At 61.4% G+C, this 56,920-nt stretch carries 56 protein-coding genes (2 of these 56 cut by a window edge); 39 read left to right on the forward strand and 17 right to left on the reverse strand.

All coding sequences use genetic code 11. From position 1 onward, the window contains the following. From GFM02_RS01055 to GFM02_RS01070, 4 genes are all read left to right on the forward strand, one after another. Positions 1-90 carry the final stretch of a hypothetical protein gene (locus GFM02_RS01055; protein ID WP_168320508.1) on the forward strand. It extends 738 nt beyond the left edge of the window, so 90 of the gene's 828 nt are visible here — the last part of the coding sequence; its start codon lies off the left edge, out of view; the stop codon is at positions 88-90. After that, positions 87-731, forward strand: a complete 645-nt coding sequence (locus GFM02_RS01060) for an RES domain-containing protein (RefSeq protein ID WP_168320509.1) — start codon at positions 87-89, stop codon at positions 729-731. The genes GFM02_RS01055 and GFM02_RS01060 overlap by 4 nt, the downstream gene beginning before the upstream one ends. Before the next feature lie 230 nt (positions 732-961). Then, positions 962-1,225: a hypothetical protein gene (locus GFM02_RS01065; protein ID WP_168320510.1), complete on the forward strand. Its 264-nt coding sequence runs from the start codon at positions 962-964 to the stop codon at positions 1,223-1,225. A 44-nt stretch (positions 1,226-1,269) separates the two neighbouring features. After that, a complete protein-coding gene (locus GFM02_RS01070; RefSeq protein WP_130740155.1) occupies positions 1,270-1,539 on the forward strand; it encodes a cyclase in 270 nt (89 codons plus the stop codon). 97 nt (positions 1,540-1,636) lie between these two features. On the opposite strand, the gene GFM02_RS01075 is transcribed toward GFM02_RS01070, so the two are convergent. The 4 genes from GFM02_RS01075 to GFM02_RS01090 all read right to left on the reverse strand — a co-directional run bounded on the left by GFM02_RS01075 (position 1,637) and on the right by GFM02_RS01090 (position 3,080). Then, positions 1,637-2,056 (reverse strand): HD domain-containing protein, encoded by a 420-nt coding sequence (locus tag GFM02_RS01075; protein ID WP_168320788.1) that lies wholly within the window; start codon positions 2,054-2,056, stop codon positions 1,637-1,639. Between the two features lie 5 nt (positions 2,057-2,061). Continuing rightward, positions 2,062-2,388, reverse strand: coding sequence for a DUF2934 domain-containing protein (locus GFM02_RS01080; protein WP_027664696.1), 327 nt, complete (start codon positions 2,386-2,388; stop codon positions 2,062-2,064). Between the two features lie 46 nt (positions 2,389-2,434). Next, positions 2,435-2,683, reverse strand: a complete 249-nt coding sequence (locus GFM02_RS01085; RefSeq protein ID WP_072641461.1) for a hypothetical protein — start codon at positions 2,681-2,683, stop codon at positions 2,435-2,437. Positions 2,684-2,789: 106 nt separating this feature from the next. Then, positions 2,790-3,080: a hypothetical protein gene (locus GFM02_RS01090; protein WP_020047251.1), complete on the reverse strand. Its 291-nt coding sequence runs from the start codon at positions 3,078-3,080 to the stop codon at positions 2,790-2,792. A 324-nt stretch (positions 3,081-3,404) separates the two neighbouring features. Here GFM02_RS01090 and GFM02_RS01095 point away from each other — a divergent pair, with 324 nt between their 5' ends. The 3 genes from GFM02_RS01095 to GFM02_RS01105 all read left to right on the forward strand — a co-directional run bounded on the left by GFM02_RS01095 (position 3,405) and on the right by GFM02_RS01105 (position 5,791). Then, positions 3,405-3,719 (forward strand): co-chaperone GroES, encoded by a 315-nt coding sequence (locus GFM02_RS01095; RefSeq protein WP_168320511.1) that lies wholly within the window; start codon positions 3,405-3,407, stop codon positions 3,717-3,719. A 154-nt stretch (positions 3,720-3,873) separates the two neighbouring features. Continuing rightward, on the forward strand, positions 3,874-5,502 hold the full coding sequence (gene groL, locus GFM02_RS01100; protein WP_168320512.1) for a chaperonin GroEL: 1,629 nt from the start codon (positions 3,874-3,876) through the stop codon (positions 5,500-5,502). A 52-nt stretch (positions 5,503-5,554) separates the two neighbouring features. Beyond that, entirely contained in the window at positions 5,555-5,791 is a 237-nt protein-coding gene (locus tag GFM02_RS01105; RefSeq protein WP_168320513.1) for a hypothetical protein, read from the forward strand. Positions 5,792-5,847: 56 nt separating this feature from the next. Here the strand turns inward: GFM02_RS01105 and GFM02_RS01110 are convergent, their stop codons facing one another. The 3 genes from GFM02_RS01110 to GFM02_RS01120 are packed head-to-tail and all read right to left on the reverse strand — an operon-like array spanning position 5,848 to position 8,251. Next, a complete protein-coding gene (locus GFM02_RS01110) occupies positions 5,848-6,126 on the reverse strand; it encodes a DUF6522 family protein (protein WP_027664677.1) in 279 nt (92 codons plus the stop codon). Positions 6,127-6,161: 35 nt separating this feature from the next. Next, on the reverse strand, positions 6,162-7,292 hold the full coding sequence (locus GFM02_RS01115; protein WP_168320514.1) for an HPP family protein: 1,131 nt from the start codon (positions 7,290-7,292) through the stop codon (positions 6,162-6,164). A 53-nt stretch (positions 7,293-7,345) separates the two neighbouring features. Beyond that, positions 7,346-8,251 (reverse strand): LysR substrate-binding domain-containing protein, encoded by a 906-nt coding sequence (locus tag GFM02_RS01120; protein ID WP_168320515.1) that lies wholly within the window; start codon positions 8,249-8,251, stop codon positions 7,346-7,348. 268 nt (positions 8,252-8,519) lie between these two features. Between GFM02_RS01120 and GFM02_RS01125 the strand changes: the two genes are divergently transcribed. Beyond that, a complete protein-coding gene (locus GFM02_RS01125) occupies positions 8,520-8,831 on the forward strand; it encodes a hypothetical protein (RefSeq protein WP_168320516.1) in 312 nt (103 codons plus the stop codon). Between the two features lie 292 nt (positions 8,832-9,123). Further along, positions 9,124-9,348, forward strand: a complete 225-nt coding sequence (locus GFM02_RS01130) for a hypothetical protein (RefSeq protein ID WP_168320517.1) — start codon at positions 9,124-9,126, stop codon at positions 9,346-9,348. A 28-nt stretch (positions 9,349-9,376) separates the two neighbouring features. Here GFM02_RS01130 and GFM02_RS01135 read toward each other — a convergent pair whose 3' ends face one another. Continuing rightward, a complete protein-coding gene (locus GFM02_RS01135; protein WP_168320518.1) occupies positions 9,377-10,279 on the reverse strand; it encodes a GNAT family N-acetyltransferase in 903 nt (300 codons plus the stop codon). A 278-nt stretch (positions 10,280-10,557) separates the two neighbouring features. Between GFM02_RS01135 and argE the strand changes: the two genes are divergently transcribed. The 13 genes from argE (at position 10,558) to GFM02_RS01200 (ending at position 25,445) form a co-directional block, all read left to right on the forward strand. Next, a complete protein-coding gene (argE, locus tag GFM02_RS01140; RefSeq protein ID WP_168320519.1) occupies positions 10,558-11,679 on the forward strand; it encodes an acetylornithine deacetylase in 1,122 nt (373 codons plus the stop codon). A 27-nt stretch (positions 11,680-11,706) separates the two neighbouring features. Then, the gene (locus tag GFM02_RS01145) at positions 11,707-12,630 is read left to right on the forward strand and encodes a 2-hydroxyacid dehydrogenase (RefSeq protein WP_168267104.1); all 924 of its coding nucleotides are present in this window, start codon (positions 11,707-11,709) and stop codon (positions 12,628-12,630) included. Between the two features lie 24 nt (positions 12,631-12,654). Beyond that, positions 12,655-13,008: a cupin domain-containing protein gene (locus tag GFM02_RS01150; RefSeq protein ID WP_168264296.1), complete on the forward strand. Its 354-nt coding sequence runs from the start codon at positions 12,655-12,657 to the stop codon at positions 13,006-13,008. Positions 13,009-13,137: 129 nt separating this feature from the next. Beyond that, the gene (locus GFM02_RS01155) at positions 13,138-14,601 is read left to right on the forward strand and encodes an aldehyde dehydrogenase family protein (protein WP_168267102.1); all 1,464 of its coding nucleotides are present in this window, start codon (positions 13,138-13,140) and stop codon (positions 14,599-14,601) included. 9 nt (positions 14,602-14,610) lie between these two features. Next, the gene (locus GFM02_RS01160; RefSeq protein ID WP_168267100.1) at positions 14,611-15,654 is read left to right on the forward strand and encodes a tartrate dehydrogenase; all 1,044 of its coding nucleotides are present in this window, start codon (positions 14,611-14,613) and stop codon (positions 15,652-15,654) included. Between the two features lie 15 nt (positions 15,655-15,669). Continuing rightward, the gene (locus GFM02_RS01165) at positions 15,670-17,127 is read left to right on the forward strand and encodes an NAD-dependent succinate-semialdehyde dehydrogenase (protein WP_168267098.1); all 1,458 of its coding nucleotides are present in this window, start codon (positions 15,670-15,672) and stop codon (positions 17,125-17,127) included. Between the two features lie 226 nt (positions 17,128-17,353). Beyond that, the gene (locus GFM02_RS01170) at positions 17,354-19,309 is read left to right on the forward strand and encodes an SARP family transcriptional regulator (protein ID WP_168267095.1); all 1,956 of its coding nucleotides are present in this window, start codon (positions 17,354-17,356) and stop codon (positions 19,307-19,309) included. Positions 19,310-19,350: 41 nt separating this feature from the next. Then, the gene (locus GFM02_RS01175) at positions 19,351-20,382 is read left to right on the forward strand and encodes a phosphatase PAP2 family protein (RefSeq protein WP_168267093.1); all 1,032 of its coding nucleotides are present in this window, start codon (positions 19,351-19,353) and stop codon (positions 20,380-20,382) included. Positions 20,383-20,415: 33 nt separating this feature from the next. Continuing rightward, positions 20,416-22,122 carry a S8 family serine peptidase gene (locus GFM02_RS01180; protein WP_168267091.1) on the forward strand — a complete coding sequence of 569 codons (1,707 nt, stop codon included), beginning with the start codon at positions 20,416-20,418 and terminating at the stop codon, positions 22,120-22,122. A gap of 243 nt (positions 22,123-22,365) precedes the next feature. After that, positions 22,366-23,811, forward strand: coding sequence for an aKG-HExxH-type peptide beta-hydroxylase (locus GFM02_RS01185; protein WP_168320520.1), 1,446 nt, complete (start codon positions 22,366-22,368; stop codon positions 23,809-23,811). Beyond that, a complete protein-coding gene (locus tag GFM02_RS01190; RefSeq protein WP_168267087.1) occupies positions 23,808-24,755 on the forward strand; it encodes a ThiF family adenylyltransferase in 948 nt (315 codons plus the stop codon). The genes GFM02_RS01185 and GFM02_RS01190 overlap by 4 nt, the downstream gene beginning before the upstream one ends. 9 nt (positions 24,756-24,764) lie before the next feature. After that, a complete protein-coding gene (locus GFM02_RS01195; RefSeq protein ID WP_168267084.1) occupies positions 24,765-25,064 on the forward strand; it encodes a hypothetical protein in 300 nt (99 codons plus the stop codon). Between the two features lie 75 nt (positions 25,065-25,139). Continuing rightward, positions 25,140-25,445, forward strand: coding sequence for a DUF982 domain-containing protein (locus tag GFM02_RS01200; protein ID WP_064655387.1), 306 nt, complete (start codon positions 25,140-25,142; stop codon positions 25,443-25,445). A 77-nt stretch (positions 25,446-25,522) separates the two neighbouring features. Here GFM02_RS01200 and GFM02_RS01205 read toward each other — a convergent pair whose 3' ends face one another. The 4 genes from GFM02_RS01205 to GFM02_RS01220 form a co-directional block, all read right to left on the reverse strand. Next, positions 25,523-26,797, reverse strand: a complete 1,275-nt coding sequence (locus tag GFM02_RS01205; RefSeq protein ID WP_168267082.1) for an NAD(P)/FAD-dependent oxidoreductase — start codon at positions 26,795-26,797, stop codon at positions 25,523-25,525. Positions 26,798-26,810: 13 nt separating this feature from the next. Continuing rightward, the gene (locus GFM02_RS01210) at positions 26,811-27,479 is read right to left on the reverse strand and encodes a haloacid dehalogenase type II (RefSeq protein ID WP_026188726.1); all 669 of its coding nucleotides are present in this window, start codon (positions 27,477-27,479) and stop codon (positions 26,811-26,813) included. Positions 27,480-27,650: 171 nt separating this feature from the next. Beyond that, a complete protein-coding gene (locus GFM02_RS01215) occupies positions 27,651-28,325 on the reverse strand; it encodes an aldolase (RefSeq protein ID WP_168267080.1) in 675 nt (224 codons plus the stop codon). Positions 28,326-28,341: 16 nt separating this feature from the next. Continuing rightward, positions 28,342-29,340, reverse strand: a complete 999-nt coding sequence (locus GFM02_RS01220) for a LacI family DNA-binding transcriptional regulator (RefSeq protein ID WP_168267078.1) — start codon at positions 29,338-29,340, stop codon at positions 28,342-28,344. Positions 29,341-29,581: 241 nt separating this feature from the next. Here GFM02_RS01220 and GFM02_RS01225 point away from each other — a divergent pair, with 241 nt between their 5' ends. From GFM02_RS01225 to GFM02_RS01290, 14 genes are all read left to right on the forward strand, one after another. Further along, positions 29,582-30,898: an MFS transporter gene (locus GFM02_RS01225; protein ID WP_168267076.1), complete on the forward strand. Its 1,317-nt coding sequence runs from the start codon at positions 29,582-29,584 to the stop codon at positions 30,896-30,898. A gap of 68 nt (positions 30,899-30,966) precedes the next feature. Beyond that, positions 30,967-31,911, forward strand: a complete 945-nt coding sequence (ltnD, locus tag GFM02_RS01230) for an L-threonate dehydrogenase (protein WP_168267074.1) — start codon at positions 30,967-30,969, stop codon at positions 31,909-31,911. A 14-nt stretch (positions 31,912-31,925) separates the two neighbouring features. Next, positions 31,926-32,702: a 2-oxo-tetronate isomerase gene (otnI, locus tag GFM02_RS01235; protein WP_168267073.1), complete on the forward strand. Its 777-nt coding sequence runs from the start codon at positions 31,926-31,928 to the stop codon at positions 32,700-32,702. Positions 32,703-32,705: 3 nt separating this feature from the next. Beyond that, a complete protein-coding gene (gene otnK / locus GFM02_RS01240) occupies positions 32,706-33,986 on the forward strand; it encodes a 3-oxo-tetronate kinase (RefSeq protein ID WP_168267071.1) in 1,281 nt (426 codons plus the stop codon). Positions 33,987-34,141: 155 nt separating this feature from the next. Continuing rightward, positions 34,142-34,978, forward strand: coding sequence for a GNAT family N-acetyltransferase (locus GFM02_RS01245; protein WP_168267068.1), 837 nt, complete (start codon positions 34,142-34,144; stop codon positions 34,976-34,978). Between the two features lie 13 nt (positions 34,979-34,991). Beyond that, positions 34,992-36,368, forward strand: coding sequence for an aspartate aminotransferase family protein (locus GFM02_RS01250; protein ID WP_168267066.1), 1,377 nt, complete (start codon positions 34,992-34,994; stop codon positions 36,366-36,368). 223 nt (positions 36,369-36,591) lie between these two features. After that, positions 36,592-37,305, forward strand: coding sequence for an HAD-IA family hydrolase (locus GFM02_RS01255; RefSeq protein WP_168267063.1), 714 nt, complete (start codon positions 36,592-36,594; stop codon positions 37,303-37,305). Positions 37,306-37,368: 63 nt separating this feature from the next. Further along, positions 37,369-38,979: an ABC transporter substrate-binding protein gene (locus tag GFM02_RS01260; RefSeq protein ID WP_168267061.1), complete on the forward strand. Its 1,611-nt coding sequence runs from the start codon at positions 37,369-37,371 to the stop codon at positions 38,977-38,979. Between the two features lie 89 nt (positions 38,980-39,068). After that, the gene (locus GFM02_RS01265) at positions 39,069-40,019 is read left to right on the forward strand and encodes an ABC transporter permease subunit (RefSeq protein WP_168267059.1); all 951 of its coding nucleotides are present in this window, start codon (positions 39,069-39,071) and stop codon (positions 40,017-40,019) included. Next, positions 40,016-40,882: an ABC transporter permease gene (locus GFM02_RS01270; protein WP_168267057.1), complete on the forward strand. Its 867-nt coding sequence runs from the start codon at positions 40,016-40,018 to the stop codon at positions 40,880-40,882. The genes GFM02_RS01265 and GFM02_RS01270 overlap by 4 nt, the downstream gene beginning before the upstream one ends. Beyond that, entirely contained in the window at positions 40,879-42,534 is a 1,656-nt protein-coding gene (locus tag GFM02_RS01275) for an ABC transporter ATP-binding protein (protein ID WP_168267054.1), read from the forward strand. Before GFM02_RS01270 ends, GFM02_RS01275 begins: the two co-directional genes overlap by 4 nt. A gap of 624 nt (positions 42,535-43,158) precedes the next feature. Then, entirely contained in the window at positions 43,159-46,245 is a 3,087-nt protein-coding gene (locus GFM02_RS01280; protein ID WP_168267053.1) for a CHAT domain-containing protein, read from the forward strand. A gap of 2 nt (positions 46,246-46,247) precedes the next feature. After that, positions 46,248-47,657 carry an SIR2 family NAD-dependent protein deacylase gene (locus GFM02_RS01285; RefSeq protein WP_246728617.1) on the forward strand — a complete coding sequence of 470 codons (1,410 nt, stop codon included), beginning with the start codon at positions 46,248-46,250 and terminating at the stop codon, positions 47,655-47,657. 166 nt (positions 47,658-47,823) lie between these two features. Continuing rightward, on the forward strand, positions 47,824-48,621 hold the full coding sequence (locus GFM02_RS01290; protein WP_168267051.1) for a DNA/RNA non-specific endonuclease: 798 nt from the start codon (positions 47,824-47,826) through the stop codon (positions 48,619-48,621). A 113-nt stretch (positions 48,622-48,734) separates the two neighbouring features. Here the strand turns inward: GFM02_RS01290 and GFM02_RS01295 are convergent, their stop codons facing one another. Beyond that, the gene (locus GFM02_RS01295) at positions 48,735-49,211 is read right to left on the reverse strand and encodes an Lrp/AsnC family transcriptional regulator (protein ID WP_003549758.1); all 477 of its coding nucleotides are present in this window, start codon (positions 49,209-49,211) and stop codon (positions 48,735-48,737) included. A gap of 233 nt (positions 49,212-49,444) precedes the next feature. Here GFM02_RS01295 and GFM02_RS01300 point away from each other — a divergent pair, with 233 nt between their 5' ends. Next, a complete protein-coding gene (locus tag GFM02_RS01300; protein ID WP_168320521.1) occupies positions 49,445-50,770 on the forward strand; it encodes an NAD(P)/FAD-dependent oxidoreductase in 1,326 nt (441 codons plus the stop codon). A gap of 111 nt (positions 50,771-50,881) precedes the next feature. Here the strand turns inward: GFM02_RS01300 and GFM02_RS01305 are convergent, their stop codons facing one another. From GFM02_RS01305 to GFM02_RS01320, 4 genes are read right to left on the reverse strand one after another with little or no spacing between them, the layout of a single operon-like run. Then, a complete protein-coding gene (locus tag GFM02_RS01305; protein WP_168320522.1) occupies positions 50,882-51,733 on the reverse strand; it encodes an alpha/beta hydrolase fold domain-containing protein in 852 nt (283 codons plus the stop codon). An 11-nt stretch (positions 51,734-51,744) separates the two neighbouring features. Continuing rightward, positions 51,745-53,232, reverse strand: a complete 1,488-nt coding sequence (locus tag GFM02_RS01310) for an NAD-dependent succinate-semialdehyde dehydrogenase (RefSeq protein WP_168320523.1) — start codon at positions 53,230-53,232, stop codon at positions 51,745-51,747. Between the two features lie 13 nt (positions 53,233-53,245). Beyond that, entirely contained in the window at positions 53,246-54,475 is a 1,230-nt protein-coding gene (locus GFM02_RS01315; protein WP_168320524.1) for an iron-containing alcohol dehydrogenase, read from the reverse strand. Then, entirely contained in the window at positions 54,472-55,506 is a 1,035-nt protein-coding gene (locus GFM02_RS01320; protein ID WP_168320525.1) for an Ldh family oxidoreductase, read from the reverse strand. The genes GFM02_RS01315 and GFM02_RS01320 overlap by 4 nt, the downstream gene beginning before the upstream one ends. A gap of 96 nt (positions 55,507-55,602) precedes the next feature. Between GFM02_RS01320 and GFM02_RS01325 the strand changes: the two genes are divergently transcribed. Together GFM02_RS01325 and GFM02_RS01330 are read left to right on the forward strand one after the other, a co-directional pair. Continuing rightward, positions 55,603-56,301 carry a GntR family transcriptional regulator gene (locus tag GFM02_RS01325; protein WP_168320526.1) on the forward strand — a complete coding sequence of 233 codons (699 nt, stop codon included), beginning with the start codon at positions 55,603-55,605 and terminating at the stop codon, positions 56,299-56,301. 55 nt (positions 56,302-56,356) lie between these two features. Next, positions 56,357-56,920: the 5' portion of a DJ-1/PfpI family protein gene (locus GFM02_RS01330; protein WP_168320527.1), read on the forward strand. Its footprint extends 30 nt past the window's final position; only the first 564 of its 594 coding nucleotides appear in the window; the start codon lies at positions 56,357-56,359; its stop codon lies beyond the right edge, outside the window.

Consider the following 56,920-nt stretch of genomic DNA (forward strand, 5'->3'; position numbering starts at 1 on the left):
CTGGACGACAAGGCGCCCATGGATACGCTTGACGATTTCGACGCGGTGGCTGCTGCCGCGGCCCGTGAACGGCAAGAGGTCATTGGGTGAGCCACCCTCCTCTGCCAAGCCCGCCGTCGCCCTTTCCAACGATCAACATCCGGACGATCAAGGCAGGTACGGCACTTCATCGAAGCCATCTGTCTTCGTTCCGGGCAGGGCAATTCAATCCCTGCAAGGGACAGCCGACGCGCTTTGCACCGTTCAACGACGCGCACGGCAATTGTGTCGCGACGCTCTATGCGGCAACGAGCAGAGAGGCGGCCGCCTTCGAGTCGATCTTTCACGACATCGAACCGGCCGCCGCTTTCAAGACCGTCCGGCTTGCCGTCGTCGAAGCGCGGACGGTGAGCGTCATCGCGCCAAAGCGTGATCTGCAGCTGGCAAGCCTTTTCGCACCCGATTTGAAAGCCTGGAAACTCAATCGAACGGATCTCATCGAAACGCCGAAGTCGACATATGGCGAGACCGTCCTGTGGGCCGAAGCCATTCATCGGGCGCGCGCAGACATTGACGGGTTGATCTGGACGTCCCGCCAGTGCGACCCCGAACAATGCATCATCCTGTTCGAGGATCGCATGGCAGAGGACCGGCTCGACGTCGTTCAATCCATCGACGCCGGTGCGAATGCTGGTCTCCTTCTCGAACTGCGGGACTATGGGCGCCGTGGGGGCATCACGATCGTATCTTAGCGCCAATGACGCTCGCTGACTCCGAAACCGTCACCAAAGCTATTCTCAAAAACCAATGCGCGCTCAACGCCGCCGTCGCATAATATTTTCGAGTTACTCGATAATTATATTTATATCTTCAACTAATGAATAAGAAAAACCCACTCTTCGCAACATTGCTGTAATGAAATCCGGCAAAGCGCAGCAGCATACTCAGCTTTCAGTTTCCGAGATCTTGAGAGGAGACCGCAATGCCCACCATAATGATCTATCACGACGTCAAAGACACGAAACACTGGCTCGCCTCACCCATCCGCAAACAGGTATTGGAACCCATCGGCGTGACGAACATTCGCACGTTTACAGACCCTCAAAAGTCCAACCGCGTCGGCCTGGTCATGGACGTTGCAGACATGGAAAAGTTGATGGCCTTCATGCAGACCAAGACAGCGGCCGATGCGATGGCGAGTGACGGCGTCTTGCCCGAGACCATGACGTTCCTCGTTCAATCGTAACACACATCTTGACGAGACTTGGAAATGCAACGCGGGAGGATGATATGACGACATTATTCGTGAGGCACGAGGTCTCCGACTACGCCGCCTGGCGCAAGATATATGATGCCTTTTCGCCAGTGCAGAAGGCCAATGGGGTGACGGCGCAAGCCGTTTATCGCGCCATCGACAATCCGAACGATATTACAGTCACCCACGAGTTTGCCACGCTTGAAGCGGCGCAGGCATTCAGCAAGCTGGACGAGTTGAAGACGGCGATGCGCACGGGAGGCGTGCTCGGTGCCCCGACAGTGTGGTTTACCAACAAAGCGTGAAATAGGCCAAAACGGCTTTCGGTGCATGCCAGGGAGGCGGTAGTGGGCGCTCGCCGATTGCCGCCCTCGATGGCCGTTACCGGCGAACTGTGCAAAATTATGATCCGCTCGTTATGTCGCGCAGGAGATCCAGTCCGCGCTGGTATTTTTCCGTTTTCTTGCCGGCCTGTTCGGCCTGTCGGAGATTATCTTCGAGATCGGCCCGTTTGACGGGCAAGGCCAGCGGGTGTGATGCCGCACGTCTGACGAAGTCGCCATCCGGCTCGTCCGGCCGCCGTGTCAGAGCATTTACCGCGGAGATGATCGCCGGCGGAAAGCCCTCTTCCCTCAGCCTGTCGAGCGTCCAGCCGCTGCCCTTCTCGACGACGTCATGAAGGTAGGCGACCGTTCGTATCTCGTCGCCGGAAACGAGAAGCGCTACCCGCTGGCAGTGCTCGAAGAACGGCCGGCCGGTCTTGTCCGCCTGGCCTTCGTGGGCCGTAAGAGCGATCTGGATGGCATGGTCGAGATGCTGCATGGCGATCACGGCCCTTCGGTCTTCCTGATCTTCCGCCAGGAAGGCTTTTCGCCCGTCGTCATCTCGATGTCAGGCCCGGGAGCCTTGGCGGCCTCAACAGGCCTCGTTCTTGGCCGATCGAAATCGCCGCTCTCGCCGGCCCCTTGAAGTAATGCCGCATCATCCCTGTCGTCTTCATCGAGCAGATCCTGCAGCGTCTCATGCTCATCCTCGCCGGCCAGTTCGTCGCAGGCTTGCAGCCAATGGCGCTGGTCGGCGCCCTCCGGGCGGCCCTCGGCCTCCCAGATTTCGTAGGCACGGCGACGGATCTGCTCGTGTTTGTCTATAGCCATGATCGCCTCCAAGCGCATTTCATCCGAAGAACGGGCCTAGCCGCTTTCACGGCGTGTTGATGGTTGGAAGAAAATCCTCCACTTGTTTGCGCTTGTCCTTCGAAAGCGTCTCCACCCTTTCCTTCCAGAACCGCTCGGCCTCGGGTGGATCCTCATCCCATTGGCGAACATCGGTGATGTTGTCGTCGATCATGGATCGGCGGTGGCCGCCGAGGCTGAGATATTCTTTCGCGAGCTTCAGGCTTGGGGTTTCGGTGCCGCTCTCTGGCGGCACGTTGGATCTGGAAGTCATCATGGATCACCTTTCGATGTTGTGATCCAATAACCTTCGCAAGCAGTGAGAGTTCCGCGTGGGTGGCGATTGATTTGAGCGGGCGACCGAGGCAGGCCCGCGGCGGCGATCAATGGACGGCCATGCTTACCATCCGATAGGGGTGCACGGCTTCGAATTGCGAGATCATCGCCGTTGCCTGCTGCAATACGAGCTCGGCATTTTCCGGATCATCACGGGCGAGCTCATCGGCGTTGACGCGGATCGCTTCAGCCATGTTGTTGGAGATTGCCGCAAATTGCGTATTGCCTTCGACAAAGGCCTCACGCGCCGTGTCCTCCAGCGTACGAGCGATATCGACGAGGATTTCCTCGCGTTCCTCGATACTGAGGTCTTTGATTAGTTTGGTGTTCTCTTCCATGTCACTCACTCCTAAAGACGTGGGACGGTGACCGAGCTCATCAAGCCTCGGCCACCAAAGAACTAGGAATGCCGAAATACGGATTCAAGCCTCAATGCCGTTCGCCCTTTTATTCGAACGCAGGAGCCGATTGTCTGTTCCCTGTTGGGCGTTGGCAGTCTCCGGCGGAGAGTGCTAATTTTTCTTTCGTCGCCTCTTGAAATTGCTGAACCCTCGAACCAGATCATTCGCGCAAGGCGCGCGCGCGAACCTGCACCCGCCCGGATTGGTTATCCGGTCCGGCCACGGGAACAACGTCATCATTGTTCATCGATGGAGGAAGACATGTCGTTTCGACCGCTTCATGACCGTATTCTCGTCCGCCGGGTCGATTCAGAGGAAAAGACCAAGGGCGGCATCATCATTCCCGACACCGCCAAGGAGAAGCCGCAGGAAGGCGAGGTTATCGCCGTCGGCCCCGGCGCACGCAACGAGGCCGGACAGATTCAGGCTCTCGACGTCAAGCCCGGCGATCGCATCCTGTTCGGCAAATGGTCCGGCACCGAGATCAAGATCAATGGCGAAGATCTGCTGATCATGAAGGAAAGCGACGTGATGGGGATTATCGAAACCCGGGGCGAAAAGAAGCAGGCCGCCTGAGATTCCTGCGGGCATCTGTCGATGCAGGAGCGCATCGGCTTTTCACGGAAACGCAGAACCGCTCCAACCTTTTATTTCTGACGCAATTCCAAACGGAAAACCACGTCGCACTTTTCCAGGAATTGCTCTGGCTGCCTATGAAGGAGTGAGGACAATGGCTGCTAAAGAAATCAAATTCGGCACCGAAGCCCGTGAGAAGATGCTGCGTGGCGTCGACATCCTGGCCAACGCCGTGAAGGCGACCCTCGGCCCGAAAGGCCGCAACGTCGTGATCGAAAGGTCTTTCGGCGCACCGCGCATGACCAAGGACGGCGTTTCGGTCGCCAAGGAAATCGAACTCGAAGACAAGTTCGAAAACATGGGCGCCCAGATGGTCCGCGAAGTCGCCTCGAAGACCAGCGACGTCGCCGGCGACGGCACCACGACTGCAACGGTGCTGGCCCAGGCAATCGTCAAGGAGGGCGCCAAGGCCGTTACTTCGGGCATGAACCCGATGGACCTGAAACGCGGCATCGATCTTGCGGTCGGCGCCATCGTCGCGGAACTGAAGGCCAACGCCCGCAAGATCTCCAACAATTCCGAGATCGCCCAGGTCGGCACGATCTCCGCCAATGGCGATGCCGAAATCGGCCGCTTTTTGGCGGAAGCCATGGAAAGGGTCGGCAATGATGGCGTCATCACGGTTGAAGAAGCAAAGACTGCCGAAACCGAACTCGAAGTCGTCGAAGGCATGCAGTTCGACCGCGGTTATCTCAGCCCCTACTTCGTGACCAATGCCGACAAGATGCGGGTCGAGTTCGAAGACCCTTATATTCTCATCCACGAGAAGAAGCTGTCGAACCTGCAGTCGATGCTGCCGGTTCTCGAAGCCGTCGTCCAATCCAGCAAGCCGCTCCTCATCATCGCTGAAGACGTCGAAGGCGAAGCCCTTGCAACGCTCGTCGTCAACAAGCTGCGCGGCGGCCTGAAGATTGCTGCCGTCAAGGCTCCCGGCTTCGGCGACCGCCGCAAGGCCATGCTCGAAGACATTGCCATCCTGACCGCCGGCACTGTCATCTCCGAAGATCTCGGCATCAAGCTCGAATCCGTCACGCTCGACATGCTTGGCCGTGCCAAGAAGGTGTCGATCGAGAAGGAAACCACTACGATCGTCGACGGTTCGGGCGCCAAGTCCGACATCCAAGGCCGTGTTGCCCAGATCAAGGCGCAGATCGAAGAAACCACCTCCGACTACGACCGCGAGAAGCTGCAGGAACGTCTTGCCAAGCTCGCTGGCGGCGTTGCCGTCATCCGCGTTGGCGGCTCGACGGAAGTCGAGGTGAAGGAGAAGAAGGATCGCGTCGACGACGCGCTTCATGCAACCCGCGCGGCGGTCGAGGAAGGCATCCTGCCGGGTGGCGGCGTGGCGCTGCTGCGTGCCGTCAAGGCACTCGATAATCTCAATACGGCCAACCAGGACCAGCGCGTCGGTGTGGAGATCGTCCGCCGCGCGCTCGAGGCGCCGGCTCGCCAGATCGCCGAAAATGCCGGAGCGGAAGGCTCGATCATCGTCGGCAAGCTGCGCGAGAAAAGCGAGTTCTCCTACGGCTGGAACGCTCAGACGGGCGAATATGGCGACCTCTATGCGCAAGGCGTCATCGATCCGGCCAAGGTTGTTCGCACTGCGCTACAGGATGCGTCCTCCATTGCCGGTCTTCTCGTCACGACGGAAGCCATGATCGCCGAAAAACCCAAGAAGGACGCCGCTCCGCCAATGCCTCCCGGCGCCGGCATGGATTTCTAGAAAGGCTGCCGGCCCGCCCGTACCCGGGCGGGCCTTGTCTAGGGGAATAGAGATGGTTCAAACGATCAAAAGCCGATCGCAGGTACCGCTGGACTCCCGCGATCTCGAAATCTGCCAGCAGGTCTTCGACAAGATCAGATCCGATTACCAGGTGGAAAAGGACAGCGACGAAGCCGAACGAATGGCGAGCATCGTCATCGAACTCTACCGGCAGGGTGTGCGCGACCCCAATCACTTGCGGTCGATGGTCGAGGCGGCCCGCGGCCTCTTCGAAACGAGCGAGCGGTAGGGAATGCCGTGCCTGCGCGTCATAAGTACCGCGCTGGACCACACATAATGATGGTTTCAGCGCGGGTGCCGTCCCGAGGATTTACCCCGAAGAACGGTCATCTGCTCCTGCTGCACTTCATTTTCATCGTTCAAAACGGCTTGCCAAAGCCTGTTGCCGAGCCGAAGCGACACCCGTTTCGTCCCCTCGTGTTCAGCTGTCCCGATTTCAACGGAGCTGACGACGGAACCATGGCGCATGTGGCGGCGAAGATCGGCGAGCGACAGCCCGAACCGCTCCGCCAATTCCGATGATTCCAGGATAAAATCGCCATTTGCATCGCGCTCGATCAGCACCGACTTTTCCCCCAGCTACGTTCCACGCCCGCCGCTCAGGCCACCGCCGGGATCGTATTGTCTGCCTTTGGCAGCAGCCGCGCTACTGCGCTCAGCAGATCCGTCTGCGATATCAGGCCAAGGATGCGGTAATCGTCATCGACAATGATGACGGCATGCGTGCGCCCGTCCGTCAGAACGGGCAATAGCGACAGAGCAGTATCCGAAGATCTGGCCACCGCCGGCCTCGCGATCGCATGCGCGATGGTCTCGGTGCTCATCGACAATTCCCGCAAGCCGACGGTGCCGACGAGGCGGCCCTCTGGGTCCTTCACCGGCAAGGTGCGGATATTATGCTTCAAGAGAAGATGCCGTGCGGCATCCGGTTCCGAGGCTTCGCCAATGGCGATCACGTCGCGCGACATGATATCGGCACAGCTGATCTTGCCGTTTGAGCGGATGGCCGCTTGCAGCTCGACCTGTTGCAACAGCCGGCTAAGGTCCGCCCGGTCGATATCGAAGGTTTCGTCAAGCGCTTCGAGAGCCGCATTGACATCCTCCTCGCGAAACCCCACCCGCACGGCAGATGGCAGGTCGATCGTCTGATGGGTGTTCTCCGCCGCTTTCGGAACGACGTGCGGATAGTTCCGCTTGGAAAGCTTGTGGAACAGCAGGCCAAGGCCGACGAGAATGCAGGAGTTCAAAGCGACGGGCACGAAGGGAAAGAGGAATCCCCAGCCGGCAACGACAGGGCCGCCGAGCACGGCGGTCAGCGCCGCGGCTCCTCCCGGCGGATGAAGGCAGCGCGCGAAGGACATCGCGCCGATGGCAAGCGAAACGCCGACGCCGGTCGCGATGATCGGATCGCGAATGAAATAGGCGGCAAAGATTCCCATCAGAGCGGAAATGGTATTGCCGCCGATGATCGACCATGGCTGCGCCAGCGGGCTTGCCGGCACCGCGAAAAGAAGCACCGCGGACGCCCCCATCGGCGCGACGATCAAGGGAAGATGTGGCCCCTGCCCGAACAGATAGCCGCTAATGACGCCGGTGAAACCAATGGCCAGCAAAGCGCCGAGACATGCAATCAATCGCTCTCGTAAGGTCGCTCCCGCCAATATGGGTGAGAACAAGCGGAAGCGGCGGAAGCGGCTCAGTCCCACCTTCGGGGAAACGGGATACTGCATGACAAGACCAATTAAGCGAGGATTAGCTGGAGGGCGAACGGGAAATGTGAGAGCTAGTTTGTCGCCAGCCTGACATCTCTGCCCTTTGTCGCGCTAAGGACTTCGTGGAATGCGTTGAACGCGCTGGGGCGATCATTCCTGCGGTAGACGAGCAGCGTCTCGACAGGGCCTAGCTGATGGGTCTGGACAGGCGTCGGCCAGTGCATGAGGTCAAGGACGGATCGTGGCATGACACCCGCCGTATTCCCGGTCGCAACACTCGCCAGGATCGCGTGGTAGGAGCCGAGTTCGCTCGTCGGCAGCGCGCTCGATTTGCGCGCCCAGTTTTCGGCGATCCTGCGATAGGTGCAACCAGGCTCCAAAGCGGCGAGCGATCCGACACGCAGGTCGGCGGCGGATTTGATCGAGGGATGCCCGGACGGCAACACGATCAACAGGTCCTCGACGAAGACCGGCTCGATCTCGAGCGCCTTGAGTTCGGCATCGAAGCTCGAGTCTTCCTCGCGCATCGCCTTAGGCGGTCGGGCAATCAGCGCGCAATCCAGCGCATCGGCCAGAACGTCGCGGGTCAGATCGCGGGACGCCCCCATCGTCAGATGAAGCGACACATCAGGCCACATCTGATTGAATTGCGTCAGCGCCGCCGGCAGCCTGCTTGCCGCCGTGCTCTCCATGGTGCCGACCCGCAATGTCCCCGATGGGGCGAGAGGCCGCACGGCCTGGCGCGCTTCGAGCGCAAGCGCCATAAGCCGGTTGGCATAGCCGAGAAATGTCTCGCCCTCCCGCGTCAACGTCATCTTCTTGCCGTCACGGCTGAAGAGGGAAACGCCGAGGTCCTCCTCCAATTGCTGGATGCGCGTCGTCACATTCGACGGCACCCGCCCGACGGCCTTGGCAGCCTTCGTCACGCTGCGGTCGCTGGCGACAGCGAGGAATATGTCGATCGATGAAAGGTCCAATGAAAAGATCTCGTTTCCGGAATTACGACGTTAGATAATTCTCTATATAAAAATCATTGCGCAGGCTCAAGCCGGTTTCCGCATCGGGCGAAAAAACGCCATCCGCGGACCGGACAGGCAAGCGATTGCCGAAAAAAGGGTCGCGACGCCGAGGAAATAGCCATGCAGGCGGCGACATTGCCTCTGCCGGATGAGGATTTTAGGGTTTGGGGCTGGCATGAGGTTTGCATCCGCAAGGCCATCCGCAGATCGATCGGCGACGACCTTAATGTTGCAACTTGTCTTGACCTGTCTCCTTCTGAGCGTCGCTTCAGGCTTGAGCATGCGCCGTTTTCTCCTGCCGTATTTCCCAGGCGGCGATCTCGCCGAGAAATCCGCCCCTGTGACGATCGTCGCAAGCGCCGTCTTTCTGGCGGCAGTCGCTTTCACCGTTTCCGATCAGGAGCTTTGGGCAAAATCCGTCATCCTGCTGCTCGGCCTTTCGCTGGCGGCGATGTTCGGCGATGCGAGACCCAGGCTGACGATCGCCCTCTCCGCCGTCAGTTTGGCGGCCTATCTCGGGCTGCGTTCGATTAGCTGAGCCATCCAACCATCACGCAAACAGATCAGTGTGATTGAACACCGCAGTTCATCGCCCGGTGCCGAAGTCCAAACGAGGCGTTGCATCCGCCGACGAAATCATTCGTCAACAGCGCCACATCTTACAACCTGAAACATCCCCCGACCGCGGACAGGAAAGACTTCGCGCAATACGGGAAAATGATCTCCATTGAAGAATATTCCCCCACTGTTATTCTCCACAGTAGAACATTTGCCGAGGCACGCCGGGATCGCAACGGCTCCCGTGCCGCACGGATGTTCGAGTTGCGCCGATGATGAGGAGGCGAGTGGCGATCATGGACAGCGGCCCGGCAGGAAAAATCTGGTCGGAATGGTATGCGTGGCACCCTGTCTTTCCGATCGATGACTCAGTGTTCTGGCTCGAGACCGTATACCGCCGGGAAAGCCCGGAAGGTTTCTGGCAATATCGTTCGTTCCGGCCCGAATTCGAACGTCAGCAGGCTCTGATCTGCATACCCATCTGTCCCGGCGCTTAAAACCCGGCACATGGTCAGTAGGCTTGCCTCAACCGAGTGCCTGGCTGACGAGCGCATAGGTCTTCGGCTCGGGCCCTACTGCGCGCCCGGCAACCGGAAGCCAGGGGCCACCGAGCGACATGGTCGTTACGATATCGTAGACAGGAAGACCGCAGCGGGAGAGGAAATCGGAAAAGGCCCCGCCCTGCTCGCGTGTGTCGAGGCGCAGGAACGCTCCTGCGTGCTCGACCGCATGCGGGCGGACGACGGCGATCGCGTCTGCGTCACTGCGCGCCACGACGGGACCGATGACATGGCCGCGCCCGAACCGCCGGCAAAGCGAGAATGCCTCGATCCGGCCGGCGCGGTTCAACACGATGCCCTTGGAATCTGCCAGGAGCCGGGCCAGGAGCAGTTTGCGATCCGTGCCGAAGGCCACGCAATCCAATTCGGCGATCGCTTCCAGATCGCCAGCCTCGACGGCCCGTATCACGGCGCCGGACGGCGGCGCCACATCCGGCGGCAAGATCGCTTCGCCTTGGCATTGAAAGACGAGCGCCTCCCGAACAAAGTTCAGGGACCGATAAAGACGGCGCGCTGCGCGCGTCGCATTCAGCCCGAGGTTGCGCCCGGCGACCTGATTGAGCGCATGGCCCATCAGCCACTGCCCGGCGCCATTGGTTTGAAGACGCGGCGAGGTGATGACCATACCGACTGTGGCAAATTGCGCGTCATAGGGAAACCACATCGCAGAGCCCAGGATACGGCCGATGTCATCGATCGCCACGATGCCCTGGCCGAACTCCCGCAGGAACTGCCAGTCCTCACCGCGATGAGGCCATGCGACGGTCATCGAAAGTGCATGCAGCTTGTCGAGGGCAACGCTGTCGATCCCGGCGATATGCGTCTCGAAACTATCGACGAGCCTGGATTCGGATGCCTGTTCACTCACTCCCACCCCCTGCCGCTTTTTCCGGCCAAGCCTACGCTTGGGAACTTCTCTGCCCAGACTAGAACAGATCGTTCGATACAATTCACTGGTGAGGCCGGCGCAAACACAACAATCGACCAAATCCGCTGCGCTTTCGGCAAATAAAGCCTGGACCGCCCTCTAAAGTCATTGACTGGGCCTGACCGCGCGCAGTCGCCGTTTACCGTGAGAACCTGAAATGTCGCCTCCCCTCAGCCGAGTTGCAAGCACCTCGAAGATCCCGCACTGTGAGGAATTCCATGCAGGCAATTGAAGTTCTGGAAAGGCTCGTTGGCTTCCCCTCCGTCGTCGGCACGCCGAACGGCGAGATCGTGGCGTGGATCCGGCATTATCTGCAAAGCCACGGCGCTGTCGTCACGGAGCTGCCCGGCCCGGAGGGCGATCGGTCGAACCTCTTCGCGACGATTGGCCCGAAGGAAACGCCGGGCTATATCCTCTCGGGCCATATGGACGTGGTGCCCGCCGCCGAAGGCGGCTGGACCAGCGATCCGTTCCACCTGCGCGCCGAAGCGGACTGCCTCTACGGTCGCGGCGCCACGGATATGAAGGGCTTCCTGGCCGCAGTTCTCGCGGCCGTTCCGGCGCTGGCGGAAACACCGCTTCGCCGACCCATCCACCTCGCCTTTTCCTATGACGAGGAGGCGGGCTGCCGCGGCGTGCCGCACATGATCGCGCGCCTGCCGGAGCTCTGCGCCACTCCGCTTGGCGCGATCATCGGCGAGCCGAGCGGCATGCGGGCAATCCGCGCCCACAAGGGCAAGGCCGCCGCCCGGCTGACAGTCAGGGGCCGCTCCGGCCATTCCTCGCGTCCGGACCAGGGACTGAACGCAATCCATGCCATCACCGACGTCCTGGCTTGCGCTCGCGCCGAAGCCGAACGGCTCACACGCGGCCCGTATGAGCCTGTCTTCGAACCGCCCTATTCCTCGCTTCAGGTCGGCACGCTGAAGGGCGGCCAGGCGGTCAACATCATTCCCGACAGTTGCGAGGCCGAGTTCGAAGCGCGGGCCATTTCCGGTGTCGATCCGATCACGTTGCTGGCTCCACTGCGAGCAACGGCCGAGGCGCTGTCACCGCTCGGCTTTCAGGTGGAATGGCGCGAACTCAGCGCCTATCCGGCGCTTTCGCTTGCCGCCGATGCGCCGCTTGCGGCGCTGCTTGGCGAACTGACCGGCGCCGAGCCGCTCGCCGCCGTCAGCTACGGCACGGAGGCCGGGCTTTTTCAGCGCGCCGGCATCGATGCGATCATCTGCGGCCCCGGCGACATCGGCCGCGCCCACAAGCCGGACGAATTCATCCTCGCCGGCGAACTGCTCGCCTGCCAGGCGATGGTCGAGGCGCTTGGCCGCCGCTGCGTCTGATGACATCGAGATCAAGGAGCCGACGCAATGACCTTTCTCTTCAATTCCGATGCGAAGCGCGGCGCCATCTTCGCCGAAACCTTTGCGCGCGAACTGCCCCAAATTGCCTTCTCCATGGATCCCCAGTCGGTCGAACCGGACGCCGTTCGCTACCTGATCACCTGGACCGTGCCGGAGGATCTCGCGCGCTACCGCAATCTCGAAATCCTGTTTTCGATCGGCGCCGGCATCGACCAGTTCCGTATCGATGCGGTGCCGGCATCGGTCAAGGTGGTGCGCATGGTCGAGGACGGCATCATCAGGATGATGCAGGAATATGTGACGCTGGCCGTCCTTGCGCTCCATCGCGACCTGCCGACCTATCTCGACCAGCAGCGGCGCCGGACCTGGCAGACGGTCGCTCCTAGGCAGGCCTCCGAACGCCGTATCGGCGTGCTCGGCCTCGGCATGCTTGGCAGCGCCGTGCTCGAACGGTTGCAGCCCTTCGGCTTTCCGCTTTCGGGCTGGAGCCGCAACCCGCGCGAGATCAACGGCATCCGATGCCTGAGCGGCCGGGACGGCCTCAATATTCTGCTTGCAACCACCGACATTCTGGTCTGCCTGCTGCCGCTGACGGATGAGACGCGCGGCTTCCTGAATGCCGGCCTCTTCGCCGGACTGCCGCCCGGCGCAGCACTCGTCCATGTCGGTCGCGGCGCTCAGCTCGACCATCAGGCGCTCATCGACGCACTCGACGCCGCGCATCTCTCCGGCGCCGTCGTCGACGTCACCGAGCCGGAACCGCTGCCCGCGGACCACGCCTTCTGGAACCATCCGAAGATCCTGCTGACGCCGCACATTGCGAGCGTCACCCAAGCGGAAACCGCCGCGGCCGCCGTGATCGGCAATATCAAGCGGCATCAGGCGGGCCTCGATCCGATCGGACTGATCGATCGCAGCCGCGGCTACTGAGTTCTCAACCTAGGAAGCAAAATCATGTCCCTCCTCAAGACGATCGACACCAACCCATCCTTCGCGCCGCGCGAGTCCAGTCCCCTCCCAGAACGGCTGATCTCGGGCAATCCGGCCTTCAAAACCTGGGCGCAGGATGTCGCCCGTGGCGAGACGGTTCATAGCGGCGTGTGGGAAGCGACGCCCGGCGAGACGCGCTCGATCAAGGGCGAGACCTTCGAGTTCTGCCATATTCTGTCCGGCCTGGTCGAACTCACGCCGGAAGGCGGTGAACCGGTGGTCTACAAGGCCGGCGACAGCTTCGTCATGAAGCCGGGCTTCGTTGGCGTCTGGAAGACGATCGAGACAGTGCGCAAGATCTACGTCACCGTGTCGTGACGCCGACGCCGTAGATTTGACTGCGGCGGCGACGAAAACGCAATTTTTCGCCGCTGCGGCATCCCCGGTCGATGCATGCTGCTCGCCTTCCCCAGTTAGGCTCGTCTCAGCCCATCCCGAGGACATGCGATGACACTCAGCTTCGATCCGAACACGATTTCCCTGCCCGTCGGACATTTCATCGGCGGCCGGCTGGTTCCGGCCGAGGCCGTCATCGACATGCATCGCCCATCCGACGGCAAGGCCTATGCCGGCTGCCCGCTGGCCGACGAGGCGCTTGTCGACCACGCCGTCGAAACAGCCAGGACCGCATTGAAGACGAGTAATTGGGGTGGCGTACGGCCACGCGAGCGCACCGTGGTGCTGCAGCGCTGGGCGGACCTGATCGAAGCCGAGGCGGAGACCCTCGCCAGGCTGGAAGCCCTTTCCTCGACACGACCCGTCGGTCATCTCGTCGCCGGCGATATCGCCGTCACCGCCGAACAGATCCGCTTCTTTGCCGAATTCGCCGACAAGGAAGGCGGCGACCTCGTCCCGACCGACGATGCGAACTTCGGCATGATCATGACGGAACCTTATGGCGTAGTCGGCGCCATCACGCCCTGGAATTTTCCCTTGTCCATGGCCGGCTGGAAACTCGGCCCGGCGCTGGCGGCAGGCAATGCGGTGGTGCTGAAGCCATCGGAAATGACGCCGTTTTCGACGCTCTATCTCGCCGAACTTTCGGTGCGGGCCGGCCTGCCGGCAGGTCTCGTCAACATCGTGCTCGGCGACGGCCCGACCACCGGAAATGCGATCACCGGACATCCGGGCATCTCCAAGGTCAGCTTCACCGGTTCGACTGCGGCCGGCGCGGCGATCATGACCAACATCGCCCGCACCGGCGTGAAGCCGATGACACTGGAACTCGGCGGCAAGAGCCCGCAACTGGTTTTCGCCGATGCCGATCTCGATCTTGCAGCCGGCGCAATCGCCGGCAGCATTCTCTCCAACGCCGGTCAGGCCTGCGTCTGCGGATCCCGCCTCATCGTCGAGGCGAAGGTGGCGGACGCGCTCGCAGCCGCACTCGTCGAGAAGCTGGCCGCCATCCGCCCCGGCCCCACCTGGGACGAGGCGACCGATTATTCGCCCGTCATCTCCGAACGACAGATCGCCCGCATGGACGGCATCATCCGCGCCGCGATCGACGGTGGCGCCGAGTGCCTCACCGGTGGCCGCCGGCTCGACCGCGAAGGATATTTCTACGCACCGACCCTGATTTCGGGGGTAACGGCAACATCGCCGGCGGTTCTTGAGGAAATTTTTGGACCGGTCCTGACCATTCAGACCTTCGAGGACGAGGAAGAGGCGCTGAGCCTCGCCGACCATCCGGCCTATGGGCTTGCCGCCGGCCTCTTCACCCGCGACCTCTCACGCGCCATCCGCGTGACCCGCCGCCTCCAGGCCGGCACCGTCTGGGTCAACCGCTACGGCCGCTCGCGCGACCATATCCTGCCGACCGGCGGCTACAAGCAGTCCGGCATCGGCAAGGATCTCGGCCGCGACGCCTATCTCGCCAACCGCAAGAGCAAGAGTGTGCTCATCAGCCTGTGAGGATCTGCGATGAAAACCTACAAGATCGCCCTTCTGCCCGGAGACGGCATCGGCCGCGACGTGACGGCAGCAGCCTGGGTCGTGCTCGAAAAGGCAGCTCGCCTGAACGGATTTTCTCTTGACGCAACCAGCTATCCCTGGTCCTGCGACTACTATCTGGAGAACGGCAGCATGATGCCCGCGGACGGCATCGAAACGCTCAGATCCTTCGATGCCATCCTGCTCGGCGCCGTCGGCTGGCCTCGCAAAGTGCCGGATTCCGTGTCGCTGCATGGGCTGCTGCTGCCGATCCGCAAGGCCTTCGTGCAATATGCCAATATCCGCCCGCACCGGCTGCTGCCGGGTGTGCACGGACCGTTGCGGTCTGACGGCTTCGATATCCTCTGCATCCGTGAAAACACCGAGGGCGAATATTCCGGTGCCGGTGGTCGCGTCCACCAGGGCACCGATAATGAGGTAGCGGTCGAGACCTCGATCTTCACCCGCAAGGGGGTTGAACGCATCCTCCGTTTCGGCTTCGAGCAGGCGCGGACACGACGCGGCAAGCTTGCCTCGGTGACGAAGTCCAACGCCCAGAAATATTCGATGGTCTTCTGGGACGAGATCACCCAGAGGCTTTCTGCGGAATATCCAGATGTCGAGGTGACCAGCTACCATATCGACGCCATGGCTGCCCGCATGGTCATGGCGCCGGATAGTCTCGACGTCGTGGTCGCCTCCAACCTGTTCGGCGATATCCTGACCGACCTCGGCGCCGCCATCCAGGGCGGGCTCGGCTTTGCCGCCTCCGCCAATATCAATCCCGATCGCTCGGCGCCATCGATGTTCGAACCGGTCCACGGCTCGGCGCCCGATATCGCTGATCTCGGCATCGCCAATCCGATCGCCGCCATCTGGTCGGGCGCAATGATGCTGGAGCATTTGGGAGAAGCGGCTGCCGCCGCAAGGGTGATGGCATCAATCGAGGCGACGACGGCACGCAGCATCGGCGCAATTCCCGGCAAGGACAAGACCGACGCCATCACGGCATCGGTGCTTTCGGCACTTGGCTGATCAATGGAGAACAGAATGAACGGATTGAGGGATAGCAGCCTGCTTCGTCAGCAGGGACTGATCGACGGAGAATGGCGGGGGGCCGCGGCCGGGCACACGATCGAGGTGATCGATCCGGCGACCCAGCATGTGCTGGGCACGGTACCCGACATGGACGGAGCCGATACGAGGGCGGCAATCGTGGCGGCGGAAAAGGCCTTTGGTCCATGGCGCGCAAAGACCAATGCCGAGCGCGGCGCGTTGCTGGAAGCCTGGCACGATCTGATGCTCGACAATATCGAGGATCTGGCGTTGATCCTCACCAGGGAGCAGGGCAAGCCGCTGACGGAAGCACGCGGTGAAATCCGCTATGGCGCCTCGTTCATCAAATGGTTTTCCGAGGAGGCGCGCCGCATCGGCGGAACGACCATTCCCTCGCCGACGACGGACCGGCGGATCGTCGTTCTAAAGGAACCCGTCGGCGTGTCGGCGATCATCACCCCATGGAATTTTCCGAATGCGATGATCACCCGCAAGGTCGGGCCGGCGCTCGCCGCAGGCTGCACCGTCGTCGTCAAACCATCGGACCTGACCCCCTTTTCGGCGCTGGCGCTGGGTGTATTGGCGGAGCGCGCCGGCATCCCCAAAGGGGTGATCAATATCGTCACCGGCATGCCGGCCGGCATCGGCGACGAACTGATGGCGAACCAGACCGTCCGCAAGATCTCTTTCACCGGCTCGACCCGCGTCGGCTCGCTGCTGATGCGCGGCGCGGCCGACAGTGTCAAGCGGCTCAGCCTCGAACTCGGCGGCAACGCGCCCTTCATCGTCTTCGACGATGCCGATCTCGATCTGGCCGTGGAAGGCGCGATCGCCTCGAAATTCCGCAATGGCGGGCAGACCTGCGTCTGCGCCAACCGCCTTCTCGTCCAGTCCGGCGTCTACGAGGCCTTTGCCGCCAAACTTTCCGCGCGCGTATCGGCGATGAAGGTCGGGGCCGGCACGGATGCAGGCACCGATATCGGGCCGATGATCAACAAGGCGGCGATCGAGAAGATCAAGCGTCATGTCGACGATGCGGTGGAAAAGGGAGCGAGGATCCTCGCCACCGCAGATTCCGTGCCTGAAGGCGATCAATATGCGGTGCCGATGGTGCTCGGCGGTGCGACGACCGAGATGCAGCTCGCCAGCGAAGAGACGTTCGGACCTGTTGCCCCGCTTTTCCGTTTCGACAACGAGGAAGAGGCGATCCGCATTGCCAACGCCACGCCCTTCGGGCTTGCGGCCTATTTCTACACCGGGAGCCTGAAACGCTCCTGGCGTGTCGCCGAAGCGCTCGAATTCGGCATGGTCGGCCTGAACACAGGGGCGATCTCGACCGAGGTGGCTCCCTTCGGCGGCGTCAAACAATCCGGTCTTGGCCGCGAGGGCGCGCAGTGCGGCATCGAGGAATATCTCGAAATGAAGAGCTTCCACATCGGCGGGCTCGCCTGACTACAGGAAAACAAAAGAGCGCCGGGACATCATCTCGGCGCTGGATGATCGGAGCGACTGTCGATGCTCCTGCTGGAGCAACTCCGACACGTCGTTTTAAGTACTCCGCAGCCTTTGGCGGATGCCTGCAAAATTACGGTGCCCAAACAACATTTCTTTGACGCTGCTTTGACGGCAGGATGCTACGGCCGCTTTGCGAAGTTACGCAGAGGGATTTCAACCGGTTATGCTTCAGTTCGATCATCGTCATAGCATAGATTTACATTTCGCAATCCCGGTTTCCCTTCCCGGTTGCTTGTCAGGAGCCGAAGTTGTGGCAGACTGGCCCCTGGATGCCAGGTTTTCCGGCCGCCAAACGAGCGTATCGGAGGCAGCGGGGGCGGGGCCGTTGGATCGCATAAACAAGGAGCACTATCCGTTTCGGATGTTCCTGCTCGGGCCTTTTGCCCTTGTGGACGCCGGGGGGCGGTCGGTTGCTCCGAAATCCAAAAAGGCACAGGCTCTTCTGGCAATGCTTGCATTGTCCACCCGGGGCTCGCGCTCGAGAATCTGGCTTAGGGACAAGTTATGGAGCGATCGCTCCGATGACCAGGCGGCAGCCAGTCTACGCCAGGCGCTTTTGGACATTCATAAGAGTCTGGGGCCGGCACGCGATCTCTTGATTGCGGATAAGAATACCGTTTGGCTGGATACGGACCGACTCGTGCTCGATACCGACCTGATGATTCGGACGGAGCGGTCTCCGGATCAAGTCACCGACGAATTGCTCGAAGGCATCGACATCCGCGATCCCGAATTCGAGGACTGGTTGGCGCTGGAACGGCAAAACTGGTATCGCCGCCTCGATGAAGGACAAGTCCACGACGTCTTCGAGCCGCGACAGCAACCGAGCCGCGATATCGCCAAACATTCCGCCCTGCTGCCGTTAACAGGCGCCCCGGATACGTCGAGAACAGGCAAACCCGTGGACATCGCCAGCAGCGGCCCAGATGGGCGGCGGGGCGGCGGTGGCTGGCAATGGATGATGGCTCTTCTGTCCCCCATCGTGGTGGGTGCCGGAGAGGGCGGACAAATTGCTGCGACACGGTTCCAGAACCTCATTGCAAAAGCCATCATCGATGGGCTGGGCTTTGGCGTCACCGACCTCTCCTTCACCTTGCCGCATATTGAAGAGAACGAACAGCAGATCAGCCTTCCCATATGCCTACAGCTTCGCCTGACGTTTGATGGTGACATGGTGCTGATCGAGCTGGTGATGAAGCACCTGATCAACAACCGCATTCATTGGCTGGGCAGTCAGGCAATCAACCGCACGCAGTTCGAGCGGGGCGAGTTCGGCATCGCCGCTGCGCTGATCAGCCAGGCCGTCGATCAGTTGGCCTATTTCCAAGAGATCCAGGCAACCGACAGCCGATTGTCGCAAGACGGTCTCCTGATCGACGCCGTCAATGCGATCTTTCGGCTGTCGCGCGACGACCTCGATAACGCGGAACGGCGGCTGGAAGAACAGATCCAGTATCAGCCGCGATCATCGACTTTTGCCTGGCTGTCATTCATTCGGACTTTCCAGGTCGGCCAGCGTTTCAACGCGCTGGACGCGCATCTGATTGAGGAAGCCCAGGCCTATGCACGCAAGGCGCTGGAACTCGATCCGCAGAATTCCGTGTCGCTCGCGCTCGTCGGCCACGTCCATTCGTTCCTGTTCGGCGAATACGACTATGCGGCCAACCTGTTCGAAAAATCGATCCGCCTGAATCCGGCCCTGCCGCTCGGTTGGGACCTCTACGCGATGCTGCACTGCTATGCAGGCCAGCCCGACAAGGCGGTGGCGATGGCGCGTTGGGTACAAGAGCTCGGCGTCTACAGCCCGCATAAATATTACTTCGATACGACCAAATGCATTGCGGCAGCGCTTGCAGGCGACCATGCCGCAGCCATAGTTGCAGGCGAAGAAGCCTTGCGGGCACGGCCGAACTTCAACAGCCTGCTGCGCTATCTTGCCTCCAGTCATGCCCATTCCAACGATCTCGGCGGCGCGCGGCATTACCTGCAGCGTCTTGAGGCAGTCGAGGGCGGCTTCTCCATCAACGACTTCCGCGGCAGCGGCTATCCGCTGCTCGACACAGGCGGCGGCCAGATCTTGATCGACGGCCTGCTCAAGGCCGGCGCCAAGCTGCGCTGAACCCCGGACAATTTTTCACATCATCGCGCAAGGAGGCTGCAATGGAAGCGGACACTGCCCACGAATCGCAATCAAAATTAGTTTTATTTCTAAACAGTTATAAATTCAGGATTGAGCCGGATACGGTCCTTCCATGCGAACCGAGGGACGACGCCGGTGCTGATCCTCTCGCCGGTGCGTCGCCGGCTGAACCTGATGCAGCCTCCGAACCTGCGCTTTTCCCCGGCACGCGTGAAGATGCATCGCCTTTGGCCGGGCCGGTGATGGCCACGATGGCCGTAGCCTCGGTCCTCACGAGCGTGGCGAACAAGTCGGTGCTCAACAAGGCGTCACTGAACAAAAACAAGAACAAAAATAAGAATAAGAATAAGAATAAGAACAAGTCGACGATGGACGGCGCCAGCCTCGGCGTGTCGCAGCTTATCCCTTCCTTCGAGCTGCGCAGGCTGCACCAGCAGCCGTCACGCAACGCCTATACCGCGGCGCGGCGCTTCACCTGGGAAATGCTGGATATACTTCCACCGCCCGGCCCGGATTATACCCGCCTCGAAACGACGGTGCTGCTCTCCATGCAGCGCCGCGACCGCGAGCGCGCGCGGCGCCTTCCCGACATCCAGATCGAGTCGACGATCTCCGTGGGGGAATTCACCCGCGCATTGCATATCGAGGATCTCGGCGGTTTCGAGCAGACGGAAGGGCTTTTCCAGGCGATCCTGGCAGCCTGCGAATATGTCGGACTGATCTACAAGAGCCAGTTCAATCGGCTGCGGCCAAACCAGTTTGAGCCCATGCTGCGGCCGTTGCTGGCCGTGCCGGTCCACGAGTCCTATCCCAGCAACCATTCGTTCCAGTGCTTTTCGATCGCCTTTGCGTTCTCGACGATCCTGCCGGAACATCCGGCCACCGACGAGCTTGCCCGCATCGCCCAGAACGTCGCCGAAAATCGCGAATGGGCCGGCCTGCACTATCCGAGCGACACACATGCAGGGCGAGATCTCGCCCGACGCTTCGCTCCCTACCTCCACGACGCCTTCGGTCCTCTGTTCCAGGCCGTACACGACGAATGGGTCTGAATTCTCCAGCTGCTGCTCAACAGGGTTACAACCATGACGGATCAAACAAGAATGCCTGAGCCCGCGCCGATCAACTACTACTATCTCTGGCACCTGACTGCTCTTGGCGTAGTCGACGCGGAATACGGATCGGCTCCGCCGACGCCTCCAGCGCCCGATGCGAGCGCCGCACGCGCGCTCCCCGATCCCCTCATCACCGGCACGGTCTGGGATACCATCGCTTCCGCCGGCGCTTCCGCCGGCCCGCTGCGACCCGCACGGGTCGCGCTGATCGATGTCGGCGTATCTCCGGATCATCCCAATCTGGCAACCCGGCTTGACCGGGAGGCGTCAATCGATTTGACGACCCATCGTTACGGCGCGCGCGTGCGCGAAATTCTCGATACGACCACGTCCTTCGACCGCGAGGAAAGACATGCCTTCTTTGCCGGGCTCGACATCGCTCCGCTCGGCAATATCGGCCTTTCCAACGACGACCGGGACTATCTCGGTGATCTGGTTGCCGAATACGCCGCGTCGGAGGGTGTTCTCCGGCGGCTCTACAATCCGGAATCGCTGTTTGCGTCGCATGGTACCTGCTGCGCAGGGCTGATCGTCGGCGAACCCGCCGTTGTTGCGGAAGAAGGCACGCCAAGCCTTCCGCCGGAAGGAGCCTTCTACGGAAATGGCGACGAGCTGCGTACGAGCGGCAATCGCAATGTCATCCCCTATTTCGGCGTTGATCCTTTCTCAAGGCTCATCTCGATCAAAACATCCTTCGAAGACGATGTCAGGCAGTTCATTGCGGCCTTCCTTTATGCCTATCTTCAGAAAGCAGACGTGATCGTCTTGCCACGCGGTCTGCCCGACCCGAAACGCAGCATCGTTGATCCGAAGAACGAGCTGAAGGCCGACCTGGAATTATGGAAAAACCAGGATGCCGCCAATCTGTTCACGCGCATTGCCGTTGCTGATCAAGGTGGGCCTGAACTTGAGCCGAAGGCCGCGCAGAAAGGCTCCAATCCGGATCGCCCATGGCACGTCCTCAAACAACTCATCCTCGCCATCAGCCGGCACATCCCGATTGTCTGCGCCGCAGGAAACAGCGGCGAGAGCCAGCTGATCTATCCGGCAAGTCTTGCCGCCGACGACAACGGCATCATAGCCGTTGGAGCCGTTACCGTCGAAGGTTTCCGTTCGGGCTACAGCAATTACGGCGAAGGCTTGACGGTTGTCTCCCCCTCCGACGACGGGGAGGTGTTCAACAGGCATCAGTTGCGCCTCGACCGGCTTTCTCCATTTGCCGCGCAGCACGACTACAGCGCCTTTCGAACGCGGGAATACTACTATTCGCACTTCTCGCTGCTGACGACGGACCTATCGGGGATTTTCGGCTATGATCGTGGCTCCGATCCGTGGTCGGCCATCGTGCCGTTCGGAACCAATCTCGGCATCGGGGGCGGATACTATACCACATTCGGGGGCACATCAGGCGCGTCGGCGCAGGTGGGCGGGCTATGTGCCCTTATACAGCGGGCCTACAAAAGCCGCCACAATCCCGGCGACCGCCTCTCGGGGCCTCAAGTGAAATCAATTCTGAAGACCGCATCCCGCCTGGACGCCATTGTCGCGCCCGGAACGAGGAAATTGACGGCGGATTGCATGAACGCCGAAAGCGAGGACGCCGTCGAGATGGCCTATTTCTTTGGATCGGGACTGCCAAATGCGCGGGCGGCGGTGCAGGCAGCCCTGGCCATCTGAACGCCCGGAGGATGCTATTCCGAGATTCCAAGCCCCCTTTATCGAGGGGGCTTTTTCTTTGGTTACCCCCCTTTTTACGGATTTTTAACGCGGTACTGGCGGGCGAATGACGCCCTTGGGCAATAGTGCCTCTCAACGGACGGCGCATACCGTTCCGATGCCCGACGAAGCCGGCCCGAACCGGGGCATCTTCGCCCGACATGCAACCTCGATCTACCAGAAGACAAACCCACGGAGGCCTCGATGTCCGCGTCTCGCATTGAACAATTGGCAGATGAGGCACGTCACCTGCTCAGGGGCAATCCCCTGATGGCAAGCACTGCCTCCCTGCAGCGCGTCGCAACTCGCAACCTTTTAAAACGACGCTTCCAATATGGGTGCACGCTTGCAGCTGCTTCGAAGCTTACCGATTGTTCGGCCGGGGTGGAGACGCTGTCAGGTTATTTCCCCGGCCTTGCAGGTGGCGGATACACTCGCCTGCTGGAACTTCCCCCAACGATCGCGGAACCGGTCAGTTCCGACCCTTATCGTTCGTCCGTGCTCGCAGCCTGGATGAATGGGCTCGCGCGGAGCCTGGAATGGCAGGCGGGAGGCCCCGATGCGCAGATCGTCAGCGGCTATCTGCAGTCGGATCTGATCGCATCGGATCTTGAACTCGAACGTCAGCCGGCACGCCGGCTCTCTTGCGGCATCGGCCTCGTCCGCATCGAAAGCCTGGCGCGGAGCCGTGTCATGCAAGCCCTCCTCGGCCAATGCATGCCGAACTATCGCGGTTCCGACGACCCCACCACTGACAACGCGGAATTGGATCACATTGCCGATCATCTGGAGAGCGCCCTCGCGCTAGTAGCGGAATTGGACAGATACGGCTATCAGCGCCTGATCGCCGGCCTGCACACGCTTTACATTGGCGTGCGACGCGAACCGCCGTGTTCGTTCTCGAGTTCGAACGAATTGCCGGGCAGCGCGATCATCGTGCTTTCCAGAGAAAGATTGCGCGACGGCGATCATGCCGCGACCGCGGCCCAACTGCTTCACCAAGCGGGGCATATCCTGCTGGGGTTTTATACGACCTCGGCGGCGGCATCCCTGCCTGGCGAGTTCCAATATGTTTCCCCATACAAGGAGGATCTACAGACGCTCGAGAGCATCCTGCACGTGGTGTACACCATTCCCTGGGAGTGCGCCTTCGGCATGGCATGCCTATCCAACGAGGCGGATCCTGAGCGCCGCGCCTGGAAGACGGCATTCATAATTACCTATGCCGCGCGGCAGGTCCCGCTCATCGATATCGCTCGGAAAGGAATCGAACGTCTCGGCGGCGATGTCCTCCTCGACCTCCCAGACATCGCCGCCATTCCTTCCTGGAGTAGCCGGATCCTGTTCCTCGTGGGCCAGTTGCTTGCCGAAGAGCCCATTGCGCACCGCCAGGCGCACTTTGCCGAGCGCCAGCGCGTTCTCGATCGCCAAGCCTGGGATATCGGACAGATGCTGCTGCGCGGCAAAGAGCCGGTCGATCCTCGGATGGGCCGGCGAGAGATCGATGACAGCGGCGACAATGTCAGCCTCTGGTATGACGGCAAATTCCACGTGATCGCGAAGGCCGCCGACCATGCGATGGGCAAGGACTACGGTCGCTATGCCGAGACCATCCGCGGATATGCGCCCAGCGAGATGGAGGCGATGTGATGGTCAATGATCGGTCCAAACGATTGTCAGCGACCGCCACGGCGTCCGTCGACTTCCCGAACCTCGTCACCCACAGCCTTGGGCGGGGCGGCCGGGGGGCTCTGTTCACCGGCAATAGTGCCGATTCTGTCGAGGAACAGAGCCCCTATGTTACCAGGTCTGCATTCGTCGTCTCGTTGAAGGCTTCCGATATGCCGGCGGAGGACGAATATGACTCCGCCGCAATCGATCACCACGACGCCATCCTGACGCCTCTTTGCCATCGGCAACGCGACGTCGCACGGTTTGGCGATATCGACTTCGTCATCATCGGATGCGGCGACTTGGGCTCGCAGATCGCCATCCAGCTTGCGGCCCTCGGCGCGCGCCATTTCCTTCTCGTTGATGCGGATCGTATCGACGAGAAGGATTTGAACCGTCTGCCATGGGCAAGCGAGGCGAATCTCGGCTGGCTGAAGACGGACAGGCTGGCGACCCATCTGGCCGCGGGTTTCTCGGCCTATGTCTTCGCGCTGCCGGAATTTGCGGAAGGCGCCTCGGCGCTGCGGTTAATCGCAGACTACGCTAATAACCCGTTCTTCATTTTCGCCGGCGACGATTCTCGTCCAGCCCAAGATCTCCTGTCGGCCTGCCGAGCATTGAAAGCCGGCCTGCCGCCGCATCTGCATGTGGGCCGCTCGGCAAACTATTGCATGGCAGGTCCTTTGGTCTTGGTGCATGAGGACGTATGTTCCGTCTGCCATTGCGCCACCCAAGTCGCAACCGACGACAGCTTTCGCACCCCGCCGGCCGCCGTCGACAACCCATTGGTCGCCGGCCTTGCCGTGTCGCAGATCGCCCAAAACTGCCTTTCGAGACACTCGGTCGCCCGGGGACGCCAATGGATATTGGACCTCAAAGGCGATCAGGCCGAGCTGTGCACTCTTAAAACACCCCAAATGTAAGGTATGTCCATGATCGCGCTATTTTCCTCGGAATATTGTAGCCCCGTTGGCGCAACTGCCGGAAAGAACGATGAGCTGACGATAACCGAAGCTCTTCGTGATCCGCTGATCGCCATCGTGATGCGAGCGGATGGCGTGACCTCCGAAGAATTCAAGCGACTCCTTGAGGCGGCAGCCGGTGAGCTAAAAGCCAATCTCGCTAACTCTATCCACGGAAGTGGGAAGGAGCAGGCGACGAGAACGCCCGCTCCTTCCCACCAACGGGAGGATAGGCGACGTGATTGTCGAAACGATACGGAAGATGGTTGACGAGCACGTGTGGCCAATCTCGGTCCGAACCATGACCCGGCATTGGCACTGGCCGTCCTGCGGAGTTCAGGGGCAATGAGATTCGATATGGTGAGAAAGTTCCCAACGATAATTCTTGTTTTTGCCGAAGGGAAAGATCGCAAGGTGATCCGTACCGCTCACGAGGCTGCCCAACTGTTGCTGAAGGAATGGCCCACCGACGATGGTGAGGAATTCCTCACAGCAGTGAGAATCTGTTTGGAGGTCCTTACCGGAGAGAGCGAACCCGAGCAATTGCATGAGGCAATCGTCCGCGCGGCATATGAAGCGGGTATTGCAGTGATCACGACTGATAACCGCCTTGGGATTCTCCGGATCTATCCAGTCAGCGAGGCCAGATAGTTGCCCCCCGCGCAGGTGCTCATCGCAATCCTGCCCCCATCGAGCCGCTTCGGCTGCAATCGGACTGATCCGGTCCGTTACTGGAAGCGATCGAGCGTCTTGTAATAGAGCCCGACGAGCGGCAGGAACCACGGCTTTCCGAAATGGCCGGGAACGGCCGGCCATTCGAGCCCCTTGATCGGATTACGGTCGACCTTGCCGAGGATGGCGTCGGCCATGATGATGCCGAGATGGGTGGAGAGCTGGGCGCCGTGGCCGGAATAACCCATGGCATACCAGACACCATCGACATAGCCGGCGCGCGGATAGCGGTCCTTGGTCATGTCGACGAGCCCGCCCCAGCAATAATCGATCTCGACGCCGGCAAGCTGCGGGAAGATTTCAGCCAGGCTGGCCCGCAGAATGTCGCCGCTCCTTGCGTCGGAGCGCTGATTGGATGTGGCGGAAAAGCGTGCGCGGCCGCCGAAGATCAGCCGCCTGTCGGGCGACAGCCGGAAATAGTTGCCGATGTTCATCGACGTGACGCAGGTGCGGTTGCCCGGCATCGTAGCTGCGATTTCGGCGTCGGTCAGCGGACGGGTGGCGATCAGGAAGCTGCCGACGGAAACGATCCGGCGGCGGAAATAGCTGAAGAGCGACGGCGTATAGGCGCCTGTCGCGACCAACACATGGTCTGCGGTAACGGTGCCGCGTGCGGTCGTAAGGCTGTGGCGGCCGTTGCCCTGCCGGTGGGCGGTCACCGCCGCGCTTTCAAAGATAACGGCGCCATGACGGGCGGCCGCTGTGGCGAGCCCGGCGACATAACGGCCCATATGCATCATTGCACTCTTCTTCGAGAGCATGGCGCCATGGAAAGGCGAGCCGACCTCGCTTTTCAGATCACTCGCGGTCAGAAGTGCGGTGTCCGGATCGACCTCTTTGTGAACAGCCTCGAAATTGCGGGCAATGGCATCGAAATGCTGCGGCTTGGAGGCAAGCTTCAGCTTGCCGGCGCGGCGGAAATTGCAGTCGATCCCCTCTACGGCGATGATCGCCTCGATCGTGTCGATGGAATCGTCAAACGCCTTGTAGAGGGCGACGGCCCGCTCCACGCCGAGTGCTGATTTGGCGGAGAGGAAACTGTGGGCGAGCCCGTTGTTGAGGTGGCCGCCGTTGCGCCCGGACGCCCCCCAGCCGACCCGTTGGGCCTCCAGCACGACAACTTTGACGCCGGCCTTTGCAAGCTGTCGCGCCGCGGCAAGCCCGGTGAAGCCGGCGCCGATGACGGCGACGTCGTAATGTCCTTCGACGGGGCCTTGAGCGCCGCCGGCAAAGGCTTGGGCCGTGTCGTGCCAGTAGGATTCGAACTGCATGCGCGTGTCCTCGTCAGAGCCCGACGACGCCAGGCAGGCCCGAGATATCAGGAATTTCGACATAGCCGTAATAGGGGTTGGCCGGCTCATGGCCGCGATTGACCCAAACCTTGTTCTTGATGCCGAGATCGTGGGCCGACATCAGGTCATAGCGGAAGGAGGACGAGCAATGCAGCACGTCTTCCGGCCCGCAGCCCAGCATATCGAGCATATATTCAAAGCCCTTGAAGCGTGGCTTATAGGACTGCGCCTGCTCGGCGGTATAGACCGCATGGAAGGGCGCGCCCAGTTTTTCGACGTTCGACATGATCTGTGAATTCATCGCGTTGGAGAGGATGACCAAAGGGATTTCCTTGGCGACCTTGGCGAGACCGGCCGGAACGTCCGAATGCGGCCCCCAGGTCGGAACCCGCTCATAGATCATCCGGGCGGCTTCGTCGCGAAATGTCACGCCGTTGCGCTTGCATGTCCGTTCGAGCGAATTGTGCACCACCTCGGCATAGGGTTTCCAGTCGCCCAGGATCTCGTCGAGCCGATAGGCGGCGAAATTCTTGATGAACTCCGCCATGCGCCGCTCGTCGAGCTCTTCGCCGTAGAGATCGCGTGCCGCCTCCGCCATCTGAAAGTTGGTTAGCGTGCCGTAGCAGTCGAAGGTGATGTATTTCGGACGGAACGTCGTCATTTGAGTATCCTTGAGCGATCGGAACTGGGGACGTGTCACAATCATAGGCATCGCTTCACCCACAGCTCGCCTGAATTGCCGCCATCGGAAGCAGAATCTATCGTATCGAAAGCAGGGTTTGGCAGAAGGTTGCGCGCTTGCCCGCCGTCAACGAGCGGCGGAGTGACGCATTCAATCGCCGTCGTGATTATGATCGTGATGCGACGGGAGGTCGAGGCCGAAGGTGTTGACGAGATCGGCCACTTGGGCCGGGCTGAGGAAACGGGGATTGAGGTTGCGCAACAGCAGATAGAGCTTCGCCGTTTCCTCCAGTTCCTCGGTCGCAAAGACCGCCGCTTCCAGGCTGTCGCCGGCGACAACAGGTCCATGATTGGCCAGAAGCACTGACGAATATTTGCCCGCCAGTCCGCGGATGGCGTCGGCCACCGCCGGATCGCCGGGACGATAATACGGCACCAGCGCGGTTTCGCCGGCGCGCATCAGATAATATGGCGTCATCGGCGGCAGGGCGGCGCGCGGATCGATCTCCGGCAGCATGGTCAATGCCACTGCGTGGGTGGAGTGAAGATGGACGATGGCGCGGGCGCTGCCGCGCGTATCATAGAGGGCAGTGTGCAGCGGGATCTCCTTGGTCGGCTTGTCGCCGGACAGGAGCCGGCCTTCGGCATCGAGCCTGGAGATCCGTGCCGGGTCGAGAAAGCCGAGCGAAGCGTTGGTCGGCGTGACCAGCCAGCCGCCATCCTCCAGCCGCAACGATATATTGCCCGACGAACCAGGCGTCAGCCCGCGCTCGAACAGCGAGCGGCCGTATCGGCAGATTTCCTCACGCAGGCGCGCGTCGGACATGACAGTTCCTCCAATATTACGCGGTTGCCCCTTCGATCAGTTCAAAGCCGAGATCGACGGCCTGCGGCGGCGCATTAGTGACGACCAGCTGCGCGGCGATCTCCCCGGTCGCGACTCGCGGCGTTCGGATGGTCGACAACGGCTGCGGTGTTGCCCGGCCGATATCCAGGCCGTTATAGCCGAAAATGGCGAGCTTCGAGGGGATCGCGATTCCCTCGGCCAGACAATGAAAATAGCCGCCCAGCGCCATGTCGTCGTTAGAGAAATAGACCGCATCGAGATCGGTCGTCCGGGCGAGAAGCCGCTCCAGCCCCAACCTGCCATTTTCCACGGACGAAGCGCCGGCGAGAATTTCGTGGGCGACGAGCGGGGTGTCATGCGCATCGAGCGTTTCGCAAAAGCTGGAAAACCGCTTGCCGGCGCGGGTATCGCGGTTCAGGTCGTGACCGACATAGCCAATTCGGCGATAGCCCCGCTTCAGCAGGAAGGCAGCGCTCTCCCGCCCGGCCGCGCGGTTCGAGAAGCCGACGGCGATATCGAGAGCTTCGCCGTCCAGATCGAGCAGCTCGACGACCCGGCACCCGCTGGCGCGCAGCATCTTCACCGTACCCTCGGTATGCTCGCATCCCGCCAGCATGACCGCCGCCGGCCGCCAGGCGAGCATCGCGGCGGCGAGCGCTTCCTCCTTGCCCGGATCATAATCGGTCACGGAGAAAACCGCCTGATACCGGTTTTCCTCCAGAACGGCACTGGCACCGCGCAGCACATCGGGAAAGACGATGTTGGACAAAGAGGGAATGACGAAGGCAACGAGACGCGAACCGGTGGAGGCGAGCGTTCCCGCGATCCGGTTCGGCACATAACCCAGCCGCTCGACGGCGGCCATCACCCGCTCCCGCGTCTTGCCGGAAAACGAACCGTGGTTGCGCAGTACGCGCGACACCGTGCTCTCGCCAACACCGGCCGCTTCCGCGACCTCGGCAAGCGTTACCGTCGGTTGATGTTTGAATTCCATCGTTGCGTTTGAACCCGACTGTTGTGGTGGTTGCCCGGCCTGCCCGGCCGATGACCACCGCGTTGCCACCATTTTTCACCGCTGTCGCCAAGAAGCAAGGTTTTTTTGGCAGCGCTACCAATTTGCTGTTGGCAGCGCTGCCAAAATGATTTAATGAGAATGGCAGCGCTGCCAAAAAAGTGGCACGGCGTGCCGCGGGAGGACCTCAAGGAGACCGCGGCAACAATCGGAGGAGAAAATCATGACGCTGCAGACGCAAGCGCCAGTTGTTGGCATACATCCCGCCCAGACGCTCGAAGACCGTGCCTATGGCAAGGTATTCTGGCGCATCGTACCCTTTTTGATGCTGTGCTACGTGATCGCCTATCTCGACCGCGTCAATGTCGGCTTCGCCAAGCTGCAGATGTCAAGCGAACTCGGCCTCTCGGAAGCCGCCTATGGCATCGGCGCAGGCATTTTCTTCATCGGCTATTTCCTGTTTGAAGTGCCGAGCAACATCATCATGAACAAGGTTGGCGCACGGGTGTGGATCGCCCGCATCATGCTCACCTGGGGCATCATTTCCGCCGCCTTCATGTTCACCTCATCGGAAACCGTCTTCTATGTGCTGCGTTTCCTGCTGGGCGTTGCCGAAGCCGGATTTTTCCCCGGCATCATTCTTTATCTGACCGCCTGGTATCCGGCCCATCGCCGCGCCAGGATCATCACCACCTTCATGTCGGCGATCCCGATATCCGCCATTTTCGGCAATCCGCTTTCGGGTCTCCTGATGGACAGTTTCCACGGCACGCACGGACTTTCCGGCTGGCAGTGGATGTTCCTGATCGAAGCCATTCCGGCTATTCTTTTCGGCGTCGCGACGTTCTTCTACCTTGATGATACGATCCAGCGCGCGAAATGGCTGAGCGATGAGGAAAAACGCGTGCTGACGGCCAATATCGAGGCGGAGAACCGGGCCAAGACGGCAAGCCCGCACAGCATCGGCGCAACGCTGACCGACCGCCGCGTCTGGCTGATGTGCCTGATCTATTTCTGCTTCGTGCTCGGGCAGTATGGCCTGAATTTCTGGATGCCGACCATCGTCAAGGCCTCGGGCGTCAACGGAAACCTCAATATCGGCCTGATTTCCGCGATCCCCTATATCTGCACATTCGTCGTGATGCTGGCGCTCGGACGTTCCGCCGACAGGCTGCGCGAACGCCGCTGGCACCTCGTCATCCCAGCCCTCATCGCCGCCGGTGGTTTCGTCGCGGCGACGATGGCGACGAGCACGACCGTCTCGATTGTCTGCCTCTCGCTGGCTGCGGCCGGCGCCATCAGTTGCGCGCCGCTGTTCTGGTCGCTTCCGACAGCGTTTCTCGCCGGCACGGGCGCTGCGGCCGGCATTGCCTGGATCAACTCGGTCGGTAATCTCGCCGGGTTTCTCGGGCCGTTTCTGGTAGGCTATCTCAAAGACTTCACCGGCACCAACAGCGCCGGCATGTATCTGCTGGCGGCTGCCTTGGTCATCGGTTCGCTGGCCGTGTTGACGGTTCCTGCGAAAACCGTCAATCGCTGAACAACAGCCCCTCCGGGATGGCACCCGGAGGGGCGCAGATCTTTCTCAAGAGACTGGAGAACCTCCTCATGTCACCGCTTGCTGAAAATCCGGGCTCGGCCGTTGTCGCAGCCGTCATCGGACTTGGTTCCATGGGGCTTGGAATGGCCCGGTCGATGAAGCGCGCGGGTCTCGATGTCGTTGGGTATGACATCACGCCGGCGGCAGTGGACCGCTTCGTCGCCGAGGGCGGACGTGGCGCGGCGACCCCTGCCGCTGCGGCAAAGGATGCCGACATCGTCGTCTCCGTGGTCGTCAACGGCGCGCAGACCGAGGCTGTGCTGTTCGGGTCTCAAGGCGTCGCAAATGCGATGAAGTCCGGCGCCGTCTTCATCTCGTCGGCCACCATGGATCCCGCCGTCGCGCGCGATCTGGCCGGGCGGGTGGAGGCTCTCGGCCTGCATTACCTCGACGCGCCGATTTCGGGTGGCGCGGCCAAGTCGGCGCGGGGCGAACTGACGATCATGGCTTCCGGCTCCCGACAGGCCTTCGGCGCGGCGCGCCCGGGTCTCGACGCCATGGCGAGCAAGGTCTACGAGCTTGGCGACGAGGCCGGAAAAGGTGCTGCCTTCAAGATGATCAACCAGCTTCTCGCCGGCGTGCACATCGCGGCCGCCTGTGAGGCGATAACCTTCGCCGCCAAGCAGGGCCTCGACCTCGGCAAGGTCTATGAGGTGATCACGGCTTCGGCCGGCAATTCGTGGATGTTCGAAAACCGTGTGCCGCATGTATTGGCCGGAGATTATACTCCGCTCAGCAGCATCGAGATTTTCGTCAAGGATCTCGGTATCGTCCAAGACATGGCCCGCTCCGAGCGTTACCCGGTGCCGCTCGCGGCAGCAGCCTTGCAGATGTATCTGGCCGCGTCCGGAGCCGGTATGGGGCGTGACGACGATTCTTCGCTCGCGCGGCTCTATGCCAAGCTTTCCGGCGCTGAATTGCCCGGTTCCACCAGAGAGCCGCATAGCCTTTAAAAGGAACGCTACACATGCCGGTTTTCGCCGCCAACCTGACGATGATGTTCAACGAATGGGCGTTCCTCGACCGCTTCGACGCCGCAGCCGAGGCCGGCTTTGCGGCCGTCGAATACCTCTTTCCCTACGAAGCCACGCCCGAGGCAATCGCCGAACGGCTTGCCCGCAACAATCTGCAGCAGGCCTTGTTCAACCTGCCGCCGGGCGACTGGGCAGCAGGCGAGCGCGGCATCGCGGCCCTTCCCCGCCGGTTCGATGCGCTGAAAGCCGATGTCGAGCAGGCCCTGGACTATGCGGCAGCAACGGGCGTCAGGCGGTTGCACCTGATGGCAGGCATCGCCGATTGTCATGACGAAGACGCCACCTCCGCTTATCGGCGCTCCGTAACCTATGCTGCCGGGCGGCTTGCGGAAAAAGGCATCGATCTGCTGCTCGAGCCGATCAACGGGCGAAACATGCCTGGATACTTCCTCAACGACTTCGGCGCCGCCGAGCGGCTGATTGCCGAATGCGGCCTGCCGAACCTGAAGCTGCAGTTCGACATCTATCACCGCCAGATCATCCACGGCGACGTCACTATCGCGTTGCGACACCTGCTGCCGATTGCCGGCCATATCCAGATCGCCAGCGTGCCGTCCCGCAACGAGCCGGATGGGGAGGAGCTGAACTATCCCTATCTGTTCGGCGAAATCGACCGCCTTGGTTACGACGGTTTCGTCGGCTGCGAATACATCCCACGCGGCCGCACACTGGACGGTCTTGGCTGGTTCAAACCTTTTGCACGGAGCTAGACGATGGCTATTTTGCTCGGATCAATCGCCGACGACTATACGGGCGCCTCCGACCTCGCCAACACGCTGACGAAGAACGGTCTGCGCACGGTGCAGACGGTCGGCATCCCTGATCCGTCGCTCGCGTTGCCGGATGTCGACGCCGTGGTCGTTTCCCTGAAGATCCGCTCCGTCCCGGCCTCGGACGCCGTGGCGGCGGCGGCGAGCGCCGAGCGATGGCTGCGCCAGCGGGGTGCCGGCCATGTGCTTTACAAGATCTGCTCGACCTTCGATTCCACCGATGCCGGCAATATCGGTCCGGTCACCGAGGCCTTGAGCGATGCTGCTGGCGGCGGCATCGTACTGGTAACGCCCGCCTTTCCGGAAACGGGACGTACCGTCTATCTTGGCCATCTCTTCGTCGGCGGACAGCCGCTGAACGAAAGCCCGCTCAAGGACCACCCCCTCAATCCGATGCATGACGCCAATCTCGTGCGGGTTCTGACCCGGCAATCGCGCAATGCCGTCGGACTGATCGATCTCACAACCATCGCGGCCGGACACGGCGCCGTCAAGGCGAGGCTCGATGCCCTGCGCACGGCAGGCTGCACTGCTGTTATCGCCGATGCGATTTTCGAGCGGGATCTTGAAACGCTCGGCGAGGTCGCGTTGGAAGCGCCGGTATCCACCGGTGCGTCCGGCCTCGGCCTCGGCCTTGCCCGCGCGCTCGTCCGCTCCGGTCGGATATTGTCCGACGGTGCAACGACGGCGGATGCCATTCGCCCCGTGGGCGGGCTTTCAGCGATCGTTGCCGGCAGTTGCTCCAAGGCGACGCTCCATCAGCTCGACGTCGCCGAACGGTCGATGCCCGTCCTGCGGCTCGACCCGGAGCGGTTGCTCGCCGGTCCGAATGAGATCGCCGCGGCGATTTCCTGGGCAGGAGAGCGCATCGCCGCCGGCCCCGTCGTCATCGCCGCGAGTGCCGCGCCTGAAACCGTATCCCGGCTGCAATCGCTTTATGGGCGAGAGGCCTCCGGCCACGCGATCGAGACCGCAACGTCGATCATCACAGCCGAACTGGTGGAGAGAGGCGTGCGCCGCCTGGTGATCGCAGGCGGCGAAACCTCGGGCGCGGCGGTCGACAGGCTCGCCATTCCGGCATTTCTGATCGGCCCGGAGATTGCGCCCGGCGTGCCGGTGCTGCGCACGATCGGCAATGCCCAGGGCGATATGCTTCTGGCGTTGAAATCCGGAAACTTCGGAGGTGAGGATTTCTTTACGGCCGCGCTGGCGGTGATGCGCTGACAGGGCCTCGTTTCGATGAATATCGGTCGGCTCCAGCATAAGATGCGGCTCCCCATAACAGCAGCGCCATAAGATACTGCTTGAACCATGGCCTTCAGACGATCTGCCCGCCGGTGCTCCGGCAGACTGGCGGGTACGATATGAAGGACGCCCCCATGCAAACAAGTCAGATCGAAATCGTCCCGTTCGGCCCGGATCATCTGGAAGCCGCCGTCGCGCTCTCAAGACAGGCGGGCTGGCCGCATCGGACGGAAGACTGGCAGCTGGCGCTCGCCTTGAGCGACGGAATGGTCGCGGTCGAGGATGGCAGGGTCGTCGGCACCGTCCTCGTCACGCCGTACAAGTGGGATTGTGCGACGATCAATATGGTCATCGTCGACGAGACGATGCGTGGCAGGGGTCTCGGCCGAAAACTCATGGACGCCGCTTTGCTGACAGCGGGAGACCGGCCGTTGAGGCTGGTGGCGACGACGGCAGGTCTGCCGCTCTATCAGAAGCTTGGCTTCCACGAGACGGGAACCGTGCTGCAGCACCAGGGCCTTGCGGGAGAAATTGTCGCGCCGGCGGAAACGGAAGCCGCCACCGATGCCGACCTCGCTGGCATCGCGGAGCTTGACCGACTTGCCTTCGGCGCCGACCGCGAAGGGCTGCTCTCCTATCTCGCCGGGATCGGCGAATTCGCCGTCACTCGCCGCGACGGCGGAATTTCGGGCTTCGCGTGCCTGCGTCCCTTCGGCCGCGGCGAAGTGATCGGACCCGTCGTGGCCGCCGACCTCGGCGAGGCCCGAAAACTCATCGAACATTTCATCGCCAGACGGTCCGGGCAGTTCCTCAGGGTCGACACCACTGCCGAGACCGGGCTTTCCCCATGGCTCGCCGAACAGGGGCTCGCCCATGTCGGCGGCGGAATCACGATGAAAAAGCCGTTGGTCCACGACGTCGCCGATCCGACCGCCACCACCTTTGCCCTCGCCAGCCAGGCACTAGGCTGATCCGGAGATTTCCATGTACAGCAATTCCCTCATCGAACTCGATCGCGCCCACCTCATCCATCCGGTCGCCTCCTATCGCGGCCATGAAAAGCTCGGCGTACGCGTGCTGGCCTCGGCCAAGGGCGCGACGGTCACCGATGCCTCAGGCAAGCAGCTGATCGACGGCTTCGCCGGCTTGTGGTGCGTCAATGCCGGTTACGGCCACGAGAGCATCGTCGAGGCAGCGGCCCGGCAGATGCGCGAGCTTCCCTATGCGACGGCCTATTTCGGCCTCGGCTCCGAGCCCGCGATCCGGCTTGCCAGCGAACTCGCCGACCGCGCGCCGGGCGATCTCAACCATGTCTATTTTACGCTCGGCGGCTCCGATGCAGTGGACAGCACGGTCCGCTTCATCCGCTACTACTGGCATGCCCGTGGGCAGCCTCAGCGCGATCAGTTCATCTCGGTCGAACAGGGCTATCATGGCTCCTCGACGGTCGGTGCGGGTTTGACCGCGCTGCCGGCCTTCCATGCCGGCTTCGGCGTTCCCTTCGATTGGCAGCATAAGATTCCGTCACACTACGCCTATCGCAATCCGGTGGGCGACAATCCGCAGGCGATCATCGACGCCTCGCTTGCTGCGCTGAAAAGCAAGGTCGAGGCGATCGGGCCGGAACGCGTTGCCGCTTTCTACGTCGAGCCGATCCAGGGCTCGGGCGGCGTTCTGGTGCCGCCGAAAGGCTGGATGAAAGCCATGCGCGAATTCTGCCGCGCGCACGACATCCTTTTCGTGGCGGACGAAGTGATCACCGGCTTTGGCCGCACCGGCCCGCTTTTTGCCTGCACCGAAGATGAAGTCGTGCCCGACTTCATGACGACCGCCAAGGGCCTGACCTCTGGCTACGTCCCCATGGGCGCCGTCTTGATGGCCGATCACGTCTATCAAACGATCGCCGAGGGCGCGGGTGCAGCCGCCGTCGGCCATGGCTACACTTATTCGGCCCATCCCGTCAGCGCTGCGGTCGGCCTGGAAGTCCTGAAGCTTTATGAAAACGGCCTTCTCGAAAACGGCGTCAGGGCCGGTGCGCGGCTGATGCAGGGCCTGGAGTCGCTGAGGGACCATCCGCTCGTCGGCGATGTCCGTGGCCGCGGCATGCTGGCCGCCATCGAGCTGGTAGTCGACAAGGTGAACAAAACGCCGTTGCCGGCATCCGCCGAACCGGCCCGCCGTATCTTCGATCGCGCATGGGAAAACGGCCTCGTCATCCGCGCCTTCGGCAATGGTGCAATTGGCTATGCGCCGCCGCTCTGCTGCACCGAAACGGAGATAGACGCGATCGTCGAGCGCACCCGCATCACGCTGGACGAGACGCTGGAGGACCCGGATGTGCGTCGGGCGCTGCAGGCCTGAGAATATCGGGAAACCGTCAGATTCGGTATTTTGTGCCGCCTCATGGCGTCTATTCGGCGAATCCGGCGCAGTGCAGGTGACAAACTGAAGTCAACGAAAGGCCTGGATCCCGGCAGATGCGGGCCTTCCCATACAAGAGCGGGACAATGACCCCGCCAGCGGAACAGAATTTTCTTCTTCGAGAAGCCGAGCTCCCATCGGGGCCGAACACTGGGGAATTCGCGTGAGCAAGAGCCTTTCGGAATTCAAATACATGACCTTCGACGTCGTCGGCACGCTTATCGACTTCGAGGGCGGCCTCAAGACCTGCTTCGCCGAGATCGCGGCCGAGGCAGGACGCACGGTCGACGGCGAGCAGGCTCTTAGCCTCTACCGGGCAGCCCGTTATGCCGAGGATGCCGACCTCTTTCCCGACGACCTCGTTCGCGTCTACCTCGCGATCGCGCCGAAGCTCGGCCTGCCCACTGACCAAAAATATGGCGAACGGCTCCGGGACTCGGCGAAGGGCTGGAAGGGTTTTGCAGACAGTGCCGCGGCACTGGCCAGTCTTGCGAAGGATTACCGCCTCGTGGCGATGACCAATGCCCGCCGCTGGGCATTCGATTTCTTCGAGAAGGAACTCGGCAATCCCTTTTATGCCGCCTTCACCGCGGATGATACCGGGACCGAGAAACCCGATCCCGCATTCTTCGAGAAGGTATTCGACTACGTCGTCTCGCAAGGACATTCGAAGGACGACATCCTGCATGTCGCCCAGAGCCAGTACCACGATATCGGGATATCCAGGAAACTCGGGCTGACCAATTGCTGGATCGAGCGGCGCCATGCCGTGAAGGGTTACGGCGGTACGATCGAGCCGGCCGAATTCACCAAACCCGATTACCATTTCACCTCCATGGCCGGCCTTGCCGATGCCGTGGCCGCCGCGCGCGCCTGACTTTGAAAGCAGATCGGGCCTGCCCGCAACGGGCAGCCCGCCACACAAGAAAAGGGGAATGAGATGAACGACAAGATCACCAATTGGACCAGCTCCGACGACGCCATGGTCGAAAGCGCCATCCGTCGTGGCGCCACTCGTCGCGAGTTGCTGCATATGATGCTTGCGGGCGGTGTGGCCCTGTCCGCCGGCGGGCTCGTGCTTGGCCGCGCCGGCAAGGCGCTCGCCGCCACGCCCGTTTCCGGCGGCGCGCTCAAAGCGGCCGGCTGGTCGTCCTCGACGGCCGATACGCTCGACCCCGCCAAGGCGTCGCTCTCCACCGACTATGTCCGGTGCTGCTCGTTCTATAACCGCCTCACCTTCCTGGACAAATCAGGCACGCCGCAGATGGAGCTTGCCGAAGCGATCGAGTCCAAGGATGCGAAGACCTGGACGATCAAGCTGAAGAACGGCGTTACCTTTCATGACGGCAAGCCGCTGACCGCAGATGACGTGGTCTTCTCGCTGAAGCGCCATCTCGATCCGTCCGTCGGCTCGAAGGTCGCCAAGATCGCCGCCCAGATGACCGGCTTCAAGGCGGTCGACAAACAGACCGTCGAGATCACGCTCGCCAGCCCGAATGCCGACCTGCCGACCATCCTGTCGATGCATCATTTCATGATCGTCGCCGACGGCACGACCGATTTCACCAAGGCCAACGGTACCGGCGCTTTCGTCAAGGAAGTCTTCGAGCCGGGCGTTCGCTCGGTCGGGATCAAGAACAAGAATTACTGGAAATCCGGCCCGAACGTCGATTCCTTCGAATATTTCGCGATCAGCGACGACAATGCCCGCGTCAACGCCCTGCTTTCGGGCGATATCCACCTCGCGGCCTCGATCAATCCGCGCTCGATGCGCCTTGTCGAGACCCAGGGAGACGGCTTCACATTGTCGAAGACGACGTCCGGCAACTACACCAACCTCAACATGCGACTGGACATGGAGCCCGGCAATAAGCGGGACTTCATCGAGGGCATGAAGTATCTCGTCAACCGCGAACAGATCGTCAAATCGGCGCTACGCGGCCTCGGTGAAGTCGGCAACGATCAACCCGTTTCACCGGCGAACTTCTATCGTGACGCAGAGCTGAAAGCGCGAGCCTTTGATCCCGAAAAGGCGAAGTTCCACTTCGAAAAGGCCGGCGTGCTTGGCCAATCCATCCCGATCATCGCTTCCGATGCGGCGAGCTCGTCGATCGACATGGCCATGATCATCCAGGCGGCCGGCGCCGAAATCGGCATGAAGCTCGATGTGCAGCGAGTGCCATCTGATGGTTATTGGGACAATTACTGGCTCAAGGCGCCGATCCACTTCGGCAACATCAACCCGCGGCCGACCCCCGATATCCTCTTCTCCCTGCTCTACACCTCGGACGCTCCGTGGAACGAAAGCCACTACAAGTCGGAGAAGTTCGACAAGATGCTGATCGAGGCGCGCGGCTCTCTCGATCAAGACAAGCGCAAGACGATCTATAACGAGATGCAGGGCATGGTCGCCCAGGAAGCTGGTACAATCATTCCGGCCTATATCTCGAACGTCGATGCCACGACGGCCAAGCTCAAGGGCCTGGAAGCCAACCCGCTCGGCGGCCAGATGGGATACGCTTTCGCGGAATATGTCTGGCTTGAAGCCTGATTGAGCAAAGGAGACTGGGGCTGCAGCCGCGCCCCAGTTCCTCCATCTGCATTGATGGAACTTAACTCGAACGCAAAGGGAAGACGCCCGTGAACCGCCAGGTCTTATCCCTTGTGCTGAGCAGATTGTTCGTCGCCGTGATCACCCTGGTGATCGTCTCCTTCGCCGTCTTCTTCGCAACAACGCTGTTGCCTGGAGATACGGCGACGATCCTGCTCGGCCAAGCCGCCACGCCGGAAGCCGTCGAAGGCCTGCGCAAGGCCATGCATCTCGACGAACTGGCGCTCTTTCGTTTCCTGCGCTGGTTAGTCGGACTACTGCAAGGCGACCTCGGCACGTCCTATGCCAACGACATGCCGGTCGCCGCTCTCATCGCCGGCCGCTTCGTCAACACGCTGAAACTTGCCGGCGTCACCGCGCTTTTCTCCGTACCGATCGCGCTGACGCTCGGGATCACAGCGGCGATGCTGCGCGGCACCCTTTACGACCGGATCGTCACCGTGATCACCATCGGCGTCATCTCCGTGCCGGAGTTCATGGTCGCGACCTCCGCGGCGCTCATCTTTGCCGTCTATCTGAAATGGCTGCCGGCACTTTCTTTCGCCAATGAGGTCCACAGTCTGGCCGATCTGTTGCGCGTCTATGCCATGCCGGTGATCACCCTCACCTTCGTCGTCTCGGCCCAGATGATCCGCATGACGCGGGCGGCTGTCATCGAGACGCTCAACACACCCTATGTCGAGATGGCATTGCTCAAGGGCGCCTCCCGGCCGCGCATCGTCTTTCGCCATGCACTGCCGAATGCGCTGGGTCCGATCGTCAATGCCGTTGCGCTTTCGCTGTCCTATCTGCTCGGAGGCGTCATCATCGTCGAGACCATTTTCAACTATCCCGGTATCGCCAAGCTGATGCTGGATGCCGTCGCCACCCGCGACCTGCCGCTGATCCAGAGCTGCGCGATGATCTTCTGCCTGGGCTACCTGCTGCTAATCACCATCGCCGATATCATCGCCATCCTTTCCAATCCGAGGCTCCGATGACCATGACCAGTTCCGAAACCACCTCCGGCCGGCTGTCCGGAACCCGGTTTGGCTATCGCTTCAACATCGTCGGTGCGATCGGCTTCACTGTGATCCTCTTATGGGCGCTTGTCGCGATCTTCGCGCCATGGATCATCCCCTACCCCGTCGGCGAGATCATCGATCTCGACTATTTCGGCCCGATGAGCCGGGAACTCTGGCTCGGCTCCGATTATCTCGGCCGCGACATGCTCTCGCGGATTCTGATGGGCGCGCGCTACACGGTCGGTATCTCGCTGGCTGCGGTGACGATCGCTTGTTTCAGCGGCGTCGTGCTCGGCATGATCGCAGCGGCAGTCGGCGGCTGGCCGGACACGATCCTCAGCCGCTTCCTCGATGCCCTTAACTCTATCCCGAGCAAGCTGTTCGGCCTGGTCGTCGTCGCTGCTGTCGGCTCCTCGGTCCCGGTGCTGATCATGACGCTGTCGGTGATCTACATTCCCGGCGCTTATCGCTTCGCCCGGGCGCTCGCCGTCAACATCAATGCGATGGATTTCATCACGGTTGCGCGCATCCGCGGCGAAAGCACCCTCTATCTCATCCGCTCGGAAATCCTGCCCAACATCGTCGGGCCGGTGCTTGCCGATCTCGGCATCCGCTTCGTCTTCATCGTTCTGCTGCTCTCAGGGCTTTCCTTCCTCGGCCTTGGCGTCCAGCCGCCCTATGCCGATTGGGGTGCGCTCGTGCGTGAGAATATCGGCGGCCTGCCATTCGGTGCGCCGGCGGTGATGTTTCCCTCGTTTGCCATCGCCAGCCTGACGATCAGCGTCAACCTGCTGATCGACAACCTGCCGCAAAAAATCCGCGACCGGAGTGTGTCATGAGCAATTTCATCGAAATCCGTGACCTGAAGGTCGAGGCCACCACCGATTCCGGCCGGCGTGTCGAAATCATCAAAGGTGTCAGCCTCGATGTTGCCGAGGGCGAGATCGTCGCGCTGATCGGAGAGAGCGGCTCGGGCAAGACAACCATCGCCCTGACCCTGATGGGCCACACCCGTGCGGGCTGTCGTATCTCCGGCGGCAGCGTTTCGGTCGGCGGCAAGAACATGGCCACGCTCAGCGAGAAGCAGCGCGCCAAGGTGCGTGGCACCGAAGTCGCCTATGTCCCGCAATCGGCGGCTGCCGCCTTCAACCCGGCCACATCAATCATGGATCAGGTGATCGAAGTCACGCGTATTCACCAGCTGATGTCGCCGGACGAGGCGCGTGCCCGGGCCGTCGAGCTCTTCCGGGCGTTGTCCCTGCCGGAACCCGAGACGATCGGCAGCCGTTATCCGCACCAGGTTTCCGGCGGCCAGCTGCAGCGCCTGGCAGCCGCCATGGCGCTGATCGGCGACCCGACCCTCGTCATCTTCGACGAGCCGACGACGGCGCTCGACGTCACGACCCAGATCGAAGTGCTGCGGGCTTTCAAATCGGTCATGAAGAAGGGCGGTATATCAGGTGTTTATGTCTCGCACGACCTTGCCGTCGTCGCCCAGATCGCCGACCGCATCGTGGTCTTGAAAGGCGGAGAATCCCAGGAAACCGGCACCACCGACGAAATCCTCAACAATGCCAAGCACCCCTATACCAGGGAGCTGCTCGCTGCCTTCGAGCCGAAGCCGCGCGGCGCGGCAGGCCCGGCCGAACCCGCGACCGCTCCCCTGCTGAGCATCGAAGATCTCGTCGCGGGTTATGGACAGCGCCAGGCTGATGGCCTGCCACTCGTGCGCGCGGTCGAGCATGTGAGCCTGAAGGTGCAGAAAGGCCGCAACCTCGGCATTATCGGCGAATCCGGTTGCGGCAAGTCGACGCTCGCCCGCACCATCGCCGGCATCCTGCCGGCCGCGGTCGGCAAGATCGTCTTCGACGGCACGGAACTGCACCGCAACGCGCGCGAGCGTTCGCGTGATGAGTTGCGCGAGATGCAGATCGTCTTCCAATATGCCGATACCGCACTCAATCCGGCAAAATCGGTCGAGGACATCCTCGACAGACCTTTGGTCTTTTACCACGCCATGGATCGAAAGGCGCGGAACGCCCGGATCGATCAACTGCTCGACATGGTACGCCTGCCCCGCAATCTGCGCCATCGCCGGCCGGGCGAACTCTCGGGTGGACAGAAACAGCGAGTCAACTTCGCCAGGGCGCTCGCCGCCGATCCGAAGCTGATCCTCTGCGACGAGATTACCTCGGCGCTCGACACAGTGGTCGCCGCCGCGGTCATCGACCTGCTCAAGGAATTGCAGCGCGAACTCGGCCTCTCCTACATCTTCATCAGCCACGACCTCTCGGTAGTGGAGGCGATCTGCGACGAGATCGTCGTGATGTATGGAGGCCGGAAGGTGGAGGAGATCACCTCCTCGACAGTGAAGGCGCCGCAACATCCCTATTCGCAGCTGCTCTTCTCATCGGTGCCGACCCTCGATCCGGCCTGGCTCGACGGTCTCCAGCAGGATCCGGAACTGGTGCGGGCCTATTGCCGCCGCTGAGTGCCGACATTTGTCGATGGCCAAACTTACACGCGGCTTACGCCCGCGCAATTGCTTTCAACAGCAGTAGCAGCGATCATCTCTTCGCCAAACCCCAAGGCTTCAACTTGAGGTTTGACGTTTCGTGCAATCACGCTCTTTGATCGGCGTTGCGCTCTGCATGAGATATTCGAGCCCATGATGCAGGCCAGACAGCGCGCCTCTCGACGACATACCGCGGAGGCGTGCGATGATCAGGAGCCGAGCAAATCCTTTATCGCTGAAGGAAGAAACTACGCCTCCGTTTTACTACGTCATTCCCCGCGAATACCTCGCAAAAACAAATTGTATTATCGAGAAATAAACTTAAGCAATACTGATTTATTTTTATCAATGCTAAAAATGAAATAATTTATCATTGTGTAGCACTATAATGTATTATTATAAGCAATGTCTGCAGAATGCAAATACACTAATTATCCGGCATAAATCAATAATATTTATAGAAAAATCGAGTTTGCTGTCTCGCCGCGGTAAAAAATGCTTCGGCGCCTCATTTTTACGAAGTTCTATCTTGCTATTTAAGCGGGAATTGCTGTAAATGTGCGAGCTTGGGTGGAGTTCGCAGGTACGGGGGAGGGTAGCATGGCCGAAACGAAAAGCAGCGGACGCGGACGTGGAAACAAGAGTGGTGCCAATAAAGAGGTTGATACAGGAATAGATGCGACTGTGGCCGGCAGGCCGACGGTGGACAGCGTCGACGCTTTCGATGAAAGCAGAGTAGAGCGAGCCCTGGTCACGGGGGAAGAATCCGGACTTCTGGAGGATCTCTTTGGCGAGCGGGAATATGCCGAACTCCGGCGGCTTGCTAGGGATGCCTCGGCGCAATCCACCCGAGGCGGAACGCGGGTTCTCATCCTACCCGGCATCATGGGCTCGAAACTTGGCTCGGAGAATGACGAGATCTGGCTCGATCTGATCGATATCGCCAGGGGGCGCCTGTCGCGGCTCAGGATGGACGGCGAGGGAGCCGCCAACATCATTCCGCTCGGCGTCATGCTGATCGCCTATCTCAAATTGAAGCTCCGACTTCGCATTGCCGGTTTCAACGCCAGCTTCTGGCCGTATGACTGGCGAAAGAGTGTGGTGGAAACGGGTGCGCTGCTGGCGAAAAGCATCAAGGCCGACGCGGATGAAGTCCACCTCGTCGCGCACAGCATGGGCGGTCTTGTCGCGCGAGCGTCGCTCGCGCACAAGGTTGCCAACCTCGGGCGCATCATTACGCTGGGCACACCGAATTACGGATCGTTTTCGCCGCTTCAGGCTTTCAGGGGCACCCACTCGATCGTTCATTACTTGAGCCGTATCGATCACGGATTGAATGATCTGCCGGCGATATTCGGTGGCTTTCCCGGCCTCTCCGAAATGTTTCCCATGCCCGGAAAAATGCCGATCGATCTTTTCGATCTCGGCAACTGGCCGGCGGCCGGCCCACGACCTGCTCAGGAACTTTTGACCAAAGCACACGACGTTCAGAGCGCGTTGCCGACGGGCAAGGACGCCGAGAAGGGCATCATTCAGATCATCGGGATCAACAAGGAAACCGTTGTCGGAGCGACGATCAAGGACGGCGAGTTTGTCTATGTTCTATCCGATGACGGGGATGGCACGGTGCCGCTGGTCTGCGCGACGCTTGCCGACGCGGCAGGAACATATTTCATCGAAGAGGAGCACGGCTCGCTGCCGAACAATGCCCAGGTGGCGCGTGCCGTCCAAAGCATCATAGCGACGGGCAAGACAACGGAACTGAAGACCGAATTCTCCCAACGCAGGAGCGGGCCGACCGGAACTGTCGCCGAGCGTGACCTGACTTCGCAGCTGGATGACGGGGCCGGCGGTCGCAGGCTAAGCGTTCGCGAACAGCGTTTCCTGCTGGCGGATTTTGCATCGCCGACGTCGAGTGACGCTGCCGATGCCGGCGGGATCACCATCGCCCAAGTTGCTCCGGATGCAAATGAGCCGGCTTTTGCCGACCGCATCGTCATTACCAGGGAGAGCATACGCCATCTCGAAATCGTGCTGGCGCAAGGCAGCCTGACCGAGGTTTCCGCCGACGCATATGTGCTCGGCATCTTCAAGAACGTAAACATTGGCGGCGCTGCGCTGGCGGTCAACCAGCTGCTGGATGGCGGTGTCGAGCAGGCGCTCAACAGGCGCATGTTCAACTGCAATGTCGGCGAAATATCCATTCTGCCGAAGGGGCGGCATGCCGTCCGGGCTGATTTCGTGGCCTTTGCGGGGCTGGGGCCGATCGACAGTTTCCAGGAAAATACGTTGGAAACCGTCGGCGAGAACCTGATCCGCACGTTCGTGACGGCGCATGTGAGCGATTTTGCCACCGTGCTCATGGGCGGGGCTTCCGGCATTCTTCCCAAGTCCGGGTTGATGAAGCTCCTGTCGGGCTTCACGCGCGGTTTGAAGGACGCCGACAACGATCGCTTGTTCCATAGGGTAACGATCTGCGAGCTGGATCCCCTCCGCTATAATCAGCTGACGCGCGATATGTACGAGCTCTGTGGCGGCAATCTGTTCGACGGCATCGAGGTTACGTTGCAGACACGCAAGCTGCCTCCGCCGCCTGTGCCGGCCACGGCCGCACGAGCCGCAGGCGTCGGTACGGAGCCGATCTATCTGCTCGTTCGCCAGATCGAGGACGACCGTGACAGCCCCGGCTTACAGGCCTCGGTTTTGACTAAGGGATCAAAGGCGGCGATCCATCGCGCATGGAAGCCGCTTGATGAAGCAGCGCTGAGCAACAAGCTTTCGGTCCTTTTGAACGGCGTACCGCCAGCTAGCCAGATGGCCGATTTCGGTGAAAAGCTGGCGCAGCTCGTGTTGCCCGACACGATTCTGAACGTCCTGGACCAGTTCAAGACCGATCATGTCGTTGTCGTACACGATGCAGGGGCATCGCGAATTCCGTGGGAGACACTCTTCGTGCGCGGACGCTCGCTGGCTCTCACCGGGGGCATGAGCCACAGATATGAAGCCGATGATCTTTCCGTTGCGAAATGGCTGGAAGGGCGCCAGCAAAATCAGATTCTGCGCGTCCTGCTGATCGTCAATCCGACCAAGGATCTGGTGGGAGCACAGAAGGAAGGAGACCGGGTCGAGAAGCTTCTCAAGGGCAAGGGCCTGGCTCAGGTTCGCAGGCTCGATGGCGATGAGGCGAGACGGATGGAGCTGCTGAGATGTTTCCAATCAGGTGATTTTGACGTGGTTCACTATGCGGGCCACGCCTTCTTCGATCCGAATGCGCCGTCGCGAAGTGGCATTCTCTGCGCCGGCCGCGAGGTCCTGGCAGGGGCGGATCTTGCCGGGCTTAGCAATCTGCCCAGTCTTGTCTTCTTCAATGCCTGCGAAGTCGCCAGAATACGACGCCTCTCAGACGAACCGTCACGGCCGGAAGCACCAGTCGCCATGAGGCGAAGCATCGGTTTTGCCGAGGCATTCCTGCGAGGCGGGGTGGCGAATTTCGTTGGAACCTACTGGCCTGTCGGTGACGCGGCGGCAGAGATCTTCGCTCCTGCCTTTTATGAGAACCTGCTGGCGGGACGGCCGCTCTCTGAAGCCTTGCTGACGTCTCGCCGCGCACTGCAGGCGAAGGATCTAGGGGATTGGGCTGATTATATCTTGTACGGAGATCCCGACTTCATCCTGAAGAGGGTTTGATCATGCGATCGGATGCGGGTGATCTCAGCGAGCCCTATGACCGCGATGACAAATTCGATGCGCTGGTGGAGTCCATGCGGCGCGTTCGGCCGCTCGCTCTTGTCGGAGCGGGCGCGAGCGTGGATTCCGGCTATCCGACGTGGGAAAGGCTTCTGAAAGACCTTGAAGACGAAGTGGTTGCCAAGAAACCGCAAGCGGTGGCACCGAAGCATATCAGTGTCGTCAAGGATCTTCAGGATCCGGCTTGGCAGGCCGAGGAATTCTTCAATCTCCTGGGGCCGGATCTGTTCCATGGCTTTATCGAGCGCACTTTCGGCCCCCCCGGCAACGGCGTGGCCGAGCCCCATCATCTGATTGCCAAGATTGGCTTCCGCCATATCCTGACGACGAATTTCGAGCCATGCGCGGAGTTGGCCCTGGAAGCGGCGATCGGCAAGCAACCGGCTCGCGTCAACTGGAGCGACGTTGCGAAGGTCCGGCAGTTCTTTGCCGATCTCACTCAAACCAGCGCCGATCCCTCCGTCGTCTATCTTCATGGTTATGCCAGCGAACCGGCAAAAGTGGTGCTGACGGAAACAGGCTATACGAACGCCTACCTGAGGGAAGAAAATCGACGGCGCCTGATCGCGCTGTTCATGACCCAACCCATCGTGTTCATCGGCTTTTCGATGAATGACCCCGATCTTGGGCAGATCATGCGCGAGGTTCTGTTCAGCCTGCCGGATCGCAGCAAGGATGGCACCGTGGCCGCTATGGACGATTCCGGCCCTTTGCGCCAGATGCGCCACTTCGGCCTGTTCGGCTACCGAACCTCGGACGAGCGCGACCTGATACGACGGCGGATGCAGGGCAAGTTCGGTCTGCAGACGGTGTTTTACCGAATGAAGCCGATGGATGACGGCAAAAGATTTTCGCATGATAATCTGCTCGATCTTCTGCGGGCCATTCACACCGAGGTGCGCAGGCCGGGTGCAGTCGCAAAATATCCGGCGCCAGTAAAGGTCCCGACCACGCGTACGCTCGGACCTATCGCTCCGGTCGCGTCCGCGTTCGGTATGGTTTTCGATGAGAACGTCTATGATATCGACCCCAACAAGGGCCAGTTCGGAGGCGCCGCCTCAACTGACGGCTATGTATTGAAGGCTGCCAATCTTCGCGAACGCCGGGACTGGATGCAGTTCGATCTGGTCGTACAAGGCACTGGGCGCAAGCGGCTGAACACGCCGGTGACGTTTCATTACCACCCGACATTCGATCCACGGTCCGAAGTGATCGAGCCCGCGCGCAACAAGGCTCAGGCCACCGTCAAGGCGGTCGGAGCCTTCACTGTCGGCGTGGAGGTGGGTGGCACGCGGCTTGAACTCGATCTGGCCGACGACACGCGTTTCCCGCTCTGGTTCCGGCAGAGCTAGCATTCTTTGCATTCAAACAGGGAGAGGTGTCATGACAAATGCTTTCAGATCGTTCGCGCCGTTGCCGACCATTCGCAAAATATCGAACACGACATGGCCGCTAAACCGATATTCCGACAAGAAGGGATATGATCCTGTGTTCGTTGACGGGGCTTACGCACTTCCCTTGCCCGGGCTCGACAAATGGCAGGGCGACGTGGCGCCGATCCTGGAATCTGCGAGGGTGGCCGGCGCCGATCCTTCAGAGCTCAAATATACGCATTTTTCGGTGCGCGTATCCCAATCCCGCCGTATGCCTTTGTACAGCGCCGTCAATATCGATGGCTCGCATTCCGATCGCGATACGGAGCGGACGGACGTGTGGCGGTTTGATCCGCGCATCGACCAGCGCTTCCAGATCATGCGCGAGGTCTATGGCAACGACCGGGATGGGTTTTTCAGCCGGGGGCATATGACCCGGAGAGAGGATCCCAATTGGGGGGATGACCCGACGACGACAGAGGCCGATGCGGATACGTTCCATGTCACGAACGCAGCCCCGCAGCGCCAGCGGTTCAATGCCGGCATCTGGCTCGATTTGGAGAATTATGTTCTTTCTAATACGGACAGGGAGAATATGCGCGTGGCCGTGATCACAGGCCCGATATTCTCTGAGGACGATCCCGAATATTTCGAAGTAAAGGTGCCCATCGCCTTCTGGAAGATAGTCGTTTTTCGCAACAGCGGAACGCAGCAACTGACCTCGATAGCCTACAAGCGGTCGCAGGCGACCTTCCTTCCCAAAGCTACGCGATCGACTTTCAATTTCGGGAATTTCCAGGATACGCAGGTGCCGGTGACGGGGCTCGAAGAGGAAATCGGGTTGGATCTTTCGGTCTATGCCGATCTGGATGTCCTCAAGGGTGCAGATCGGCGGATGGAGATTGCCTTGGAGGATGTCAGTCAGATCTATCTGCAAGCGTGAACGAGTCTGGAACCTGACCAGCCTGCGTCCGGAATGTTGCAAAGTCGAACCGCGGGATTTGAGACACCAACGACAGCTTGTCTTCTCTTGGCGTTCGGCGCTTCTTGTTCGTGCTAATGCGGAAATAAGGTGGTCAGCGGCATGTGGGCCTTGATGATCGGTGATTTCAGGACGACGAAGCTGAAATACTTGTCGATGCCGACGTCCATATCGGTGAGGCGCTCCATGATCGTCTGGTATTCGTCGATCCCGGCGGTGACGAATTTCAGCAGATAATCGTAGCCGCCCGAGACCAGGTGGCATTCGATCACCTGATCGACCTTCTCGATCGCCGCCAGGAAGCGAGCGAAATCGATCTGCCGATGGTTTTTCAGGGTAATCTCGGTGAACACAGTCAGCGTCTGCCCCAGTTTGCTGACGTTGATCTGAGCCGAATAGCCTTCGATGTAGCCCTCCGACTGCAGCTTCTTCACCCGCATCAGGCAGGGGCTCGGCGACAGATTGACCAGTTCGGCGAGTTCCACATTCGTGACGCGGCCATTCTTCTGCAGTTCGTAAAGGATTTTTACGTCGATCCGGTCGAGTTTCACCTCACACGCCCTCACTTGCTGGAGATCGCCAATGACGCAGCAGATTATGCTGCTTGTTCCCGACACCAACCTTAACACATGACATTGACCTGTCGATCGCGTTGCGAGACAGGCCGAAGCACAAACGGCTGCTGGCATCCTCCCAACACGGAATCTTCTGCTGCTACCAACCGATCTCCGGCAAAGCCGTGGCGTCGGATCCGCTACACTACGGTTAAAACGGAGACTCTCCCATGCCCGCACCGCTCAATCGCGTCGACACCACGCCGGAACTGCCTTCCACCGCTGATGCCGTGGTCATCGGCGGCGGCATCGTCGGCGTTTTTGCGGCCTATTATCTCACCCGGCGCGGATTGAAGGTGGCCCTCGTCGAGAAGGGACTTATCGGCGCCGAGCAATCGAGCCGCAACTGGGGCTGGTGCCGCCAACAGAACAGGGATGCCCGCGAATTGCCGATGTCGACGAAGAGCCTCGATCTGTGGGAGCGCTTCGCCACGGAAACAGGTGAGGACACCGGCTTCCGTCGCTGCGGTCTCTTCTATCTCAGCAATAGCGACGAGGAACTGTCCGGCTGGGCGCGCTGGCGCGATTTCGCCGGCTCGGTCGGCGTCACGACGCATATGCTGAGCAGCACGGAGGCAACCGAACGCGGGCATGCCACCGGCACCTCATGGAAAGGCGGGGTGTTTTCGCCGACCGACGGCACCGCCGATCCGGCAAGCGCTGCGCCGGCCGTCGCGCGTGCGATCCTGAAGCTCGGCGGCACGGTGCATCAGTCCTGCGCGGCCCGCGGCCTCGACGTCGAAGGCGGCAGGCTCTCGGGCGTCGTCACCGAGCATGGCACGATCCGGACAAAGATCGCGATCCTCGCCGGTGGCGCCTGGGCCTCCTCCTTCTGCCGCCAGCTCGGCATTCGATTTCCGCAAGCCTCGATACGCTCCTCGATCCTCTCCGTATCTCCAGGCGCAAGCAGCCTGCCGGATGCGCTGCATACATCAGCCGTTTCGGTAACGCGACGCCGCGATGGTGGCTACACGCTGGCGATCAGCGGCCGCGGCCGCGTCGATCCGACGCCGCAGCAGCTTCGCTTCGCGCCACAGTTCCTGCCGATGTTTGCCCGGCGTTGGCGCAGTCTCGCACCCGGCGGGTTGGAAGGTGTTCGCTCAGGTCATGAATCTCTGGCACGCTGGCGGCTCGACAGGCCGACACCGATGGAGCGCATGCGCATCCTCGACCCGGCGGTAAACGAGGCCACCATTGCCCTCACGCATGCGCGGGCGCTCGAACTTCTGCCCGCATTGAAGAAAACCGATATCAGCGCAGCCTGGGCAGGCTATATCGACAGCACACCCGACGGCGTGCCGGGGATCGGCGAGATCCCTACCCTCCCGGGTTTCATCGTCGCTGCCGGCTTCAGCGGACACGGCTTCGGCATCGGGCCGGGCGCCGGCCATCTGATCGCCGATATCGTCACGGGCGATGAGCCGATCGTTGATCCCAGGCCCTACCACCCCGAGCGTTTCGGGACATCCGCCTGGGGCAAAGTGGCTGATTTCTAGGGAGCAGTCGGCCTTTGCGCAATGTCGGCAACGCGGATCGGCACGGCTTGGTACCAGCCACAGGAGCTGATGCATCACGTTTTGATTGCCACGATCACGACAAATCGGCGATCAGAGGAAGAGTGATCGCTTCGGTACCTCACCGGCATCATTGGCAATCAAGGCGTGCAATGCTGCCGCCACAGCTGTGCCAGCGACGGCGAGATCGCGTACCGTGCTCATGTGATTGCCGTCTGCGACCTGCGATGCCCGCACGTCAAGCCCTTGGGCGGCAAGAATGTCCCTGAAAGCATTTGCCTGAATTTTGAACGGATCAGTTTCCCGTTCGCCGGTCATGATAGCGACACGCGTTGCAGGATCGTGCTCGTGACGCATGGGCGTAAACCGTCGCACCTCCTCATCGCTCAAGGCGATCTCATCACGCAGGAAAGACGTCTGCAGCGGTTCTAGATCGTATAGCCCGCCAAGCAGGAAAGCAGCACCTACGCCCGAAGGCGCTGGCGAGCGGTGGAAGAGAAAGGTTGCAAGATGTGCACCGGCGGAGTGACCGCTGACGGAGAACCGCTTTGACGTGGCGCCAAAACGATCGGCATGCGCCAGCAGGAAAGCTTTGGCTTTCAGGACCTGATCAATCAGGACGTCCATTCTCGCCGTGGGCATCAAGGAATAATCGACGATAGCTGCGACCGCGCCGGCGCCGGTAATGGTCTCGGCGACGCAGGAGTAGTCCTCCTTGGAAAACATCCGCCAATAACCACCATGGATGAACATGTGGATCGGCATGTCCGAGCCGGCACTATCTGGCAGGAAGATATCGAGCGTCTCGCCCGGCCCAGTCCCGTAGGCGATGTTGGCCTCCATGGCGACAGTGCGCCGCGTCGCAAGGCTGCGGGCACGGATATCGCCAACGATCGCGTCGAAATCTCGGACATGGTCACGAATGCGAAACGGGTCGGCGGCCACAGGTTCCTCCCTTAGAAACTTGTCGCAATGTACTTGGCTTCCATGAACTCCGCGATACCGTGATGCTGCCCTCCTTCACGTCCAAGGCCGCTCTGTTTCACACCGCCAAAGGGGGCGGCGGGATCGGAGACCAGTCCACGATTGAGCGCAATCATGCCCGCCTCGACCTTGGAGGCGACCCGCATGCCGCGGCCAATGTCGCGGGTATAGATGTAGGCGGCGAGACCATATGCCGTATCGTTGGCGGCAGCGACGACCTCGGCCTCGGTCTCGAAACGGTAGAGCGGCGCGACGGGACCGAAAATCTCCTCGCAGCCCATATCGGAGGCCGGGGGAACATCGACAAGCACCGTCGGTGGATAAAAGAAGCCGCGTCCCGCTAGTGTTCGTCCGCCGCAGAGGACGTGCGCGCCGCGCGAAACGGCGTCCGCAACCAGGCGCTCGATCTTCTCCGCGGCCTTGCGTGTGATCATCGGACCGCATTCGGTATCCGGATCCACACCCGGGCCAACCCTAAGGGCGGCCATGCGTCGGGTGAATTTTTCCGCGAAGGCATCATGGATACCAGACTGGACATAAATGCGGTTTGCAGCCGTGCAGGCCTCACCCGCATTGCGCATTTTCGCGACCATCAGACCGTCGATCGCCGCGTGAATGTCCGCATCGTCGAAAACGATGAATGGTGCGTTGCCGCCGAGTTCCATGGAGCAGGAGATGACATTTTTCGCCGCTTCCGCGAGAAGCGTGCGGCCGACGCCCGTCGAGCCGGTGAAGGAAAGTTTTCGCACGCGCGGGTCGCCCAGCATGGCGGCGATGACGGGGCCTGGCGTCGATGTTGTCATCACGTTCACGACGCCCGGCGGCACGCCAGCCTCCTCGTAGAGGGCCGCAAGCGCATAGGCCGTCAGCGGCGTCTCGCTCGCCGGCTTCAGGATGACGGTGCAGCCTGCGGCAAGGGCAGGCGCGATCTTGCGAGTCGCCATCGCGGCCGGGAAATTCCACGGTGTGATGAGAACGCAGATGCCGATAGGCTGGTAATCGACGACGATGCGGTTTCCACCGGCCGGGGCAATGCCGAACTCCCCGGAGATGCGCACCGCCTCCTCGGCGTTCCAACGAAAGAACTCCGCCGCATAGGCCACCTCGCCGCGCGCGTCGCGCAACGCCTTCCCGTTCTCGAGCGAAATGAGCCTAGCAAGCAGTTCGGAGCGTTCCACCATAAGTTCGAAGCAGCGGCGCAGGATCTCGGAACGCTTTCTCGGCGGCGTCTCGCGCCAGCCTTCCGCCGCACTTGCCGCAGCCTCCACGGCCGCCGCCGCATCCGCGACCGTGGCATCGGGCACAGAGGCAATGACCGCCTCGGTCGAAGGGTCGATCACCTCGATCCGGCCCTCGCCCGCCGCAGGCCGCCAGGCGCCGCCAATATAGAGGCCGTCGGAGAAAGCGCTGAGCCCGAAGGGATCTTGGTCTGGATGCGACGAATGCTGGTTGACGTTCATCATGTTTTCCAAGTCAGAGGGCGGAAGCGGCCAAATCGCCGTCATAGGCGGCCCGCACCAGGCCACGCATGGCGGCGGCATCGAAGGAGCGGGGATTGTTCTTGATCAGCCGGCCGATGCCGAGCGCCTGCTCGGCGGCCCAGTCGATCCGGTCTTCCGGCAGGCCGAGGCTGGCGAGCGTCGGAGCGATGCCAATCGCGGCAAAGAGGCGGCTCACCTCTGCGATCGCGGCATCGGCAACCGTCTCGTCGTCCTCCACTCCGGTGGGATCGAGGCCGAGCGCCCTACCGACAATGGCGATGTCCGCGCTCGCGACGCGGCGATTATATGTCATCACATAGGGCAGCATGGTCGCAACCCCCAGGCCGTGCGGCGTATGGGTCAAGGCACCAACCGGATATTGCACGGCATGGGCCGCAGCGGTGCCCGCCGTTCCGAAGGCGCAGCCGGCTGCGAGCGCGCCCATCATCACATCGGCGCGCGAATCGACGTCGGCGCCGTCGACGAAGGCCTTTTCCAAGCTCCGGCTGAGAAGCCGGATGGCGTGCAGCGCGAACTGGTCAGAGAGATCGCTCTTGCCGATGAAGACATGCTGCTGCGCAAGTTCCGGGTCGCCAGGACGGCGCATGGCCGTGAAAGCTTCTATGGCATGCGTCAACGCATCCGCACCGGCAATCGCCGTGAGCCCGGGCGGGCAAGATAAGGTCAGTTCCGGGTCGCAGATCGCCGCCGCGACGATGAGATATGGGCTGGAAATGCCAACCTTCAGGATACGATCGGAATCGGAAACTACCGCAACCGGCGTCACCTCGGAGCCTGTCCCTGCCGTCGTCGGCACGGCGATGACCGGCAGGACGGGCGCCGGCACCTTGAACTCACCGTAATAATCGGCGAGCGCGCCTCCGTGAGCGAGCAGGAGCGAAGCGCATTTGGCCATGTCGAGACAACTGCCTCCACCAATGCCGATCACCATATCCGGCTCAAAGCCACGCGCGGCCTCAACGCAAACCGCGACCGTATCTTGCGGCACGTCCGGCAGCGTGCGGTCATACACAAGGACGACGATGCCGGCCGCTTCAAGCGCGGCGATCATTTCCGCGAAGACGGGTGTTGCGGCGAAACGCGCATCCGTGCAGACGAGTGCGCGCCGGCCGGTCCTGCTGGCGACGCTCGCGAGCGCATGGCGCTGGCCGACGCCAAACAGGATTTCCCGCGGCAGCCTCAAGGCGGCAAACAGGCTCACGATCTTTGTCCCTCGAAGGCCAGAATGCGCGGGCGCGAAAGCGCGTTGAGGTCTTCCCAGAGGCGCTGGTCGATCTCGAACCCGTTGCGGCTCGCCGCCGCTCGCCGCCCGCGGGCACGATCGCCCGGGACGAGAACCGGTTCGCCGGCGCTGGCGGGTGGTGAAGCGCGCACGGCATCGAGATAGGTCGACAGCCGCTCCGGCAGTCCCGGCGCCAGATTGGGCTCGATCAAGATGAAGACGTCGCCCTTGTTGCACGGCGACTGGCTGTCGAGCGTGCCGCGCGCATCCGGCGCGAGCGCCGAGCCGGCAAGAGCTGCCACCAGCAGCTCCAAAGCGATACCGAGGCCGTAGCCCTTCGCGTCGCCAAAGGGCGCAATCGCGCCGGCCTTCGCACGCCCCGGATCGGTCGTAGGCTTGCCGGCCGCATCGCGCGCCCATCCCTCGGGAATGGGCCTGCCGGTCGCCGCGTGATGATGGATCCTGCCCATCGGCACAAGGCTGGTGGCCAGGTCGAGCACAAGCGGTTCCTCGGCGGTCGGCACGGCGATGGCGATGGGGTTGGTGCCGAGCATGGCCCGGGTGCCGCCGAAGGGATGGACCAGCGCCTCGCTCGACGAGAGCGCGATGCCGACGAAACCCAGTGCGGCGATGGCCTCCACATAATGCGCGAGCATGCCGAGATGGTTGGCATTCCGCACAGCGACAAGACCGATGCCAAGATCCGGAATGTGAGGCGCCAGCCGCTCGATCGCGGCCATGGCGACGACCGGCCCAAATCCCGACGAACCCTCCACCTCCAGCACCGCATCCGCGCGCCAGCGCTGCGTGCCCTTCGTCTGCGGGTCAATGACCCCACGCTCGATCCGTTCGACCAGCCGCGGAAGCCGGTACAGGCCATGCGAGGGGTGCCCCTTCATCTCCGCCGTCACCAGGATGCGAGCCTGCAGGGCCGCATGGTCACGCGGTGCGCCATGCTCTTCCAGCAGGCGGGTAGCAAGTGCAAGCGCTGAGGCTTCGGATATGCGCATGATTTTTCCTCCCTATATTAAATCGTATAGGATATAGGATTGTCTTGGCCGCAGCATCGTGCTAGCGATTGAACCTGTCAAGAGGCAAGGCAGCAGATGATTTCGACGAGACCGAAGGAACCCTCGACGGGCACAACCCAGATACCGCGCGCCAACAGCCTGGCGGGCGACGTCTACGAGGCAATCTTCAACCAGCTCATGTCGTTGAAGATCGCGCCGGGGGCTCGGATTACGGTCGACAACCTGGTCAGGGAATTCAACGTCTCACACACCCCTATCCGCGAAGCCCTCGGCCGGCTTGAAGGCGAAGGCCTCGTCGTCAAGCAGCATCTGGTCGGCTATCGTGCCGCGCCGCAGATCACGCGCCACCGCTTCGACGAGCTCTATGAACTGCGCCTGCTGCTGGAACCTGCCGGCGCTGCGAAGGCGGCCGAGGCAATGAACGACGAAAAGCTGGCTATCCTGACGGAGGCCGCCGGCGTGATGACACGCAGCGACAACAGGGATGAACGAGCGAACTATTCGGCCTTCGCCCGCAAGGACGCTATTTTCCATGACCGCATCATGGAATTTGCCGGCAACGAGTTGATCCGCGAGATGCTGACATTCCAGCACACGCATTTCCATATCTTCCGCCTGATGTTTCATCGCCGTGTCACCGAGGAGGCACTCGGCGAGCATCAGACGCTGCTTGATGCCTTCGCGGCGCGCGACCCCGCCGCGGCTGCGAACGCAATGCGCATCCATATCGAACATTCGCGCGACCGGCTGATACCGGCCTTCGACGAAATCTGAGCAACCCGGCAGGCAAGGTCGTGCCTGCCCGATCTGACAATGAGGAGGAGAACCCATGCCAGGCAAGAAAATCCTGATGCTCACCGGCGATTTCACCGAGGAGTACGAAATCTTCGTCTTTCACCAGGCGATGGAGGCGGTCGGTCACACGGTGCATATCGTGTGCCCGGATAAGAAGGCCGGCGACATCCTCAGGACGTCGCTGCACGATTTCGAGGGAGACCAGACCTACACCGAAAAACTCGGGCACAACGTCACCATCAACAAGACGTTTTCCGAGGCCGAGAACCAGCTCGACCAGTATCACGCCGTCTACTGCGCCGGCGGGCGTGGACCGGAATATATCCGCACCGACAAGCGGGTACAGGCAATGGTGCGTCATTTCCACGAGCAGAAGAAGCCGATCTTCACCATCTGCCACGGGGTCCAGATTCTGATCGCGGTCGACGGTGTCGTTCGCGGCAAGAAGGTGGGTGCACTTGGGGCCTGCGAACCGGAGGTCACCCTGGCGGGCGGAACCTATATCGACCTGTCGCCAACCGAAGCCTATGTCGATGGCACGATGGTTTCGGCCAAGGGCTGGACGGCGCTCGCCGCCTTTATGCGCGAATGCCTGAAG

Source organism: Rhizobium leguminosarum bv. viciae, assembly GCF_012276115.1.
In the GTDB taxonomy this organism is placed as follows: Bacteria; Pseudomonadota; Alphaproteobacteria; order Rhizobiales; family Rhizobiaceae; genus Rhizobium; species Rhizobium leguminosarum_T.

What these genes read in the sequence shown, in the direction of transcription:
- GFM02_RS01065 (WP_168320510.1), top strand. Translation starts at nt 962, where the DNA reads ATGCCCACCATAATGATCTATCACGACGTCAAAGACACGAAACACTGG.
- GFM02_RS01070 (WP_130740155.1), top strand. Translation starts at nt 1,270, where the DNA reads ATGACGACATTATTCGTGAGGCACGAGGTCTCCGACTACGCCGCCTGG.
- GFM02_RS01075 (WP_168320788.1), bottom strand. Translation starts at nt 2,056, where the DNA reads ATGCAGCATCTCGACCATGCCATCCAGATCGCTCTTACGGCCCACGAA.
- GFM02_RS01080 (WP_027664696.1), bottom strand. Translation starts at nt 2,388, where the DNA reads ATGGCTATAGACAAACACGAGCAGATCCGTCGCCGTGCCTACGAAATC.
- GFM02_RS01085 (WP_072641461.1), bottom strand. Translation starts at nt 2,683, where the DNA reads ATGATGACTTCCAGATCCAACGTGCCGCCAGAGAGCGGCACCGAAACC.
- GFM02_RS01090 (WP_020047251.1), bottom strand. Translation starts at nt 3,080, where the DNA reads ATGGAAGAGAACACCAAACTAATCAAAGACCTCAGTATCGAGGAACGC.
- GFM02_RS01095 (WP_168320511.1), top strand. Translation starts at nt 3,405, where the DNA reads ATGTCGTTTCGACCGCTTCATGACCGTATTCTCGTCCGCCGGGTCGAT.
- groL (WP_168320512.1), top strand. Translation starts at nt 3,874, where the DNA reads ATGGCTGCTAAAGAAATCAAATTCGGCACCGAAGCCCGTGAGAAGATG.
- GFM02_RS01105 (WP_168320513.1), top strand. Translation starts at nt 5,555, where the DNA reads ATGGTTCAAACGATCAAAAGCCGATCGCAGGTACCGCTGGACTCCCGC.
- GFM02_RS01115 (WP_168320514.1), bottom strand. Translation starts at nt 7,292, where the DNA reads ATGCAGTATCCCGTTTCCCCGAAGGTGGGACTGAGCCGCTTCCGCCGC.
- GFM02_RS01125 (WP_168320516.1), top strand. Translation starts at nt 8,520, where the DNA reads ATGTTGCAACTTGTCTTGACCTGTCTCCTTCTGAGCGTCGCTTCAGGC.
- GFM02_RS01130 (WP_168320517.1), top strand. Translation starts at nt 9,124, where the DNA reads ATGATGAGGAGGCGAGTGGCGATCATGGACAGCGGCCCGGCAGGAAAA.
- argE (WP_168320519.1), top strand. Translation starts at nt 10,558, where the DNA reads ATGCAGGCAATTGAAGTTCTGGAAAGGCTCGTTGGCTTCCCCTCCGTC.
- GFM02_RS01145 (WP_168267104.1), top strand. Translation starts at nt 11,707, where the DNA reads ATGACCTTTCTCTTCAATTCCGATGCGAAGCGCGGCGCCATCTTCGCC.
- GFM02_RS01150 (WP_168264296.1), top strand. Translation starts at nt 12,655, where the DNA reads ATGTCCCTCCTCAAGACGATCGACACCAACCCATCCTTCGCGCCGCGC.
- GFM02_RS01155 (WP_168267102.1), top strand. Translation starts at nt 13,138, where the DNA reads ATGACACTCAGCTTCGATCCGAACACGATTTCCCTGCCCGTCGGACAT.
- GFM02_RS01160 (WP_168267100.1), top strand. Translation starts at nt 14,611, where the DNA reads ATGAAAACCTACAAGATCGCCCTTCTGCCCGGAGACGGCATCGGCCGC.
- GFM02_RS01165 (WP_168267098.1), top strand. Translation starts at nt 15,670, where the DNA reads ATGAACGGATTGAGGGATAGCAGCCTGCTTCGTCAGCAGGGACTGATC.
- GFM02_RS01170 (WP_168267095.1), top strand. Translation starts at nt 17,354, where the DNA reads ATGCTTCAGTTCGATCATCGTCATAGCATAGATTTACATTTCGCAATC.
- GFM02_RS01175 (WP_168267093.1), top strand. Translation starts at nt 19,351, where the DNA reads ATGGAAGCGGACACTGCCCACGAATCGCAATCAAAATTAGTTTTATTT.
- GFM02_RS01180 (WP_168267091.1), top strand. Translation starts at nt 20,416, where the DNA reads ATGACGGATCAAACAAGAATGCCTGAGCCCGCGCCGATCAACTACTAC.
- GFM02_RS01185 (WP_168320520.1), top strand. Translation starts at nt 22,366, where the DNA reads ATGTCCGCGTCTCGCATTGAACAATTGGCAGATGAGGCACGTCACCTG.
- GFM02_RS01195 (WP_168267084.1), top strand. Translation starts at nt 24,765, where the DNA reads ATGATCGCGCTATTTTCCTCGGAATATTGTAGCCCCGTTGGCGCAACT.
- GFM02_RS01200 (WP_064655387.1), top strand. Translation starts at nt 25,140, where the DNA reads ATGAGATTCGATATGGTGAGAAAGTTCCCAACGATAATTCTTGTTTTT.
- GFM02_RS01205 (WP_168267082.1), bottom strand. Translation starts at nt 26,797, where the DNA reads ATGCAGTTCGAATCCTACTGGCACGACACGGCCCAAGCCTTTGCCGGC.
- GFM02_RS01210 (WP_026188726.1), bottom strand. Translation starts at nt 27,479, where the DNA reads ATGACGACGTTCCGTCCGAAATACATCACCTTCGACTGCTACGGCACG.
- GFM02_RS01215 (WP_168267080.1), bottom strand. Translation starts at nt 28,325, where the DNA reads ATGTCCGACGCGCGCCTGCGTGAGGAAATCTGCCGATACGGCCGCTCG.
- GFM02_RS01220 (WP_168267078.1), bottom strand. Translation starts at nt 29,340, where the DNA reads ATGGAATTCAAACATCAACCGACGGTAACGCTTGCCGAGGTCGCGGAA.
- GFM02_RS01225 (WP_168267076.1), top strand. Translation starts at nt 29,582, where the DNA reads ATGACGCTGCAGACGCAAGCGCCAGTTGTTGGCATACATCCCGCCCAG.
- ltnD (WP_168267074.1), top strand. Translation starts at nt 30,967, where the DNA reads ATGTCACCGCTTGCTGAAAATCCGGGCTCGGCCGTTGTCGCAGCCGTC.
- otnI (WP_168267073.1), top strand. Translation starts at nt 31,926, where the DNA reads ATGCCGGTTTTCGCCGCCAACCTGACGATGATGTTCAACGAATGGGCG.
- otnK (WP_168267071.1), top strand. Translation starts at nt 32,706, where the DNA reads ATGGCTATTTTGCTCGGATCAATCGCCGACGACTATACGGGCGCCTCC.
- GFM02_RS01245 (WP_168267068.1), top strand. Translation starts at nt 34,142, where the DNA reads ATGCAAACAAGTCAGATCGAAATCGTCCCGTTCGGCCCGGATCATCTG.
- GFM02_RS01250 (WP_168267066.1), top strand. Translation starts at nt 34,992, where the DNA reads ATGTACAGCAATTCCCTCATCGAACTCGATCGCGCCCACCTCATCCAT.
- GFM02_RS01260 (WP_168267061.1), top strand. Translation starts at nt 37,369, where the DNA reads ATGAACGACAAGATCACCAATTGGACCAGCTCCGACGACGCCATGGTC.
- GFM02_RS01270 (WP_168267057.1), top strand. Translation starts at nt 40,016, where the DNA reads ATGACCATGACCAGTTCCGAAACCACCTCCGGCCGGCTGTCCGGAACC.
- GFM02_RS01275 (WP_168267054.1), top strand. Translation starts at nt 40,879, where the DNA reads ATGAGCAATTTCATCGAAATCCGTGACCTGAAGGTCGAGGCCACCACC.
- GFM02_RS01280 (WP_168267053.1), top strand. Translation starts at nt 43,159, where the DNA reads ATGGCCGAAACGAAAAGCAGCGGACGCGGACGTGGAAACAAGAGTGGT.
- GFM02_RS01285 (WP_246728617.1), top strand. Translation starts at nt 46,248, where the DNA reads ATGCGATCGGATGCGGGTGATCTCAGCGAGCCCTATGACCGCGATGAC.
- GFM02_RS01300 (WP_168320521.1), top strand. Translation starts at nt 49,445, where the DNA reads ATGCCCGCACCGCTCAATCGCGTCGACACCACGCCGGAACTGCCTTCC.
- GFM02_RS01310 (WP_168320523.1), bottom strand. Translation starts at nt 53,232, where the DNA reads ATGAACGTCAACCAGCATTCGTCGCATCCAGACCAAGATCCCTTCGGG.
- GFM02_RS01320 (WP_168320525.1), bottom strand. Translation starts at nt 55,506, where the DNA reads ATGCGCATATCCGAAGCCTCAGCGCTTGCACTTGCTACCCGCCTGCTG.
- GFM02_RS01325 (WP_168320526.1), top strand. Translation starts at nt 55,603, where the DNA reads ATGATTTCGACGAGACCGAAGGAACCCTCGACGGGCACAACCCAGATA.